Raw genomic sequence first — 54,151 nt, forward strand, 5'->3', positions numbered from 1 at the left:
CGCGGCCAGCGCGGCCGCTGCCTGCGCCGCTGCGCGAAACGCCGCCGCATCGCCGATGTGGTGGTCGCTCGGACACACCAGCATCACCGCATCGGCAGGCAAGCGCAGCGCCGCCAGCGCGATCGCCGCCGCCGTATTGCGCCCTTGCGGCTCGACGATGATCCGGCTGTTGGCCGCATCGGGAACTTGCGCCTCGACATGTTCAAGATGCACCGCGCCGGTCACGATCACCGGCGCACCGAACCCGGCAAACCCGTGGCAACGCAGCAACGTCGCTTCGAACAGCGTCGTGTCACCCACCAGCGGCAGAAACGGCTTCGGCTTCACCTTGCGCGAACGCGGCCACAACCGCGTCCCGCTACCACCGCACAATACTACCGGGATGACCATGCTCATCTGCATTCACCTTCCGTGTTCTTCGCCGAGCCGCGATGGTCACGCGGCCATGTTCGTCATCGGATCTGTCGGGGCATACCACTGACAGGAACCGGGGGTTTGCGCGCCTTTACCGGGCCCGCCCGCTCGTGCATAGGCACACGCACTCACTTTGTTGGTCCGAACTTGTTACATTCATACCGGTGTTCGTGCGTTACTGGCCGGATTCCGTCGGCAAAGACGGGGTGCGCCTTCTTGTTGCCGTGCAGCAAAGATTGCCTTCGGCGGCTGGCGTGCTACAGGCGCAGGCGCTGATGTCGCCTGCGACGGATATCGGGCCGTATCGGCAACCGCATTTCCCTTTGCTCGCGTCCTTCAGCGTTCCGTTTCCGGACGGGCGATCGCGCGAATTGAGCGCGCTCAGACAATTTTGTGCCGATCATATCAGGCAAAACCAGGCAGAAGACGATGGCAGGATACAAGGAACCGAGCTTTGAAGACCGTGTCAGCGCTGCGGCGCAGGCGCGGGCCAAGGCATTGGCAAAGTTGCAGGCAAAGGCGCCGGTCGATCCGGCGGTAGAGGCTGAACGTCTCGCCAAGGCAGCGGCACGCGAAGCCGCTTTGGCTGAAAAGCGCGCCGCCGTGTTGGCCGAGCGCGAAGCTAAGGCCGCTGAAAAGCGGGCCAAGGCCGAGCAGGCGGAACTGGCCGCTCAGGCCGCTGCCAAGCCCGCCCTTTCCGAAGCGGAGCGCAAGGCGCTGCGCGACGCGCGCTATGCCGCGCGCAAGGCCCGCAAGAAGTAAGCGGCGCAACCGGAGCAACACGATGATCGCAGATGAACTGATCGGCACGGCGCACGTGCCCGATGGTGTCGAGTTGCGGCTGATTCGCCGGGGCGACGAATTCACCATCGTGTTGGAACGCAACGAGTTGATGAACACCCGGGTCAGCGAATCCGAACGCGCATTGGCAACGATGACGTTCGAGCGGCTGGCCGGGCGTGACGCGCCGCAGTTCCTGATCGGTGGCTATGGCATGGGCTTCACCTTGCGCGCAGCGCTGGCCGTGCTGGGCGCCGATGCCAGCGTCACCGTCGCCGAAATCGTGCCCGAGATCATCGAATGGGCGCGCGGTCCGATGGAAAGCCTGACCGCAGGCTGCCTTGACGATCCGCGGGTGGTGCTGGTCAAGGACGACGTGGCGATGCTGATCGCTTCGGCCGAAAACGCCTATGACGCGATCCTGCTCGATGTGGACAATGGCCCGGACGGACTGACCCGGCGCGAAAACGACCTGCTCTATTCGCCGGTCGGGCTGAAGGCGGCGATGACCGCACTGACGCCGGGCGGCATTCTGGCGGTTTGGTCGGCGCACCCCGACGATGCGTTTGCAGCGCGGTTGCGCACCGCCGGTTACGAGGTCGATGAAATCCGCGTCCGCTCGCGCCCGAACAACAAGGGTTCCAAGCACGTCATCTGGTTCGCGCGCAAGGCCTGAACCGCCCGGTTCAGCGTCCGCTGGCCTCCAGCGCCTGGCCCGCGGCCCAGCCGCTCGCCCAGGCCCACTGGAAGTTGTAGCCGCCGAGCCAGCCGGTCACGTCCACCGCCTCGCCGATGGCGTAAAGGCCGGGGACGCGGGTAGCCATCATCGTGCGCGATGACAGGTCGCGGGTCGCGATGCCGCCTGCGGTCACTTCGGCCTTGGCAAAGCCTTCGGTTCCGGTGGGGCTGAACGGCCATCCTGCCAGTTTCGCCTGCGCCATGCGCAAGGCCTTGTCGGGTGTGTTGGCGAGTTCTGCATTCAGCGCCAGTCGGTCGGCCAGCACATCGGCCAGCCGCGCCGGGAGGGCGGCGTTGAGCGCGCTGCGCACCGTGGCGCGGGGGCGGGCCTGCTTGGCCTGCACGAGCCAGTCGGTATCCGCATCGGGCAGGAAATCGACCGCGATGGCGGTGCGGTGCTGCCAGTACGACGATATCTGCAGCATGGCCGGGCCGGACAGGCCGCGATGGGTGAACAGCGCTGCCTCACGGAAGCGGGTCTTTTGCCAGTGCACCTCGACCGGCGCGGCGACCCCCGCCAGCGACTGGAACAGCGCATCGTCCGCGCCCAGCGTCAGCGGTACTAGCGCCGGGCGCGGCTGCACCACCGACAGGCCGAACTGGCGCGCCACTTCATAGGCAAAGCCGGTGGCGCCGATCTTGGGGATGGCCGGGCCGCCGGTTGCCAGCACCAGCGCGGGGGCGGAATAGTCCTGTCCGTTGACGCTCACCCGGAACAGTCCGTCAGCATGATCGATGGCGCTGACCGCATGGCCCAGCAGCAGCGTGACCCCGCCCGCGCGGCATTTCTCCATCAGCAAGGCGACAATCTGCCGCGCCGAGCCATCGCAGAACAACTGGCCTAGCGTCTTTTCGTGCCACGCAATGCCGTGACGTTCGACCAGCGCGATGAAGTCTTGCGGGGTATATCGGCCCAGCGCCGACTTGGCGAAATGCGGATTGGCCGACAGGTAACGGTCGGGCGCGGTATGGATATTGGTGAAATTGCACCGCCCACCGCCCGAAATCACGATCTTGCGCCCCGGCTCATCGCCATGATCGACCAGCAGCACGCGCAAGCCCCGCGCGCCTGCGGTGGCGGCGCACATCATGCCCGCAGCGCCCGCGCCCAGCACGATCGCGTCAAATGGTGGTGGCGGTCCGCTCATGGCGTGCCCCTAGCCGATGGCGGCGGGAGGGGCGAGGGGTTTGCTGGGGTGGCGATATCGCTGACGTTGCAGCAGACATCGCCCGATGATAGCCTTCAAAGGCGAGGTGACTATCCAATGAAGTGGTGGAATCGTTTTTTTTGGCCGAACCTCCAACACGCCTATCGCTGGGGCCGAATACCGCGTTACCTCAATCCTCTACAGCCATGACGGCAATCGCTCTGTCGAGATTCTCGAATTTGCCCATGGCGATACCTACCTTCTTGAACGTGATCGGGTCGAAGGCATTACTTTCAAAGAACGGCACGATGGCAGCTTGGTTGGCCCTTTCGTATCACCGAAGCTCGCGGAGCGCTTCATCATCTCTACCGCTTGGTTCAGGGGCGACAATTTTCCATCAAACTGATTTCCGCTTTCTCAAACTAATTCGAGCTACCATCACAAATCAGCCGCGCGGCGCAAGGCTGCATTGATGCGTGATTGCCAGCCGGGGCCGGTGGCGCGGAAGTGGGCGACGATGTCCGGATCGAGCCGCAGCGTCGTGCTGACTTTGGGGGCTCCTGCCTTGGGCCGACCACGCAAGCGCCGCTCGGTTTCCAGCTTGGCCGCAAGCACCGGGAACACCTCAGCAAAGGGGCGGGCCTGGGCAAGGTCCTGCTCAGTCACTTCGGGATTGTCGGATACAGAGTCGATATCGTCCTGTGCAAACGCATGGTCGGTCATGGCAGGATGCTCCTTTCGCTTCGGCTGGCCGGGCGGGCGGAAATGATCGAGATGCCCTCACTGCCTAGAACCGCAAAAATGACCACGATCACGCCATCAAGCATGCCGATCGCCGCCCAACGGCCTGCCTTTGCCGGAACCACCTGAGCCGACAGGAAAAAATCCGGGCCAATCTCGGCAAAATCAATGCCATGCTTCACCAGATTTGCCTGCCGCTTGGGTTCATCCCAGACGATAATCATAGTTTTATGTACCTACACATAAGCGGTTTGTCAAATTTATCGTAGGTACGAAAAATGCAAGTAGCTGGTCGATGGATTCGCCCTGCCCCAATCCCCTACCGCCCGATCAGCGCCAGAGCGTGCCGCGCAAACGCATCGCGGTCCATCACCCATTGCGCTTGCGGCGGTAGTTGCGGGTTGGTGAAGGTCCAGCCCTCGGCCGAATAGGCGCGTTTGAACGTGCCGGTGGTGTTGAAGGCGAGCGAGACCATGCGCTGCTGCGCGCGGGTGGTCTGCTCGTTGCCGACGACGGTGGTGGTGCCGGGCGTCACGCCCAGTCCTTGCGGGCGCAGCGCGAATACGTAAGGCTCGGTGCGGAAGCTGCGGACGGTGGTGTTGAGGAACACCGACAGGTACACCTTGTCGAGCGCGGCCAGCGGATTGGCGGGCATCGTCCAGCCGGGATCGACCATCAGGTTCCACGGATAGTTCTGCGGCGGGCCATAGACGATCTCGCTGCGCAGATCGACCAGCGCCTCACGCGGGTCTTGCGCCGGGCGGAGCCGCTCCAGCCGCAGGCCATCGGCCCAGGTGAAGCCGAACGACGTGGCGTCGATCAGCGGCATCGCCGAGGCGGTCGTGCCGGTGGGGTAATTGGAGACGGTGACGTTCTCGTAGATGCGCAGATAGGCCTTGTCCTTCAACTGGTGGCCGCTGGCCATGTTGGCCCAGGCGTGCTGGCCGTGCCACACCGAGTTGCGCATGTGCGACACCAGAATTCCGTTGATATAGGTCGTGTGCATCTGGTCGGCGCTGGTGCCGACATTGCCCGCCAGATCGCTGTCCTCGACGTAGAGCATCGTCTGTCCCGGCGGCACGAACAGCGCATTCTTGCCGCCATAGATGCGCGAGCGGCGCACCACGGCGGTGAACAGGCCGGGCGCTGCCCCGCCGAACGCCTCAAGATGGAGCGCGCCTTGCGGCTGGATCGCGCCGGGAAAGTCCAGTTCGATGTCGCGCATCTCGAAATGCACGCGCTGCTGGCGGATATCGTACAGATGCAGGCCGATGCTGGCCCATTCGTCGCCGCTGCGGAAGGTCACACGCCGCCCCGGCACCGACGAGCGCACGATGTACTGCGTGCCCTGCAACGAGCCGACGATCTGCGGCATCCACGGCGCGAAGGGATAGATGCAGGGCGCGCCACTGCTGTCGGTGGCCTCGTAGACGAACTCGAACCCGCCCTCGACCCGGCCATAGAGCGAGGCGGCATCGCGCCCGGCATAGACCTCACGCCCCGCCGCGCGCGAGGCATCGCATTTGACGAACAGCTTGACCGCCGGACGCCGCAGCCCGGTCATCGGCATGTACGGGGGATAAAGCGTGTCGGCGGTGGCCGCAGGAACTGACGATGCTGCGGGAACAGGAACGGCCGTCGGCGCGACGGGTTGTGCCGTCGGTCGGGGCTCCGGGCTCCCCGCACCGCTCGGCGCCTTTGCCCCGCAGGCGGCGGGCAGCGCGAGCAGGCCGAGGCCGATCAGCACCAAGGGCCGGTTGCGAGCGGAACGGATCAACGGACACCTCCTGTCATCGCGCCAGCGCGATGCGGCCTTGTCCGTTGCATCTACGCGCAAATGCTTGCCAAAGCATGCGCTGCATGGCTGGCGGCGATGGCGGTCAGCGCTTGCTCGTGCCGTCCGCGAAGATGACCTTGCCTTCCTTGAGCGTCGCCGAAACCTTCAAGGTCATCAACTGCTCGATCGGCAGGGTCAGCGGATCGCCATTCAGGATCACCAGATCGGCCAGTTTGCCCACTTCCAGCGTGCCCTTGCTGGCCTCTTCATGAATTTCGTACGCCGCGTTGCTGGTCACTTCCTGCAGCGCTTCGTAGGCTGAAACGCGTTCGGCCGGGCCGAGGATGTCGCCCGAACGGGTGCGCCGGGTGGTGGCCGACCAGATCAGCCGGATGACGTTGGGCGGGGTGACCGGCGCGTCACTGTGGATCGTCGGGTGAAGTCCTGCGTCAAACGCCTCGCGCTGGGGCGAGATATGGTCGGCACGCTGCGGCCCCAGCACTTTGTCGCGGTGCCAGTCACCCCAGAAGAAGGTGTGGCTGGCAAAGAAGCTTGGCTCGATATCCAGCGCCTTCATCGCGGCGAGCTGGTCGGTGCGCGCGGTCTGCGCATGGATCGCAATCGAGCGGACCAGCGGCGCCGGGCCGTGCTGCGCCACCCAGCCGATGGCGTCGATATACTGCTGGATCGCGGCATCGCCGTTGACGTGGGCATAGACCTGCCATTTGTGCCCGGACGCTTCGGCCAGCTTGCCGCGCAAGGCATCGTCGGTGAACTGCGGATACCCGGCATAGTCATGCTCGCGCCCCGGCGGCGGCACGAAGTAGGGGTGCGACAGCCACGCGGTGCGGCCCTGCGGCGATCCGTCAAGCAGCAGCTTGACCCCCGCCACGCGCAGGCGATGGTCATAGGGCTGGTTGAAGGGCAGTTGGTCGAGCGCGGGCCACTTCGCATTCAGCAGCGGCAGCGCATCGATATCGAGCACCAGCGCGCCCGCTTGCGCCGCGCCTTGCAGCAAGGCCCAGCCTTCGGGCGAGGTGGCGCCGTCCTGTGCGGTGGTCAGCCCGTTGCTGGCATAGATATCCTGCGCGGTACGCAATTGCGCCAGTGCTTGCGCGGGCGTCGGGCGCGGTGCACCTGCCATCACCTGCCACAGCGCCGCTTCCTCGACCACGCCATTGGCGGTTACGCCATCGGCTTCGCGGCGGATAACGCCGCCCGCCGGGTCTTTCGCGCCATGCAATTGCCCGGTCAGTTCAAGCGCCTTGGTATTGAGCACGGCGAGATGGCCCGAGGCATGGATGATCGCCACCGGGCGGTCGGCCGAAACCGCGTCGAGTTCCTGCCGCGTCGGATGGCGATGTTCGGCCAGTTCGGCATCGTCATAGCCGCGCCCGAAGATCCAGCCGTCGGCAACAGCCTTTGCCTGGACCCGCAGCGCGGCCTGCAATCCGGCGATATCGCCGACCGCCCCGACCGGCGGCGGCGACAGATCGGCAAGGCCAAGGCTTTGCGCGACCCCGGTGATATGGCCGTGGGCATCGATGAAGCCGGGCAGCAGCGTGCGCCCGGCAAGATCGATCACTTGCGTCGCCTTGCCGCGCAGCGGCGTGATCTGCGCGTCGCTGCCCACCGCCACGATCCGCCCACCGCGCACCGCCAGCGCCTCGGCCCGCGCATCGGCGCCGGTCATCGGGATGACGTGGCCGTGCAGCAGGACAAGGTCGGCCGGAGCGGAAGTCGGTGCCGGTGCAGGGCGAGCCGCCAAGGGCGTGGCCAGCATGGCCAACACGGCTGCGGTCGAAAGGTGAATGCGGGTACGGGTCATCTGGCGGCGTCCTGAAGGCGGGGCGGGCGGGTCAGAACGGGCGGTCACCGATCATCGTCGCGCGGTGCATCACGCGGCGATGCGGGCGATAGTCGTCGGTCGCATAGTGCTGCGTCACCCGGTTGTCCCAGATCGCCACGTCACCCGGCTGCCAGCGCCAACGCACCGAGAATTCCGGCCGGATCACGTGGCGGAACAGCAGCCCCAGCAAGCTGTCGCTGGCATCCTGCGGCAAGCCATCGATGTGCGTGGTGAAGCCTTCGTTGACGTAGATCGCCTTCAGCCCCGTAACCGGGTGGGTGCGCACCACGGGATGCGTGACCGGCGGATTGTTGCGCTTGGCCTGTTCCAGCCGCTCACGCGATTGCGCATCGGCGCCGAAGCGTTCGGGTGGGAACGACTTGGCCAGATCGTGCGTCGCGGTAAGGCCGCCGATCAATTGCTTGAGCGGCTCGGGCAGCGCGGAATAGGCGGCGGTGGCGCTGGTCCACAGCGTGTCGCCGCCCACTTCGGGCAAGACCCGCGCCACCAGCACCGAGCCCAGCGGCGGCGTTTCGGAAAAGCTGACGTCCGAATGCCACAACGCGTTGTCGGCCAGATCGTTGAGATCGGTGTCGAGGATCATGATCTCGGCCACCGAATCCGAATGCGGATAGATCGGATGGATGTGCAGTGGGCCGAACAGCGCCGCCAGATCGCGCTGCTGGGTCTGGGTGATCTGCTGGTCGAGGAAGAACAGCACCTGATGTTCAAGCAGCGCCGCTTCGACAGTGGCATGTGTCACCGCATCGAGCGGCTGCGCCAGATCGATCCCGCCGACGACCGCACCGATGGCCGGAGTGATGGGGGCGATGGTCAACGGCATGTCACTCTCCATACAAATTTAGCGCGCTGGATAAGCCCCAGACTCAGCAAATGACTCAGCCCAATTCTCAGCCCTGCCCGGCCCATCCGGCGAACCGGCGTTCGACCCAGCGCAGCACCAGTTCTATTGCCAGCGCGATCAGTGCAATAACCAGAATGCCGGCGACCACAACATCGGTAACCAGCATTTGTGACGCTGATTGGACCATGAAGCCAAGTCCACGCGTGGCCGCCACCAGTTCGGCGGCGACCAGTGTCGACCAGCCCACGCCCAGTGCTATGCGCAGTCCGGTCAGGATATCGGGCAGCGCGCTGGGAAAGATCACCAGCCAGGCGATCTGGTCGCGGCTGGCGCCCAGCGACTGCGCCGCGCGGATGCGGTTGGGATCGACCCGCCGCACGCCGCTGGCGGTGGCGATGGCCAGCGGCGCAAAGATCGCCAGAAAGATCAGCAGGATCTTGGTCGTCTCGCCGATGCCGAACCAGATCACCATCAGCGGCAGATAGGCCAGCGGCGGCACCGGGCGGTAGAATTCGATAAGCGGGTCGAGCGCGGCGTTGACCTTGGGGTAAAGGCCCATCGCCATGCCCACCGGCACGGCGGTGATCACCGCGAACAGCATCGCCAGCCCCACCCGCGCCAGACTGGCGCCGGTGTGCTGCAACAGGCTGGCGCCGACAAAGCCATGCTGCGCCAGATCGAGCAGACGGACCAGCACCTCACCCGGTCCGGGCAGGAACAGCGGCGCGATCAGCCCGCTGGCAGTCACGCCCCACCACAGCGCCAGCACGACGCCGAGCGAAGCCAGCGTGGCCCATGCATGGCCACCGGTGGCGCCCGAATCGCGTTCAACCGACATGGGTCACCTCATTTTCTTCGCTGGCCAGAATGGCATTGGCGAGTTCCTCGCGCATGGCCACGAACTGCGGATCGGCCTTGATCGCGCGGACCGGTTCGCCCGCGATGAAGCGGCGCGCGAATCCGGTTTGGTAACGTTGCACGATGCGGCCCGGTCGCGGGCTGAGCAGCACCAGTTCGCTGGCCATGAACAGCGCTTCCTCGATGCTGTGGGTGATCAGGAAGATGCCCTTGCCGCTGCGCTGCCACAAGTTGAGGATCAGCATCTGCATGCGTTCGCGGGTCAGTTCGTCCAGCGCACCCAACGGCTCGTCCATCAGCAGGAAATCGGGCTTCACCGCCAGTGCGCGGGCAAGGCCAACGCGCTGGCGCATCCCGCCCGACATCTCGTGGATGGCGTGGCCGGCAAAGCCTTCGAGCCCGACTTGCGCCAGCATCTCGCGCGCAGCGGCGCGGCGTTCGGCCTGCTTGAAGCCGCGCATCTGCAGACCGAACGCAACGTTGTCCTCGGCCGACAGCCAGGGCATCAGCGCGTCATCCTGAAACACCACCGCGCGATCGGTGCCCGGCCCGGCGATCGGCACGCCATCGACCTGCACGGCACCAGCGGTCGGCTTGAGGAAGCCCGCCATCAGCCCCAGCAGCGTCGATTTGCCGCAGCCCGAAGCCCCCAGCGCGACGACGATTTCGCCCGAGGCGACTTCTACCGATACGTCGGCCAGCGCCTTTACCGGGCCGCGCTTGCCTCCATACGTGACGCTGACATTCTCAACCGACAGTCTGGCCATGCTATTGGTCCTGTGCCACCCGGCGCACCGGGGCGGGATCGATGTAGGGGGTGTAATCGACCAGCACGCGGTCGACCTTGCCCTGTTCCTGCAAGAAGGCAGCGGTGTTCGCCAAAGCGCGGGCCAGCCCGCCGCCAGCACCGGCACCGGCACCAGCGGGCGCACGTCCCAGCAACGCGGGCGAGGCCTGTTCGGCGGCGGTCGGGTAATCGTTGCTGGCCAGCAAGCCGGGCACATCCTCAACCCGCGATCCGGTTGCGGCGGCAATCTCGCGCGCCTGTGGCGAAGTCGCGGTCCAGCGCGCGCCGTCGCGGCGATAGGTGTCCTGCGAAGCGATCGTCACCCGTACGAAGGCGTCAACGGCGGCGGGGTTGCTCTTGGCGAAGTCGCGCCGGGTGACCCACACGTCGAACGTGGGCGATCCCCATGCGGCGACTTGATCCGATCCGGTCAGGACTTTGCCGTTGACCTTCAGATCGCCCAGCGCCGGATCCCAGACATAGGCGGCGTCGATATCGTGGCGGGCCCATGCGGCGGCGATCTGTGGCGGAGACAAATTGAGCACCTGCACCCGCGCCGGGTCGATACCCCAATGATGCAACGCCGCCAGCAGGCTGTAATGCGCGGTCGAGATGAACGGCACGGCCACTTTCCTGCCGACCAGATCGGCCGGGCCAGCGATGCCCGATCCGTTGCGCGCCACCAGCGCTTCGCTGCGGCCCAGACGGCTGACCAGCGCGATGGTCGAGATCGGCAACTGGCGCGTGGCAGCCACCGCGAGCGGGCTTGATCCCAGATCGCCGAAGTCGATGTCGCCTGCGGCAAGCGCGGTGATCACGTCGGTGCCGCTGTCGAACTTGCGCCAGACCACCGGGCGTCCGGCGGCTTTGGCGATGGCCCGGTCGTACCAGCCTTCGGCCTGCGCCACCTTGGTCGGATCGACCCCTGTCTGGTAGCCGATGACCACCGCATTACGGGTTGGCCCGGCAAACCATGCCGCCGCGCCAAGGCCCCCGGCGCCAAGGGCCAGCGCGCAAATCAGGACGCGGACAGTGATCGACATGGCACCCCGAGACGAATCAGCACGAAGGCTGGCGCTTAAATCAACCGATACGGTAGAGTAAATGCGACATTGGCTTTGCGCACCCCAACCGGGGCTATCGCATGGCGTCCTGTCTCAGCCGCACCGCCCAGTACACCGGCACACCTGCCAGCACGAACAGCGCGCCATAGCCCAGCGCCTTTTCGCCAAGGCCCCATGCGGCCCACACGATGAACGCCGCGCCGATCAGCGCCACTACGGTCAGCAGGCGCTCGGCGGGCAGCAGTCTGATCGCCGCCAGCATCGCCATCAGGTAGCTGAGCATGCCCGCCGCCAGACTGACCGAGGCGATGAACTGGAACAAGTCACCAAGGCCGCGCGAGAAGTTCATCAAGGTGACGCAGGACAGCAGAATGCTGGACACGATGTGCGCGCGCGTTGGCGTGCCGCGCGAGGATTCCTTGCCGAACCATGCCGGGAACACGCCACCGCGGGCCATCGCCCAGGGCACTTCGCCTTGCAGCAGGATGAACCCGTTGAGCGTGCCGAACGCGCTGATCGCGGCGAATACCGCAACCACGCTGGCCACGTGTCCGCCGAAGTGGGCGCCAAGGAAATCGGCCACTGGCGCGGGTGAAGCGGCGGCCTGTCCGGTCGGCATGTAGGCATAGAAGGCAAGGCTGATGCCCAGATAGACCACGCCGGTCAGCACCGTGCCGATCAGCGTGGCGCGCGGCACGACCGTGCTGGCGTTCTCGACCTTGTCCGCCGGAACGGTTGCGGATTCAAGGCCGAGGAAACCCCAGAACGTAAGGCCTGCCGCCGTGGCGATGGCTCCGGCCGCGATCGGCACGGGCGGCTGGACCACGTGCGGCGCGCCGCTCAACGCCAGCCACAGGGCCAGCGCGATCAGCAGCACCAGCGGCATCAGCTTGAGCGCGCTGGTCACCAGCGATACTTCGCCTGCCGCGCGCACCCCGCGAATGTTCACCGCCGTCAGCAGCCACACGCAGGCCACGGAAAGTAGCGCGGGCACGCCTTCGGTCTTGCCGATCCACGGCGCGATCAGGCTGAGGTTGCTGACCACGGCGACGGCAATGGCGCCGTTGCCCGCCCAGATCATTGTCCAATAACTCCAGGCCGTGGCGAAGCCGGCAAGCGGCCCGAACGCAGCGCTGGCATAGGCATAAGGCCCGCCGGCCAGCGGCAGCTTGGCGCCCAGTCTGGCGAACACCACCGCCAGACACAGCGCCCCGCCGATCGTCACCAGCCAGCCGATCAACTGGTTCGTGCCCAGCGGCGCCAGCGTGGCTGGCAACAGATAGATGCCCGAGCCGATCAGGTTGCCGACGACCAGCGCCAGCGTCATCCAGAAGCCCAGTCCGCGCCTTGTTGCCTTGCGCCCGCTGTTCATTCGCGTGTCTCCCCCAGCCATACCCCGTCCCGTTTGCCGGACGGGATGCGCCCGCCATCACAGTAACGCTTGATTGCAGGGCGTCACGCGTGTTTCTGCAGCCCTTGATGCACACGCCGCCCCACTATGATCCGCGCCTTGTCGAAGCCGCGCTGGCGATGAACGACAACGCGCTGGCGGTGGCCGAGCCGTTGCTGCGCAGCTTGCTGAAGGACGATCCATTCGATGTGCGCGCGATTCGCCTGTTCGCCGAGCTGGCCGCGCGGGTCGGGCGTAGTGCCGATGCGGAGCGCCTGTTGCGCCGCGCGGTGGAACTGTCGCCCGGATTTGTCGCGGCGCGCGCCAATCTTGCGCAACTGCTCCACCGCGCCAACCGCTCGGACGAAGCGCTGGCCGAGCTCGCGCAGATCGCGCCCGACGAGGCCGACGATGACTCCGGCCTGACCACGCTGCAAGCCGCCGCGCACGGCAAGCTTGGCCAGTTCGAAGCGGCGCTGGCGCTTTATGCCGAAGTGCTGGCGCGCAAGCCCGCCGCGCCGCGCGTGTGGTTGAGTCAGGGGCATTTGCTCAAGACCGTGGGGCGGCAGGCCGAGGGGATCGCCGCCTATCGCCGCGCGCTCGACCTTGCGCCGGGGCTGGGTGAGGCATGGTGGAGCCTCGCCAACCTCAAGACCGTGCGCTTTTCAGCGCAGGACGTGGCGGCGATGGCGGCGGCGCTGGCCCGATCCGACCTGACGGCAGAGGACCGCTGGCACCTGCACTTCGCGCTGGGCAAGGCCAAGGAGGACCGGGGCGAGGCTGCGGCGGCATTCGAGCACTACGCGGCCGGCAATGCGCTGCGGCGCAAGCATCTGCCATGGCAGGCGGCCCGGCTGACGGCCGAGGTCGATGGCGCGATCGCGGCGGCGACTCCCGGCCTGATCGCGCGTGGACAGGCGGCGGGCGATGCCGCGCCCGACCCGATTTTCGTGCTGGGCATGCCGCGCGCCGGATCGACGCTGGTCGAGCAGATCCTTGCCAGCCATTCGCAAGTGGAGGGCACCAGCGAACTGCCCGACATCGCGCAGATCGCCCGCGCCATTCCCGAATATCCGCTGGGACTTGCCGCGTTGCCCGACGAAGCGCTGCGCACGCTGGGCGCGCAATATCTGGCCCAGACCCGCGTGCAGCGGCAGACCGAGCGGCCCCTGTTCATCGACAAGATGCCCAACAACTGGCTGCACGTGCCGCTGATTCTGGCGATTCTGCCCAAGGCCACGATCATCGACGCGCGCCGCCATCCGCTGGCCTGCGGATTTTCGAACTTTCGTCAGCATTACGCGCGCGGACAGGGTTTCAGCTACGATCTGGCCGACATGGGGGCATACTACCGCGATTATGTGCGGCTGATGGCGCATGTCGACCGGGTGGCGCCGGGGCGCGTGCACCGTGTGATCCACGAAGCGCTGCTCGACGATACCGAGGCGCAAGTGCGCGCGCTGCTGGCGCATTGCGGGTTGCCGTTCGAACCGGGCTGTCTGGCCTTTCACACCAACCCGCGCGCGGTCCGCACCGCCAGTTCGGAACAAGTGCGCCGCCCGATCAACCGCGATGGCGCCGACGCCTGGCTACCGTTCGAGCCGTGGCTTGGGCCGCTGAAGGCCGCGCTGGGTGACGTGCTGACGGCCTACCCGGTGGCGCCCGCGTCGGTTTGATCCACGTCCCAGCTACGCTGGCGCAGCGCGGCGTTCATCAGCTTGCGTCTGGCGAAGCGGGGCGCAAGGAATCCGTGAAAGAACCAGCCGAGCAGGGGGAAGGGCACCAGACCGTAGAGGATCTTCTCCAACTGGTTCCAGCTGACTTGCGCCGTGTTGGTGCGCCGGGGCGAGGGGTGGCAGTAGTGCTGCCGGTCATAGACCGAAGGCCCGGTGCGCATCAGCCGCGCCATGATCTCGTGATCTTCGAGCACATAAGGCCAGATTGCCGGATCGAACCCGCCGCAACTGCGATAGGCGTCCATGCGATAGGCCTGCGCATACGATCCGGCGTGGCACTTCTTCGGCAGGAAGCGCGCCGCGCCCAGCACTTGCTGCTTGCGCTTGTCGGCCAGCTCGGTGCCTTCGGGATCGTAGAGGTCGATCGCCATCACCGACGTCGCGCGCGGGTTGGCGTCGAACAGCCGCAGGATCGTGGCGACGTAGTGCGGCGGATAGATCACGTCGGCATTGGCCACCGCGAGCAATTCGCTGTCGGCCTCGGCAATTCCGCGGACCAGCGCGGGCAGGAAACCCGGCGTTTCTTCAAGCACGTGCGCATAGGCAAGCCCGCTGTCCGCCAGCAGACTTTCGACCAGCGCCGGGCTGCCATCGCTCGACCGGTTGTTGACCACGACCAGCCGGAAATCGCGTGAGGTTTGCGCGATCAGCGACTGCAACGTCGCCCCGATGAACGCCTCTTCGTTGTAATACGGCAAGACGATTGTCAGGCGCGGCGCGGTGTCAGGCAAGTCGGTGCCCCCGATGGAGTGATGCCTTCGGGCGTAACCCATCGGGTGATGCGGGGCAACGGCGAGGTAGGAGCCGTGGTACGTCGCTCCCTCAGGGTCGGTCGAGCACGTATCCCAGCGAGCGCACGGTGCGCAGTGGATAGCCTGCGCCTGCCTCACGCAGCGAGCGGCGCAGGCGGCTGACCCAGGCGTCGACGGTGCGTTCGTCGATGGGTTGTTCCTGCTTGCCCAGTGCCGCGATCAGTTGCCCGCGCGAAAACACCTGTCCCGGCTTTTCCATCAGATAGCGCAGCAGGCGGAACTCGTTGGGCATCAGCGCGATCGGCTTGTCCTTCCACCGTGCCTGCAGGGCGGAGAGGTCGAGCGCGAGTTCGCCCAGCTTGAGCGTGCGCACGGTCGGCTCGCGCTCGGTCCATTGCACCGACAGCACGCGGTCGAGCACTTTGGAGCGATCGATCGGCCCGACCATGTAGTCGTCGGCCCCGGCGCGCAGGGCACGGCGCTTGGTCTCGGCCTCGTCCTCTTCCAGCACCATCGTGACATGGGCGGCCTCGGTCTGGGGATCGCAGCGCAAACGGCGGCACAATTCCAGCCCCGAAAACTCGGGCAGCACCCAGTCGACGAAGGCCCACGGACGGCCATCGAGCAGCGGCAGCGGCGCCTCCCCCTGCCACGGGTGGAATACCACGCGCAGATCGCCGTGGAGAAAGCTGTCAATGCCACCCGGCAATCCGCCGGTAATCAGGATATCAATCTGCCGCATCACGCCTGAGGCCCCCACGTGCCTGGAACAGGGGCTCTGTGTCGCAGCTATGTGACGGGCGCGTGACGGCAGAGCCAATCACGCGCCCCAACGCAAGAAACCGCAGTCAAAAAATGCTTAAAACGACCAATCAAACCGGCAGGCCCACGTAGTTTTCGGCGATGCTGGTCTGCGCGGCCGCGCTGTTGGCGATGTAGTCGAGTTCGGCGACCTGCATCGCGCGCTCGAACGGACCGTCATCGGGGAAGCGATGCATCAGCTTGGTCAGCGACCAGCTGAACCGTTCCGACTTCCACACGCGGGCCAGCGCCTTGGCCGAATAGTCGGCGATGGCGTCGTGATCGTTGTGGCGGAAGAACGCGGTCAGCGCGGCGGTGGCGTAGTGCACGTCGCTGGCGGCAAGGTTCAGCCCCTTGGCCCCCGTGGGTGGCACGATATGCGCCGAATCGCCTGCCAGCAGCAGGCTGCCGTGACGCATCGGTTCGAACACATAGCTGCGCAGCGGCGCGATCGACTTTTCGATCGAGGGCCCGCGCGTGATGTTGGCGGCGGCATCGGGCCCAAGGCGGATGGCCAGTTCGTCCCAGATCCGCTCGTCCGACCAGTCCTCGATCTTCTCGGTCAGCGGCACGTCGACATAATAGCGGCTGCGCGTGTGGCTGCGCATCGAGGCGAGGGCAAAGCCGCGTTCGTGGTTGGCATAGATCAGTTCATGATTGCACGGCGGCACATCGGCCAGAATGCCCAGCCAGCCGAACGGATAGACGCGCTCGTACTCGCGACCGACGCTCGCGGGAATGGCCTTGCGGCTGGGACCGTGAAAGCCATCGCAGCCAACGATGAAGCGCGCGTCGATGCGCTGGTCGACGCCGTCCTTGCGGAAGGTAATGGCGGGCGAATCGCTTTCGACGGCGTGCAGCGTTACGTCCTCGGTGCCATAGATCACTTCCAGCCCGCGCGGGGCGGCGGCGTCCATCAGGTCGCGGGTGATCTCGGTCTGGCCATAGACGACCACGGTCTTGCCGGTCAGTTCGGCCACGTCGATGCGGATCAGCCGTTCGCCATCGGCCAGGTTGAAGCCGCCCTCGACCAGCCCTTCGGCCTTGAGCCGCGCGTCGAGGCCGAGCCGTTCCATCAGTTGCACGGTGATCTGTTCGAGCACGCCCGCACGGATGCGACCGAGCACGTAGTCTGGCGTCTGCCGTTCGATGACGACGCAGTCGATGCCTTCGGCCTTGAGCAGATGGCCCAGCAACAACCCCGCCGGACCCGCGCCGATGATGGCAACCTGTGTGCGCATGATGATCTCTCCCGTGCGGGCCGCGCTTGCTTGCGCCAACCCCGATGCGATGGCCGCATATTGACAAGGCCGGGCGCAGGGCGGAAGGCATCGGCATGACAATCGCTGGTACTTTCAGGACAGCATGAACCAACCCGCCACCATCCCCAGCTACGCTCTGTATGGCGAACATGCCCTGCCCGAGGCCGCGGGCTTTGCGCATATAGAGACGATCGCGGCGCGCAGTGCGCTGCACGACTGGGAGATCAGGCCGCACCGCCATGGCGGTTTCGTCCAGGTTCTGCTGGTGCGCGAGGGACAGGCGCGGATCAGCTTTGACGGGACCGACAGCGATCGGCAGGGGCCGTGCGCGGTGATCGTCCCGGCGGGCACGGTCCACGGCTTTCGCTTTCAGCAAGGCACCGCCGGGTGGGTGCTGACGGTGTCTGCCGACTTCGCTACCCGCTCAGATGGGCTGGGAGACCCGCTGGGGCCGATTCTGGCGCGCGGTGAGGTCAACCCACTAGACGAGGTTGCAGCGCGTCGTGTGGGCTGGCTGGCGGATGAGCTGCTGGTGCTGCAACAGGAATGGCGCGGGCGTGATCCGCTTGCCCTGTCGCTGGCCGAAGCGCTGGTGCGCACGGTGGCGCGCGCAAGCGAGCCCGCACCAGCGGCAGGTGGCGCGGATGCCCGGCTGGAACGCTTTCGCCAACTGGTCGAGATCCACTTCCGCGAACACCGCGATCTGGACTTCTATGCAGAGGCACTGGGGCTGACCCGGCGCACGCTGTCGCGCCTCATCGCGCGCCGTCTGGGCTGCTCGCCCAGCGAACTGCTGCACCGCCGTCTGGCCACCGAGGCGCGGCGGCTGTTGCGCTATACCGGAGCAAGCGCGGCGCAAGTGGCGGCCGAACTGGGCTTCGACGACCCGTCCTATTTCTCGCGGTTCTATCTGCGGATGACTGGCAAGCGCCCGGTGGACGAGCGGGGGTAGCGTAGGGGGAGGAGCAGGATGCAGGTGTTCCGACGCTAATCAACGGTGTTTTGACGCAAAAAGGGCCGATCCTTGCGGACCGGCCCCTTTGTCATTTCGGCTGAAATGCGAAAGCTCAGGCTTCGGCGTGTTCGGCCAGAACGGTCAGGCCGTTGGCGCCGACTTCGGCAAAGCCGCCCTGCACCTGGATTTCCTCAGGGCTGCCGCCTTGCGTGCGATAGACCTTGAGCGCGCCGTCCTTGACCGTCGAAGTGAACGGTGCATGGCCTTCCAGCACGCCGAATTCGCCTTCGGTGCCAGGAACGACGACCATGTAGACGTCTTCCGAGCGGACGAGACGGGCCGGGGTGACGAGTTCGAAGTGAAGCGACATTGTGGACCTCGCAGGCCCTCCCTCCACCGGGAGAGAGGGCTAAGGATTATCAGGCGTCAGCAGCCAGCTTCTTGGCCTTTTCGATCGCTTCGTCGATGCCGCCGACCATGTAGAACGCGGCTTCGGGGAGGTGATCGTATTCGCCGTCGACCACCGCCTTGAACGAGCGCACGGTGTCTTCGACCTGCACGAACTTGCCGGGGATGCCGGTGAACACTTCGGCGACGTGGAACGGCTGGCTGAGGAAGCGCTGGATCTTGCGCGCACGGGCGACGGTCAGCTTATCTTCTTCGCTCAGTTCGTCCATGCCGAGGATGGCGATGATGTCCTGCAGCGACTTGTACTTCTGCAGGGTTTCCTGAACGCGGCGGGCGGTTTCGTAGTGCTCCTGCCCGACGACGGCCGGGGTCAGCACGCGGCTCGACGAGTCGAGCGGATCGACCGCCGGATAGATGCCGAGTTCCGAGATCGCGCGGTTCAGCGTGGTCGTTGCGTCCAAGTGGGCGAACGAGGCGGCCGGCGCCGGGTCGGTAAGGTCGTCGGCGGGAACGTAGATCGCCTGAACCGAGGTGATCGAACCCTTGGTGGTCGAGGTGATGCGTTCCTGCAGCTGGCCCATGTCGGTGGCCAGCGTCGGCTGGTAGCCCACGGCCGAAGGAATACGGCCGAGCAGCGCCGACACTTCCGAACCTGCTTGCGTGAAGCGGAAGATGTTGTCGACGAAGAACAGCACGTCCTGACCTTCCTGGTCGCGGAAGTATTCGGCCATGGTCAGACCCGACAGGGCGACGCGGGCGCGGGCGCCCGGCGGCTCGTTCATCTGGCCGAACACCAGCGCAACCTTCGAACCATCGGGGGTCGGGTTGCCGTCGGCGTCCTTGGCGATGACGCCTGCGTCGAGGAATTCGTGGTACAGGTCGTTGCCTTCGCGGGTGCGTTCACCCACGCCAGCGAACACCGACACGCCGCCGTGGCCCTTGGCGATGTTGTTGATCAGTTCCTGGATCAGCACGGTCTTGCCCACGCCCGCGCCGCCGAACAGGCCGATCTTGCCGCCGCGCGCGTAAGGCGCGATCAGGTCGATGACCTTGATGCCGGTGACCAGAATGGCCGCTTCGGTCGACTGCTCGATGAATTCGGGCGCCTTGGCGTGGATCGGAGCGGTCTGCTCTGCGCCGACGGGGCCACGTTCGTCGATCGGTTCACCGATCACGTTCATGATGCGACCCAGCGTCTTGGGGCCGACCGGCACCGAGATCTGCGCGCCGGTATCGCGCACCGGCTGACCACGGGTCAGACCGTCGGTCGAGTCCATCGCGATGGTGCGGACGGTGTTTTCGCCCAGATGCTGCGCGACTTCGAGCACCAGACGGTTGCCGTTGTTGTCGGTTTCGAGCGCCGAGAGAATCGCGGGCAGTTCGCCCACAAAAGTCACGTCGACGACGGCGCCGACGACCTGGCTGATCTTTCCGGTGGAGGTGAGCACGGTGGCCATGGGTTATTCCTTGCCTTGATGTCTTGTCGTCAGAGCGCTTCGGCGCCGGCGATGATTTCGATGAGTTCGGTCGTGATCGCGGCCTGGCGGCTGCGGTTGTACTGGATGGTCAGCTTCTTGATCATCTCGCCCGCGTTGCGCGTCGCGTTGTCCATCGCGGTCATCGACGCACCCTGTTCGGAGGCCTCGCGTTCCAGCAGCGCACCGAAGATTTGCGTCGTGAGATAACGCGGCAGCAGAGCTTCGAGGATTTCTTCCTCGCTCGGCTCATACTCGACCACCGAACCCGATTCGGTCGTGGCGGCAGGCGCGGGAACCGGGATCAGCTGCGCGGTTACCGGATCTTGCGCCAGCGCCGACTTGAACTTCGGTGCGATGAGGTGAGCAACGTCGAACTTGCCCGCCTCGAACATGGCGGTCAGCTCGTGCGCGATCGCGCTGGCTTCGTCGAAACCGGGCGTGCGCACCGTGCTGGTGTCGAACGCGGCCACGATGCCGTTGGGGTAGTCGCGCTTGATCGGCGCGCGGCCCTTCTTGCCCACGAGGTAGAATGCCACCGTCTTGCCAGCCGCTTCCAGCGCGCGCGCCTGAAGCTTGGCTTCCTTGACGATGTTCGAGTTCAGGCCACCGCACAGACCCTTGTCGGTGTTGACCACGACGAGGAGGTGGCGCTTGTCCGAACCAGTGCCGCGCATCAGCAGCGGACCGTTGTCCTGCCCGGCGACCTTGGCGGCAAGGCTGCCGACCACATCGGCCAGCCGGCTGGCATAGGGGCGCGCGGCTTCGGCGGCGGCCTGTGCCTTGCGCAGCTTGGCCGCGGCGACCATCTGCTTGGCCTTGGTGATCTTCTGGGTCGATTTGACCGAGTTGATCCGCAGCTTGAGTTCTTTAAGGCTGGCCATAAGCCGAGACCTGTCCCCTGATCGTCATGCCGGACCGGTTCCGGCATCCTTGGCCCCCGCCGACCCGGCCTGCTCTGACGAGCGGGCAGTCGGCAAGGGGCCGAAGCGGTGTAGTCTTACGCGAACTGCTTGCCGAAAGCGTCGAGCGCTTCCTTCAGCTTGGCCTTGGCGCCATCGCCCAGATCCTTGGTGTCGCGGATTTCGGCGAGCACTTCGGCCTTCTGCGAGCGCAGGTAGCTGAGCAGTTCGGCTTCGTACTCGGTCACGCGGTTGACCGGAACGTTGTCGAGATAGCCCTGCGTACCGGCAAAGATCACCGCGGTCTGCTCTTCGAAGCCGAGCGGCGAGAACTGCGGCTGCTTGAGCAGCTCGGTCAGGCGCGCACCGCGGTTGAGCAGCTTCTGCGTCGAAGCGTCGAGGTCCGAACCGAACTGCGCGAAGGCCGCCATTTCGCGGTACTGCGCCAGCTCCAGCTTGATCGAGCCGGCCACCTTCTTCATCGCCTTGGTCTGCGCGGCCGAACCGACGCGGCTGACCGACAGACCGACGTTGATCGCCGGGCGGATGCCCTGGAAGAACAGGCCGGTTTCAAGGAAGATCTGGCCGTCGGTGATCGAGATCACGTTGGTCGGAATGTAGGCCGACACGTCACCGGCCTGCGTTTCGATGATCGGCAGCGCGGTCAGCGACCCGTTGCCGTTGTCATCGTTCAGCTTGGCCGCGCGTTCGAGCAGGCGGCTGTGCAGATAGAACACGTCACCCGGATAGGCTTCGCGGCCCGGCGGGCGGCGCAGCAAAAGCGACATCTGGCGATAGGCGACGGCCTGCTTGGAAAGGTCGTCATACACGATCACGGCGTGCATGCCGTTGTCGCGGAAGAATTCGCCGATGGCCGCACCGGTGTAGGGCGCCAGATACTGCAGCGGAGCGGGCTCCGAAGCGGTGGCGGCGACCACGACGGTGTATTCCATCGCGCCGTTTTCTTCGAGCTGGCGGACGATCTGCGCCACGGTCGAGCGCTTCTGGCCGACGGCGACGTAGATGCAGAACAGCTTCTTCTTGTCGTCGTCGCCCGCGTTGGCGGCCTTCTGGTTGATGAAGGTGTCGATGGCGACGGCGGTCTTGCCGGTCTGGCGGTCACCGATGATCAGCTCGCGCTGGCCACGGCCGATCGGCACGAGGGCGTCGATCGCCTTCAGGCCGGTCTGCACGGGTTCGTGCACCGACTTGCGGGGGATGATGCCCGGAGCCTTCACTTCGACGCGGCGGCGTTCTTCGTAGAAGATCGGACCCTTGCCGTCGATCGGGTTGCCCAGCGCGTCAACCACGCGGCCGAGCAGGCCCTTGCCGGTGGGCACGTCGACGATGGTGCCGGTGCGCTTGACGATGTCGCCTTCCTTGATCTCGCTGTCCGAGCCAAAGATCACGACGCCGACGTTGTCGGATTCGAGGTTGAGGGCCATGCCCTTAACGCCGTTGGAGAATTCGACCATTTCGCCGGCCTGGACCTGATCCAGACCGTGAATGCGGGCGATACCGTCACCGACCGACAGCACCGAGCCGACTTCCGAGACTTGCGCCTCGGTGCCGAAGCTGGCGATCTGGTCCTTGATGACCTTCGAAATTTCTGCGGCGCGGATTTCCATTGTCAGCCTTTCATGGAAGTCTGTCTGGGGCCGGTAGAGGGCTGGATCAGCCCTTCAGGACCTGTGCAAGCGAGTTGAGACGGGTGCGGATCGAACTGTCGATCTGGCGGCTGCCGATCTTGACGATCAGCCCGCCGAGGATCTCGGGATCGACCGAGGTGCGGATCTTGATGGTGGCGCCTTCGCTTTGCGCCAGTTTGGCGGCAAGCTGGGCGATCTGGCCATCGTCGAGCGGGTGGGCGCTGGTAACTTCTGCCGTCACTTCGCCGCGCTGGGCGGCGGCGATGGCGACAAAGGCGCGGATCGCGTCGGGCAGCGAGGCCAGACGACGGTTGCCCGCCAGCACACCAAGGAAGTTGCGCGTCAACGGTGCCAGACCGAGCAGACCGGCAACGCCTTCGATCGCGGCGGCCGCCGCTTCGCGCGAAACCTGCGGGTCGCGCAGCAGCGCGGCGAGGTCAGCCGATTCGGCGATGGCGCCGGACAGGTTCTCAAGGTCAGCCTCGACCACGGCAACCGCGCCCTGATCGCTCGCCAGTTCAAAGAGCGCCGAAGCGTAGCGCCCTGCCAAGCTGGCCGTTATGCCGCCGGAAATCTCCACGCGTCCTGGTCCCCCTAATAGGTTTGATCGGGCAAGGCCGGACAGGCGCGAAAAAACACGCCTTGGCCCCGCAGTCGGGGCGCGCCTAGCAACGTAACCGAGACATGACAAGAGAGCAGATGGAAGGGGGGTGTCCGGTTCGTGCAGACGTATGCGTCCGTACCGGAGCCGATCGGCCCGATTATCGCGGTGCCTTATCCCTGACGGGGCCGCCGACTCCGGTGCCGCGCATCACGGGCGAGGCTGGCACGTATAGCGCAACCGCTCGTTCGGTTCGGGCGGCAACAGCGCGCGAATCCGCGCTTGTGCGGCGCCCAGCTGGCGCGCGGCGTCGACACCGGCGGCGCACGATGGCGAGGGAATCTGGTCCTGCATGGCCCGCGCCTGATTCACCCGGTCCAGATCGGGCAGGTAGCGATCGATGGTGTACTGGTGCGTGGCCGGGTCGAAATGGTTGACCGAAATCGTGTCATTGTTCTTTGGTATGAACACCCGCGACCAGCCGTCCTCGGCCAGGCCATACTGGGTCCGGGCATTGACGCAGCCGCTGTCCTGCCAGTTGAACGGCACGTCGGTGATGTCGGAAACGGTCACCCGGCTGCGCTGCGGATCGAGCACGCAGACCAGCTTTGCCGATGGATTTGCAGCGCTGTCCGGTTGATCGTCAGCCCCCTCTGAAGCGCTTGCACTGGCGGCAGCGGCGTCTGCATCGGCCAGAATGTCCTTGGCGTGCTCGTCGATGTCGCTCAGCGGCGGGCGCAAGACCCAGACCAGAATGGCCAGCAGCAGCGCCGCGCCCGCACCACCCGCTGCCCACTTCATCTTGCGGGTTTCGTTGCGTTGGGCCTGAAGCAAGGCGAATCCGCCCGCACCCAGCGCCGCCACGAGCAGCAGCGCCGCCACCGCCAGCTCGTTGTCGCGCTCGGACAGGATTGCCAGTTCGGCTTCCCGGTGGGCCTTTTCCGCTTTTTGCTGATGCGCTGCCAGCCGGGCCTGCTGCTCGGCGGCCTGTCGCGCCTGATCGCTCGCGGCGCGTTCGCTGTCGGCGCGCTGCAAATCGGCAAACGAGGTGCATGGCAGTCCGTTGGTGTGCGGATTGACCCCCGCCTGCAACAGGAAGGCGGTCACCTCGTGCATCGAGATGGCGAAGTAGAACGCCGAATCGGTGCCGTTGTCGGTCACCGTGCCAAAGCTGTTGACCCCCAGCACCCGCCCGCAGGCATCGAGCAGCGGTCCACCCGAATTGCCCGCGCCGATCTGGGCTGTGTGCAGGATCGTGTCGAACTGGCGCGAAGATCGCCCGGCCGAGATGTTGCCATAGGATTTCACCGCTTCTTGCGGAGTGACCACGTCCGCCAGCGAAAGGCCTTGCGCCATGTCGACATTGCCGGGAAAGCCCAGCGCCGCAACTTGTTCGCCGTCGCCCGCCTGGCCGGGGAACAGCGTCAGCGCGGGGAGGTTGGCGCCGTTGTCCACTTGCAGCAGCGCCAGATCGTTGTTCGGCGAAAACGCGCGGATGTGCGCCGGATAGGTCTTTTGCCCCTGACTGGGCACGATTCCGGCCAGCAGGCTGCCGTTGCGCTGCAGTTCCTCGACCACATGCGCGTTGGTCACCACCAGATCGGGCGCGATGGCAAAGCCCGAGCCATGGCTGACCAGCCGCACCTGATTGCCCTGATTCTCGACGATGACCACACGCACCACCCCGCGCCCGGCGGCGGCGATGTCGGCAGGATCAGCCATGGCGGCCGGTGAAAAGGCGGCCGGGGAAAACAGGGACAGGGCAAGGGCGACAAGCAGGCGGCGCAACAACATGGCGCGGCTTTTCGCGCGTGGCGGCTTTGATCGCAAGCGCCGGGACGCACCGCAGCGCGCTTTCTTGCAGGAACGGTCGCAACTTGAGGAGGCGTTGACTATGATCGGTCAGATGGAAGCACTCACCCCGACCACTATGGCCGCGATGGAAGCGAAGGAGGCTGACGCCGAATCCGACACCGGACGCTGGCAGGCGGTGTTGGCGCGCGACCGGGCGAGCGACGGGCGATTCGTCACAGGAGTGCTGTCGACCGGGATCTATTGCCGGCCAAGTTGCGCCGCGCGCCACCCCCGGCGTGAGAACGTGCGCTTCTTTGCCGATGGCGCGGCAGCGCGCGCGGCGGGCTTGCGGCCCTGCAAGCGGTGCAGTCCCGATGACGTAGCGCGCGACGAACGCGCCGTGCTGGCCGCGATCGCCGCGATCAAGTCGGCGGAGCAACCGTTGGCGCTGGCCGATCTGGCTCGATTCGCCGGATACAGCCCGGCGCATTTCCAGCGCGTGTTCGCGCGCCACACCGGACTGTCGCCCAGCGCCTATGCGCGGGCGTTGCGGGCTGAGCGATCGGCGCAGGCGCTCACCAGCGAACAGCGCGTGACCGATGCGATTTATGAGGCCGGATTTTCCGGGCCATCGCGGTTCTATGCCGCCAACACTCAGGAGCGTTTGGGAATGACGGCTTCGGCATGGGTCAATGGTGGCGCAGGGGTGACGATCAGCTGGGCGGTGGTGCCGACCAGCCTTGGCGAAATGCTGGTCGCCGCAACCGACAAGGGCGTGTGCCGCCTGTCGTTCAACGAGGGGCCCGACGAGCTCGCCCGCCGCTTTCCCCGCGCCGAACTGGCCGAGGGCGACTCAGCGTTCGCCGCATTGCTGGCGCAAGTCGTGGCGGCGGTGGAGCGGCCCGATCAGGACTTTGCGCATATCCCGCTCGACGTGAAGGGCACCGCCTTTCAGGAAGCGGTCTGGCGCGAGTTGCGCCGCATCCCGCCGGGCGAGACGCGCAGCTATGCCCAGATCGCGGCGGCGGCGGGCAATCCGCGCGCGGTGCGGGCCGCTGGCAGCGCCAACGGGGCCAACAACGTGGCGGTGCTGATTCCCTGCCACCGCGTCATCCGTACCGACGGCACACTGGGCGGATATGCCTATGGCCTTGAGATAAAGCGCGAACTTCTGATGCGCGAAAGTTCTTAACCGATCGATTGAACTGCGGTATCCTGCGCGTCAGAACAGGAAATCCGGGAGATCAATCATGGCCGAAATCGTGCTCGATGCGCATTTGCCGCAGACCATCCGCGAAGCCTTTGCCCACATCGGCACAGTCACCGCGCCTACGGTCGATGACCTGAAGGTGATGGTCTTGGTCGAAGCGGCCAGTGAAACGCTGTACAAGGTTACCGCACAGGGCACCGACAACGCCGCCGTGATCGAACTGCTGCACCACAATGCGGTCGAGGAAATGAAGCACGCGCACCGTGCCTCGCAGGCCATTGCCGCACTGGGAGGCGGCGATTTCCCGCCCCCCTCGGCGCAGGACAACCCCTATCTGAAGGCGGGCAGCTTCCCGTTCTCCGAAGTCACGCCCGAAGCGCTGCGCAAGCTGTCGGCTGGCGAATTCGGTGGTGAGGCGCTGTATGAAGGCTGGGCGGCCTCGCTCGACAATGCCGAAGCCGCCGCGCTGCTGCGCGCCAATGGCCGCGAGGAAACCGACCACGGCAACCGCCTGCTGCAGGCCGCCGACTTGCTTGAGCGCGCAGACGCCTAGCCGCTGGCGTCAGCGCGCCCAGCCGGGGTCTGCGGGGACCAGCGTGTCAAGGAATGCCTCGGCGCTGGCCAGTGTTTCGGCGCGTTTGTCCGCGTCCATCCGCCGCCAGTTGGCATAAGGCTGGGCCAGCCGCATGTTGCCGCCCAGCTTGCCCTCGTTGCGGTCGAGGAAGTGCCAGTACAGCGCATTGAAGGGGCAGGCGTCTGGCCCGGTGCGCTGCTTGACCTTGTAGGCGCAGGCGCCGCAATAATCGCTCATCCGCGCGATATAGGCGCCGCTGGCGGCATAAGGCTTCGACGCCAGCCGCCCGCCGTCGGCATGCAGCGCCATCCCCGCCACATTGGGCAGTTCGACCCATTCGAACGCGTCGGCATAAACCGCTAGGAACCAGTCAGCGACCTCGTTGGGCCGCAATCCCGCCAGTAGCGCGAAATTGCCCAGCACCATCAGCCGCTGGATATGGTGGGCATAGGCGTTGTCGCGCGTGGTGCGCACACATTGCGACAGGCAGCGCATCTTCGTTTCGCCGGTCCACCAGAAGTCGGGCAGGGGCCGTTTGGCGTCGAGCGCATTGGCCTGCGCCAGTCCGGGCATCTCCAGCCAGTACATCCCCCGGATGTATTCGCGCCAACCGATCACCTGCCGGATGAAGCCTTCCACGGCCTCGATCGGGGCGCGGCCCGCCTGCCATTCGGCCTCGGCCCGGCGGCACAGCTCGAACGGGTCGAGCAGCCCGAAGTTGAGCGCGGGCGAGAGCAGCGCGTGGAACATCGTGTCCGACCCGGCGAGCATTGCGTCCTGATACCGCCCGAACAGCGGCAGGCGCTCGGTCAGAAAGGCTTGCGCGGCGCGTTCGGCATCATCGGCACTGACCGGCCAGTTGAACCCGGCCGTGCTGCCGAAATGCCCGGCAAAGCGCTGCTCTACCAGCCCGATCACGGCTTGCGTCATGGGATCGGGGGCAAAGCGCGGCGGCTTGGGCGGACGCAAGTCGGGTTCGGCGGCGCCCCGGTTTTCGGCATCGAAGTTCCACCTCCCGCCGACCGGTTTGTCGCCTGCCATCAGCAGCCCGGTGCGGCGGCGCATCTCGCGATAGAAGTACTCCATCCGCAGTTCGCGCCGCCCTGCCGCCCATGCAAAGAAGTCGGGCAAAGGGCACACGAAGCGCGTGTCGGGCAGCATTCGCACCCGCACGCCAAGCGTTTCGCGCCAGCTTTCGATCATGGCCTTGACGCGCCATTCGCTCGGCTCGGTGATCTGCACGCCGCGCGCGCCATGACGGGCAATGCCGCGCGCCACTTCGCCGGAAAAGCTGCCGGTATTGGCCGGATCGTCGAGCGCCACATAGTCGACCGTCCATCCAGCCGCGCGCAATTCGGCGGCGAAGTGGCGCATGGCCGACAGGATCAGCACGATCTTGGCCTTGTGGTGGCGCACATGGGTGGCCTCGTCGGAGACTTCCATCATCAGCACCACGGTGTCGTCGGGCGTCCGGTCGGCAAGGCTGGAGAGCCCGTGCGAAAGCTGGTCGCCAAGGATGGGCACGAGGACGGGGCCGGATGTGTCGCTCATACGGGCGGGGTAGATCGGTGCCGGGCGGGGTCAACCTGTCCGCTGGGGGTGCAATCCTCCAACGTTGTCACCCTGAACTTGGTTCAGGGTCCATTTCTCCGCCGAGGGATGGGGAGAAAATGGGTGGGGAGGGGAGCAGCCCCTACACAAAGCTGTACGGATCGATGTCCACCGCCACGCGCACGCCGGGGGGCAGGCGCAGCGGGTCGAGCCAGCCGCGCAGGATCTTCTGCAATTCGGTCGAGCGGCGCGCGTTGATCAGGAGGCGATAGCGGTAGCGACCGCGCAGCAGCGACAGCGGCGCGGGGGCGGGGCCGAGGATCAGCACATCGTCGAGCCGGGGCTGGGTGCCGCCGATGGCGCGTGCGGCGTCGCGGGCCTCTGCCTCGTCCTCGCTCGATACGATGATCGCGGCCCAGCGCCCGAACGGCGGTGCGCCGACCTCGCGGCGCGATTCGGCCTCGGCTTCGTAGAAGGCGTCCCGGTCGCCTGCGGCCAGCGCGGCGATCACCGGGGCTTCGGGGTGACGGGTCTGGATGAGCACTTCGCCCGGCTTTTCGCCGCGCCCGGCGCGCCCGGCAACTTGCGCCACTTGCTGATAAGTCCGCTCGCCCGCGCGCAGGTCGCCGCCTTCAAGTCCCATATCGGCATCGACCACGCCCACCAGCGTCAGCTCGGGAAAGTGAAAGCCCTTGGTCACCAGTTGCGTGCCGACGATCACGTCGATGGCGCGGGCATTGGCGCGCTCGACGAATTCGGCCGCCTTGGCGGCGCTGGTCAGGGTGTCCGAGGTGACCAGTTCGACGCGCGCGGTGGGCAGGATTTCGGCCACTTCGTCGGCGATCCGCTCCACGCCGGGGCCGCAGGCGACCATGCAGTCGGGCTCGTTGCATTCGGGGCAGGCGGGCGGCGGCGGCACTTCATGCCCGCAATGGTGGCAGGCCAGTCGCTGCGACAACCGGTGCTCGACCAGCCACGCCGAACAGTTGGGGCACTGGAAGCGATAGCCGCAAGTGCGGCACAGCGTCAGCGGCGCATAGCCACGGCGGTTGAGGAACAGCAGGCTCTGCTCGCCCTTCAGCAGGCGGTCTTTCAGCGCGGCCACCAGCGAAGGGGCCAGCCAGCGGCCGCGTTCGGGCACGTCCTCGCGCAAGTCCACAATGGAGATCGCGGGCATCGTCGCACCGCCAAAGCGGTCGGGCAGGACCAGCCTTTCATAGCGCCCGGCCTCGGCCATCTGCAGGCTTTCGAGCGCGGGGGTGGCGCTGGCGAGGACCACCGGCACTTGTTCGAAATGGCCGCGCATCACCGCCACGTCGCGCGCGTTGTAGCGCACGCCGTCGTCCTGCTTGAAGCTGATCTCGTGGGCTTCATCGACCACGATCAGCCCCAGCCGCGCAAACGGCAGGAACAGCGCGCTGCGGGCGCCGACCACCACTTGCGCGCCGCCCGAAGCCACCTGCCGCCATGCGCGCCGCCGCTCCGACGACTTGAGCGAGGAATGCCAGGTGACCGGCGTGGCGCCAAAGCGCGCCTCGAACCGGCGCAGGAACTGTTCGGTCAGCGCGATCTCGGGAAGCAGCACCAGGACTTGACGGCCTTCCTCAAGCGCGGCGGCGATCGCCTCGCAATAGGTCTCGGTCTTGCCCGATCCGGTCACCCCGTCGAGCAGGAAGGGGCGGAAGGCGTGGGCGCGCACCGCTTCGACCATGCGCGCGGCGGCGGCGGCCTGCGCTTCGCTGAGGTCGGGATCGGCATGGTGCGGGTCGGCGTGGGGATAGGGTCGGTCGCTGTCGACCGTCACCGCTTCGAGCATTCCGGCATTGACCATGCCGCGCAGCACCGCGTCGGATACGCCCGCGATCTCGGCCAGTTCGCGGATCGTCGCCTGCTGGTCGTGCAGCAGATCGAGCGCGGCCAGCCGTTGCGGGGTAAGGCGCGTCGGTTCATGGCCGGTCAGCCGGTATTCGGTGACGGTGCCGCCTCCGCGCAGCGCCGCGCTGCTCGACAGCGCCATGCGCGCCACCTGCGACAGCGAAGCCATGTAATAATCCGCGCACCATTCGATCAGCCGCCGCAAGGGCTGGGGCAGCGGGGGCACGGGCAGCACCTGCAACAGCGGGCGCAGCTTGTGTTCGGGCACGTCCTGATCGGGCAGGCGCTCGGTATCCCACACCACGCCGATGATCTGGCGCGGCCCCAGAGGCGCCACGACAACGCTGCCCGGCTCCACGTCCATGCCTGAGGGCACGCGGTAATCCAGCACGCCCAGCGCCGCATTGAAGACAAGGCAACGGCAGCGGTTCATGCGGTGCGGCTGCGGGCCGGGTTCATGCTGGGTTTCATCATCGACCCTCTATAGGCACACTTGGCCCGGCGAAAAGGCCGCGTACCCGTTTCCGGCAAAGGAGAGCGCCCCCGTGCCCACCCAAACGATGCGACAAGTGCGTTCGCGCCGCGCCATGCTGGCGGCGGGAGGTTCAGGATTGATCGCGCTGACGCTGGCGGCCTGTGCTTCGCTGCCCCCGCTCAGTCTGGACGAGGCGGTGCGCCGCCTGCTGCGCCGCAGTGCCGACCGGGCGCTGACCCGGCTGACCGCACCCGGCGGCGGCTGGGACGGCTTCATCGCCCGTGCCGATCTGCCCGGCAGCCTTGGCGCGCAAGGCGGCGCGCTGGCGCGGCTGCTGACTTCGCCGCAAGTCCGCGTCCGCCTGCGCGAATCGCTGCGCCCCGCGGCAGAGCGTGCGGTGCGCAGGGCGGCCCCGGTGCTGGCCGACGCGGTGCGCCAGGTCGGCATAGCCAATGCCCGCGCCATCCTGCGCGGCGGTCCGCACGCTGCGACCGCATACTTGCGCGGCGAGATGCGCGGCTCTCTGGTGCAGGCGATGCTGCCCGAGTTCGCGGACCTGCTGCACGGCCTTGACGATCCGCTGCTGGGCTCGGCGTTGTCGATCCTGGCCGGGGTGGATGTGTCTGGCTGGGTTCGGGAATTGGCGGCGCGGGCCGATGACGTGCTGTGGGATGCGCTGGCCGACGCCGAGGCCGAAATCCGTGCCGATCCGCGCGCCACCGGCGATGCCATGCTGGTCGCGGCGCTGGCCCTTGCCGCCACCAACTGACAGGTGGCCACGCGGCGCTGACAAGGCTGAAAATGGCGCCTATAGGGGCCCATTGGATCGCGACGGTCGGGCCAACCGGGCCGCGCACATCAGAAAGCTCTCCCCATGAAGTTCTTTGTCGACACCGCTGACACCGCCGAAATCGCCGAGATGGCCGCCACCGGGCTGCTCGACGGGGTGACCACCAACCCCTCGCTGATCGCCAAGTCGGGCCGCGACTTCATCGAGGTGACCAAGGAAATCTGCCACCTGACCCACGGTCCGGTCTCGGCCGAAGTGGTTGCTCTCGACCATGCGGGAATGATGCGCGAGGCGGAAATCCTGCGCAAGATCGCCGACAACGTGTGCATCAAGGTGCCGCTGACGATCGACGGGCTCAAGACCTGCAAGAAGCTGACCGGCGATGGCACGATGGTCAACGTGACGCTGTGCTTCTCGGCCAATCAGGCGCTGCTCGCGGCCAAGGCCGGGGCAACCTTCGTGTCGCCGTTCGTCGGCCGCCACGATGACAACGGCTTTGACGGCATGGACCTGATCCGCGACATCCGCCTGATCTATGACAACTATGCTTTCGCGACCGAAATCCTTGTCGCCAGCATTCGTCACGGCATCCATGTGCTGGAAAGCGCCAAGATCGGCGCGGACGTGATCACGGCCCCTCCGGCGGTGATCAAGGGCCTGTTCAAGCATGTACTGACCGAAAAGGGCATCGAAGGCTTTCTTGCGGATTGGGCCAAGACCGGGCAGAGCATCGGCTGAGGTATTACCTGAAAGCCTGAGAAATTGTCCGAAGAAAGCCCGCTCGACCAGTTCCGCTCCGTTCTTGCCGGCACCGCACGCGCGGTTGCCGACGAGGCGGAGATCGAGGTGGCGTGGACCGCCGATGCCCCCGGGCAAAGCGGCGGTTCGCTGCGCATCCCCATGCCGGGCCGGGCCTTGCCCGCCGCACAAGTGGCCGAGGCACGGGGCTTTGCCGATTCGATGGCGCTGCGGCTGCGGCTGCACGACGGCAGCCTGCACCAGCGCGGCGCCCCGGCTGAACCGGTCGCACGCGCGGTCTATGACGCGGTCGAGCAAGTCCGGTTCGAGGCGTTGGGCACCGACGGCTATGCCGGGATGCGCGGCAACATCGGTGCGGTCACGCAATTGCGGCTGGCGTCTGATCCGATCATCCGCGCCGGGCGGGCCGAGGAAGTGCCATTGGCAACCGCGCTGTCGCTGTTGTTGCGCGAACGGCTGACCGGCCAGCCGGTGCCCGAATCGGCGCGCACCGGCACCGATCTGATCCGTAGCTGGGTAGAAGCGCGCGCGGGCGATGACATGAAGGGTCTGGCCGAACGGCTGGGCGACCAGAAGGCGTTTCAGCAACTGGCGCTCGACATGCTGGGCCATCTCGAACTCGTCCAGACCGCCGACCCCGCCGACAACGAGCAGGACGAGGACGAGGGCGAGGAACAGCAGGACGACGGCGAGGAGCAGCCCGAATCGGCTGAGGACAACCCCGACCAGCAGCCCAGCGAAGTTGCGGGCGACACGTCCGAGGGCGACGAGGACGGCGACGACGAGCGCGAAATCGAGCAGAGCGAGGACAGTGCCGACGCCGACATGGCCGACGAGGGCGAGGAGGGCATGCTGCCCACGCGTCCCAACCGGCAGTGGACCGACATTCCCGAGGGCTTTGATTACAAGGCTTATACCGAACAGTTCGACGAGGTCATCGGCGCCACCGACTTGTGCGACGAGGACGAACTGACCCGGCTGCGCGCCTATCTCGACACGCAGTTGAAGGGGCTGCAGGGTGTGGTTACGCGGCTGGCCAACCGGCTGCAACGCCGCCTGATGGCGCAGCAGAACCGCAGTTGGGACTTCGATCAGGAAGAGGGCCTGCTCGACGCCGCGCGTCTAGCACGGGTGGTCATCTCGCCCGGCCATTCGCTGTCGTACAAGATCGAGCGCGACATCGAGTTCAAGGATACCGTCGTCACCCTGCTGATCGACAATTCCGGGTCGATGCGCGGTCGGCCGATCTCGATCGCGGCAATCAGCGCCGACATTCTGGGCCGCACGCTGGAGCGCTGCGGGGTCAAGACCGAAGTGCTGGGCTTCACCACCCGCGCGTGGAAGGGCGGGCAGAGCCGCGAATCGTGGCTGGCGGGGGGCAAGCCCGCGCATCCCGGTCGCCTCAACGATTTGCGGCACATCGTCTACAAGAAGGCCGACGAGCCGTGGCGCCGCGCGCGCCGCAACCTTGGCCTGATGATGCGCGAAGGGCTGCTCAAGGAAAACATCGACGGCGAGGCGCTGTTGTGGGCGCACAGCCGCCTGCTGGCGCGGCAAGAGGATCGCCGCATCCTGATGGTCATCTCCGACGGTGCGCCGGTCGACGATTCGACGCTGTCGGTCAACAACGCGGGCTATCTTGAACAGCATTTGCGCAAGGTGATCGACTGGATCGAAAAGCAGTCTCCGGTGCAGCTGGTCGCGGTGGGCATCGGCCATGACGTGACGCGCTACTATCGCCGCGCGGTGACGATCATGGACGTGGAACAGCTTGGCGGCACGATGGTCGAACAACTCGCCGCATTGTTCGAGGATGAAGATTGAGGTCGGCGCTCCGCCCCTTGACCGGCGGAATTTAACCGGTCATTTAAAGTGGATGACCGCACCCCACGCCCCCTCCGCCAGCGTCTCTGACGCCGTTCTAACCCGCCGTTCGATCCGCGCGTTCAAGTCCGATCCGGTGCCGCTCGATGTGCTGCGCCGGGTCATGGAAACGGCACGGTGGACCCCGTCGGGCTGCAATTTCCAGCCGTGGGAAGCCACCATCCTGACCGGCGAACCCTTGCGCGCGCTGCGCGACAAGATGCTGGTCACCCCGCCGCAGGATCCGCGCGAATACAGTTGGGACGATCCGCAGGTGATCCCCGAATGCATGAACCGTCTGCGCCAGGTTGGCGCCGCTATGTACGGTGCCATGGGCATCGGTCGGGGCGACAGCGATGCGCGCAACGATTTCATGCGCAGCAACATCGAATCGTTCGGCGCACCGGCAGTGCTGCTGTGCTATTTCGATCGCCGCATGGGGCCGCCGCAGTGGTCGGACGTGGGCATGTGGTTGCAGACCATCATGCTGCTGCTGCGCGAGGAAGGGCTCGATAGCTGCCCGCAAGAGGCGCTTTCGCTCTATGCCAAGCTGATCAAGGATTTCCTGTCGGTTTCGGATGAAACGCACATCTTCTTCTGCGGCATCGCCATCGGCTATCGCGACGCTGACGCCCCGGTCAACGGGTTCGAACGCGAACGCGTGGGACTTGACGGCAGCGTGAAGTTCGTCGGCTTCTGATCCCGCAACCCCTGCGCCGGGCCGGCGCAGGGCGGATCGCGGTTGACCGCGGCGGCTCGGGCAGGGCAAGGCACATGGCATGACCGAGACGCCCTCTGCCACGCCGCTGACGCTTTATAACAGCCTGACCCGCTCGCTTGAGCCGTTCGTGCCGGTGCATTCCGGAGAGGCTCGGGTCTATTCGTGCGGGCCGACGGTCTACAACTACCCGCACATCGGCAACATGCGCGCCTACGTCTTTGCCGATGTGCTCGGGCGTACCCTCAGCTTCAAGGGCTACAAGCTCACCCACGTCATCAACATCACCGATGTCGGTCACCTGACCGACGACGCCGATGCGGGCGAGGACAAGATGGAGCGGATGGCGGCGGTGCAGAAGCAGTCGATCTGGGACATCGCCGAGCACTACAAGCAGGCGTACTGGGCCGATATCCGCGCGCTCAACATCCGTCAGCCCGCGCAGTGGACCATCGCCACCGACTACGTGCCGCAGATGGTCGCGTTCGCCCAAAGCATCGCCGAAAAGCACTGCTATGAGCTGGACAGCGGCCTCTATTTCGATGTTTCCACCGTGGCCGACTATGGCCGTCTGGCACGCGCCGCCACCGAAGAGGGCGAGGGTCGGATCGAACAGGTTGATGGCAAGCGTCATCAGGCCGACTTCGCCATCTGGCGCAAGACCCCGGCGGGCGAGACACGACAGATGGAATGGGACTCACCCTGGGGCCGGGGCGCGCCGGGCTGGCATCTCGAATGCTCGGTCATGTCGGGCGAAGTGCTGGGCTTCCCGTTCGACATCCACACCGGCGGCATCGACCACCGCGAAATCCACCACCCCAACGAGATCGCGCAGAATCAGGCACGCTGCTGCACCAACGGGCTCGACGTGGCGGAAAATTCCGGCGCGAAAGTGTGGATGCACAACAACTTTCTGGTCGAGCGCAGCGGCAAGATGAGCAAGTCCTCAGGCGAGTTCCTGCGGCTGCAACTGCTGATCGACAAGGGCTACCACCCGCTCGCCTACCGCCTGATGTGCCTGCAGGCGCATTATCGCAGCGAACTGGAGTTTTCGTGGGAGGGTCTGGGCGCCGCGCTGACCAGGCTGAAGCGGATGGTGATGGGCGTCGCACAAGTCCGCGAGCGAGCCGGAGAGGCAGAGGCAGTTCCGGGGCCGCGCTTCGGGCCGTTCCTTGACCGGTTCGAGGCCGCGATTTCGGACGACCTCAACACCGCCGTCGCACTGACCGTGTTCGACGAAGTGCTGGCGCTGAAGAAGGTTGATGCTGGCGAGAAGCTGGCTGCTCTTGCGCAGATGGACGCAGTCCTCGGACTTGGTCTGCTGACGCTTGATCGCGGCACCTTGCGCCTGCGCCCCAAGGGCGTTGCCATCACCGAAGGTGAGATCGAGGCCACCCTTGCCGCGCGCAAGGAAGCCCGCGCCGCCAAGGACTTCGCCCGATCAGACGCGCTGCGCGACGAACTGGCCGCGCAAGGCGTCGAGGTGATGGACGGCGACCCGCTCGGCTGGGACTGGAAGCTGGGCTGATACGCCACAACTGTCTCGTGACCAACGCCGCATGACAGGGAGCAGTGATCCCATCCCATTGCTCTCGACACGAGCGGTATGTGGCAGACTTGCGGCAAAATCCGTTTCATTTCGAAACTTTGGTGCGCTAGGGTTCCCCGACTAGCCAATGGGACGGGAGAGCCTTGCCGATGACAGTCCTCGTGATGAATGCGATGGCCGCGCCGCTGGTCGAGGGGCGGTTGCCCCCGCAGATCGAGCCGCGCTTCTTTCGCTCGGTGCCCGAACTGCTGGAGCTTGCGCCCGAGGCCGAGATCGGCTGGTTCGATCTGCACCAGCCCGAAGGGATGCGGCAGGCGATCGAGCGCGCGACGAAGCTGCGCTGGCTCAACTCGATCTATGCCGGGGTCGATTTCTTTCCCCTGCCGTTGCTGCGCGAACGCGGTGTGGTGCTGACGAACGGCGCGGGGATCAACGCGATTACCATCGCCGAATACGTGGTGATGGGTATGCTCACCATCGCCAAGGGGTATCGCGATGTGGTGCGCGCGCAGGACCGGCACGAATGGCTGCTTGATTCGCCGGGGAAGGTGGAACTGGCCGGCAGCCGCGCATTGATCCTGGGTTATGGCGAGATCGGCCAGCGGGTCGATCGCATGTTGCAGGGCTTTGATGTCGAGGTGGTGAAAGTACGCCGCAGCCCCGGCGAGGGGACGTTGACCTCCGATCAATGGCGCGCGCGGCTGGGCGAATTCGACTGGGTGATTCTGGCCGTGCCCGCCACGCCCGAAACCGACGGGATGATCGGTGCGGCCGAGATCGCGGCGATGAAGCCATCGGCCGTGCTGGTCAACGTGGCGCGGGGCCGCGTGGTCGATCAGCCCGCGCTGGTCGCCGCCTTGCAGGAACGGCAAATCGGCGGTGCGTTTCTGGATGTGTGCACGCCCGAGCCATTGCCCGCCGATGACGTGCTGTGGACCTTGCCCAATGCGCACGTGACGATGCATCTGTCTGGCCGCGCGCAGGACAAGATGTTCGCCCGCTCCACCGCCCGCTTCCTCGACAACATCGGCCGCTTTGTCCGGGGTGAGCCGCTGTCGCCGCAAGTGGACCTGACGCTGGGGTATTGAGCACGCTCAATTGTCCTCCAGCAGCAGGATTTCCAGTTCCACTTCCATGTGCGGGCAGGGCAGCAGCATCTGATCGGCGCGGACGACCACCGCATCGGCCACCAGCAGGCCGGGCAGGGTAAACTCGTGTTCGGGAACTTGCGCGATCAGGTGTTCGGCGCCGTCGCAAGCCTCCCACCCGTGGAAGCGCAGCACGAATGTCTGGCGCGAACCGTGGAAGGTGACGCTGGCCCACGGGCGTTCGGCATGGCTCACCAGCACGACCTCGCGCCCGGCCAGTTCCAGAACCGCGCGCAGCAACCGCTCGCCCGACGTAGCGCGGACCTTGCGCATGGTCTTGCGCGGCGTGTTGCGAGCGTCTGGCAGGCGGGCGTTCGCATCCTCTGGCGAAGGCTGCGGCAACGACTTGGTTTCGAAGAAGCGATGATCAAGCCACATCGGAGGTTTCTCCCAGATTGTTCATGAAATGTTCTGAGTATAAAGTCAGTGAAAGATGCAGGCCGCTCGCCATCGGCCAGCCTAGGCGAGGCGAAGGCGTTCAGGTGGAGTTTGGCCGGCGGAGTTTGCCCTGATGGAGCGTGCAAAAAGTTTTGATGTTGCCAGCCAAAGTGGATTTTTCCTTCGACTCAATTTCGATGTGAAGGGTATTGACGGAAAAATCCTACGAGTCTAGGAAAAGTCCTTCGATTTTGGTGCAAGGATTTGGCAAGAATGGCCCACAATGCTGCGCAAGGCGGTGACGATGGCGGGCGTGAACGACTGGTGGAGTTGGCCAGCGCACGCGGCGTCAGCCTGTCGGCGCTGTCGGCGCTGATCGGGCGCAATGCCAGCTACCTCCAGCAATTCGTGCATAGGGGCAGCCCGCGCAAGCTTGAGGAAACCGACCGCAGGACGCTCGCAGAGTTTCTCGGCGTCGATGAAGTGGAGCTCGGCGGCCCGGCGCGCGATACGGTCTTTGTCGCGCCGATCGCTGCCGGACGCGGCGCGGGCCTGCCCCAGACAGTGACCAAGGCGGTGAAATGGATCGACATTCCGCGGCTGGCCCTGGGCGCGTCGGCCGGGCCGGGCGCGCTGCCGGTGCAGGAAATTCCCTCCGGCACACTACGCTTTTCCTATGGCTGGTTGCGGCAGCAAGGGCTTGATGCGCGCGCACTGACGGTGATCGAGGTCGAGGGCGATTCAATGGAGCCGACCTTGCGCGATGGCGACGAAATCCTTGTCGACCGCACACCCCGCCCCTTGCGCGCCGGAGTCCACGTGGTCCGGTTGGATGACGTGCTGCTGGTCAAGCGGCTGGAGCGCGGCCGCGCTGGCTCGGTCCGCGTGATCAGCGACAACCCCGCCTACCCCAGCACGGAGCGCGCCGGAGCAGAAGTCGAAGTGATCGGCCGCGTGGTATGGAAGGGCGGGCGGGTTTAAGGCCGGGCCGTCAGGGTCGAACGGTCAGAATCGCCTCTGCCGCGCGGCCGTTGACCACGTCGCCAATGGCGGGTCCAAACTCGGCCAGATCATTGTAGGTAACCAGAAAGCTAACGGTCGTTGCCTTTTTCAGGTCTTGTTCCGACCCTTCCTGGATAGCGGCCTCAAGATGGATCGATGCCCGGATGGCGCCACGCGTGTTGTGAGGTTCGAACGTAACTTTCACCAATTCCTGAGGCGGTATTTCAGAGTTGCCCCCGCGACCTCCTGAAATGGAATGCGGCATTGCGGCAGATAGTGGATATGCCGTGATTGCCTGAGCGAAATCCAGCAATTCAAGTTTACTGAACCATGCACTGCCAACCCCGGCAAAGCCGTCCGCTGACACAGTTACGGTCAGTTCGCCATCCCATTCGTCGTCAGCCAGGTAGCTGATGGTGATTCTAGTCATTGTGCGACGTTATGCATCTTTCGCTTGCTCCGCTAATGGAGGAAGCTCCGTTTGGTTGCGCTTTTCGCCCCCTTGCCAACCGCCCGCAGCGCCGCCATTTCTGGGGCATGAGCGAAACTCCTGAAGCGTCCGCACCCCAGCCTGCCTTGCCGCCGTTTCAGGTGGCGATCATTCCCGTGACGCCGCTTGAACAGAACTGCACGCTGGTGTGGTGCACCAAGACCATGCGGGGCGCGTTCATCGATGCGGGTGGCGATCTGGCCAAGCTGCGGCGCGCGGTTGAAAAGACCGGGGTGACCATCGAGAAGCTGCTGGTGACGCACGGCCACATCGACCACTGCGGCTCGACCGGCATCTTCGCGCGCGAATTGGGCGTCCCGATCGAGGGGCCGGAGGAGGCCGACCGCTACTGGATCGCCAAGCTGGACGAAGATGGCCGCCGCTGGGGCATCGACGGCGAGGTGTTCGAGCCGACCCGCTGGCTGCACGATGGCGACAAGGTCACCGTCGGTGAGGTCGAACTGGACGTGATCCACTGCCCGGGGCACACGCCGGGGCACGTGGTATTCCACCATGCGCCGACACGGATCGCCATCGTCGGTGACGTGCTGTTCCAGGGATCGATCGGGCGCACCGACTTTCCGCTGGGCAATCATCAGGATCTGATCGATTCGATCACGCAGAAGCTGTGGCCGCTGGGCAACGACGTGACCTTCGTGCCCGGCCACGGTCCGATCAGCACGTTCGGCAAGGAACGGCAGACCAACAGCTACGTCAGCGACTATATGCTGTCATGACCGAAAAGGGGGATGCCGGGCCACCGGCGCGGCACCCCCGATTTGGCATCAGGGATCAGGCGTCGAGCGCGATCGATACCGCCCAAACGCCAAGGCCCAGCAGGGTAAGCATCGTGATCAGCGTGCCGGCCATCCGACCTTTGCCGAACACGCCGCCGTCCATGCCGACACCGTGCGCCACGCGCCCCAGCATATAGAGCCCGGCGACACCCGCCAGAATCAGGCTGCTGCCGCGCGCCAGTTCGATTGCGGCGAGCAGCACGAGGATGAACGGCGTATTCTCGACAAAGTTTGCCTGCGCGCGCATGCGCCGAACCAGATCTTCGTCGCCGCCATCGCCGACGGAAATCTTCTTGGCGGTGCGGACCATGCCGATTCGGATGCAAAGCCAGATGTTGAGCAGGGCGGCGGCGCCTGCGCTTGACAGTGTAACGGGCAGTATCATTGTTTTGTCTCTCCCAAGTCCCGAGACAGGACTAGCGCGGCTGCGCTTGCAAATCATCCGGAAATCCGTATAGGCGCGCCTTCGCTCGCGATTGGCGGCTCTCCGACTCCCTGCTCTTGCGTCATGCGCCGTTTCGGCAGTGCGTGAATATCCAAGGGTTGTGCGACGGGGTGCTTTTGCCTATCGCGCCCGTGAACGAACGTTATAGTCAAGATCAGGAACAGGTGCCGAGATGGCCGTCCCCAAGCGTAAAACCTCGCCGTCACGTCGCGGCATGCGTCGCAGCCACGATGCGCTGAAGGTGGAAGCATTCCACGAGTGCTCGAACTGTGGTGAACTGAAGCGCCCGCACAACCTGTGCACCGCTTGCGGTCACTACAATGGTCGCGAAGTCCTCGCCGTCGGCCTCTGAGCGCCTGAACGGGAGGCCGGTGCATGTCTGATCTGCCGCGTATCGCCATTGATGCGATGGGCGGTGATGAAGGTGTGCCCATCATGGTCGAAGGCGCGGCGATTGCCCGCCGTCGCCATGAGAACTTGCGCTTCCTGCTGGTGGGGGACGAGGCACGAATCGCCGCCGTCCTTTCCGCGCATCCCGATCTGGCGCCTGCGGTCGAAGTACTGCACGCATCCGATACGGTTGCCGGTGACGAAAAACCGACTCAGGCCCTGCGCCGCGCCCGCACCACCTCGATGGGTCTTGCCATCGATGCGGTGAAGCAGGGTCGTGCCGGTGCCGCACTCAGCGCCGGCAACACGGGCGCCCTGATGGCCATGGCCAAAGTCGCGCTGCGCACGCTGCCCGGGATTGACCGGCCGGCGCTTGCGGCGTTGGTGCCGACATTGGGTGAGCACGACCTTGTCATGCTGGACCTTGGCGCCAACACCGAGTGCGATGCGCGCAATCTGGTGCAGTTCGCGATCATGGGCGCAGCCTATGCCCGGATCGTCAACGGGCTGGCCGCGCCGCGCGTGCGCCTGCTCAACATCGGCACCGAAGAGACCAAGGGCACCGACGACTTGCGCGATGCGGCCACGCAACTGCGCGAAGCGGCCGATCGCCTGGCCATGGAATTCGACGGCTTTACCGAAGCCGACAAGCTCAGCCGCGGCGATTTCGACGTGGCCGTGACCGATGGATTTTCGGGCAACATCGCGCTCAAGGCGATGGAAGGGGCCGCGCGATTCGTCGGCGACCTGTTGCGCCGCAGCTTTTCCAGTTCGCTGCGCTCGAAGTTCGGGTTTCTCATTTCGAAGCCTGCGACCGAGCTGCTCAAGCATCATCTCGATCCCAACAATCACAACGGCGCGATCTTCCTTGGGTTGAACGGCGTCGTGGTCAAAAGTCACGGCAGCGCCTCGGCGCTTGGCGTGGCCCACGCGATCGAGATCGCCGCGCGGCTGGTCGAAGAGAACCTGACCGAGCGGATCGCCGTCGACCTTGCCAATGTCGGCACTGGAACGATCCACAACTCTGGCCGCGTTGGAGGTCGACAGGTGCGCGAAACCGAGGCAGAGCCGGGCGCATGACTTTGCGTTCCGTGATTGTCGGCAGCGGCTCCGCCTTGCCCGTACGCGCCGTGACCAACGCCGAGCTGGCGCAGACGGTCGATACCTCCGACGAATGGATCGTCGAACGCTCCGGCATTCACGTGCGCTATATTGCGGGCGAAGGTGAAACCACTTCGACGCTGGCGACCGATGCCGCACGGCGCGCGCTGGATGCCGCTGGCATCGATGCGGCGTCGATCGACCTGATCATCGTGGCCACCGCTACGCCCGATCAGACCTTTCCGGCTACTGCAACAATCGTGCAGCACAATCTGGGCTGCAACGGCGGCATCGCGTTCGATGTCGCGGCGGTTTGCTCGGGCTTCCTCTATGCGCTGACCACCGCCGACGCGCTGCTGCGCGCGGGGCCGGCCAAGCGGGCGCTGGTGATCGGCGCCGAAACCTTCAGCCGCATCCTCGACTGGGAAGACCGCACAACTTGTGTGCTGTTCGGCGACGGCGCTGGCGCATTGGTGCTTGAAGCGCGCGAGGTCGATGCCGCCGATCCTTCCGCACCCGGGATCATCGCCAGCCGGTTGCACGCCGATGGCCGCTACAACGACATGCTGTTCGTCGATGGCGGACCGTCCACAACCGGCACCGTCGGCAAGTTGCGGATGAAGGGGCGCGAGGTTTTCCGCCACGCGGTCACCAATCTGGCCACGGTGCTCGAAGAAGTCCTTGATGCATCAGGCCATGTCCCGGCCGATATCGACTGGGTCGTGCCGCATCAGGCCAATATCCGTATCCTTGACGCGACCGCGCGCAAGCTTGGTCTGCCGCCTGAAAAGGTGGTCGTTACCGTCGATATCCACGCCAATACCAGCGCGGCATCGGTGCCGCTGGCCTATGACACGGCGGTTCGCGACGGGCGCATCCGGCCCGGCAATCTGGTGGTGCTTGAGGCGATGGGTGGTGGATTTACCTGGGGCGCCTGCATCGCTCGGGTGTAAATGCGCAGTTGTCCCGAATTAAGACTGCCGAATTCCCTTTGACCCCAACACATTGCCACAAGGCAATGCATTGCCTTGTGCAAAATTCACGCTATCGTGTTCGATGGGGTTTGATCAGTTTTGGGGGAAAGCAAGGGATGCGATCCGTAGGCACTTTGACGCGGGCCGATCTGGCCGAGAGCATCAACCGTCGCGTGGGACTTTCTCGCGCAGAGTCACTCAGTCTGGTCGAGGCGATACTCGATCAGATGGGGGACGCGCTGGCAGAGGGTGAAAACGTCAAGATTTCGGGCTTCGGCACATTCGTGCTGCGCGACAAGGCAGAGCGCGTGGGTCGCAATCCCAAGACCGGCGTGGAAGTGCCGATCACCCCGCGTCGGGTGCTGACCTTCCGCGCCAGCCAGATGCTGAAGGATCGCATCTGCGACGTCGAATGAGCCATAGCGGATGAGTGCGCGCGACTCCGCCGGATCGCCCGGTCTCGGCAAGGAGCCGGCAGCGCTGCGCACCATCGGCGATGTTTCCCGCGCTTTGGGCGTTAAGGCCCACGTCCTGCGCTATTGGGAAGAGCAGTTCCCGATGCTGCGCCCACTGACCCGCGCGGGTGGGCGTCGCTACTACCGCGCCGACGACGTTGCGCTGATTGCCGAGATCGACCGTCTGCTGCACCGCGAGGGTTACACCATTCGCGGTGCGCGGCAATTGCTGCAGCAAAGGGCCAGCCGCAAGATGCGCAAGGCGGCACTGGTGGAAGCCAACGTCGACCAAATGGATGCGGCTGCCGAATCGCCGAATGAGGCGGCGAGGCCCACCGAATCGACCGAGCAGCAGATCGTTGCCGCCGTGCTCGTGCTGCGCAGCGAACTTGCTGCGATCAGGGGCCGTCTGGCGACCGCGCTTGCTGCCGACCTGTGACGCGTTTTGATTTTCAGCCGAGTCTCACCGACGGGCTTGTCACCTTGCGGCCGCTGCAGGCAGAGGACTGGGCATCGCTCCATGCCGTTGCGCGTGATCCGGCCATCTGGGCAAGCCATCCTGCACGCGAGCGATGGCGCGAACCCATGTTCCGCCGCTTTTTCGACGATTGTCTTGCCAGTGGCGCAACACTGGTGATCGAGGATGCCTTGAACGGTGAAGTTCTCGGGTCATCGCGGTTCGACACCGAGCGGGCTGGCGACGGAGAGATCGAGATAGGCTGGACTTTCCTGTCGCGCAGCCGCTGGGGCGGTACGACCAATGCCGCCGTGAAGCGGTTGATGATCGGGCATGCGCTGGCGACGTTCGAGCGCGTCATCTTCCTGATCGCGGCAAGCAACAGCCGGTCGCGGCGCGCACTCGAAAAGATTGGTGGCGCATTGCTGCCACGCCATTTTGATGCGTCGATTGATGGCCAAGCGATCCGCCACGTGATCTATGGCATTGACCGTGCAAGCTTTGCCAACGGTCCGCTTCAGGCATTGCCGATCGTATAAGGCCCCGCTCAATCCGGCAGTTGCGGGCCCAGCGTGGGGTCCAGATCGCGTGGGCGGGTGAGCGATATCAGGCGGGCGCTGCCTTCGGCAAGGTCTGCCCAGCGCTCGATGTCGGCTTCCAGCAACGCGAACGTGGCGGTGGGGAACTTTTGCTCCACGATATCGCGCAAGGGGCTGGTGCCATCGTCGGGCACAAGGTCGAAGATCAGGTCTTCCAGCCCGGGGTTGTGGCCGATCATCAGCACGCTGGCAGGATCGCCTTCGACTTCGCGCAGCAAGTCGAGCAATGTGGCTGAACTTGCCAGATAGATGCGGCGGTCCCATTCCACGGGGAAGCCGCGACCGTAAGCCTTCGTGGCCACCTCGATCGTTTCGGCGACCCGTACGGCTGGTGAGGCGATGATGTGTTCGAAGGTCCAGCCTTGTTCGCGCACGAAGCGGCCCATGGCAGCGGCGCCGCGTTGGCCGCGTGCATTGAGCGGACGGTCGAAGTCGCGGGCGCGCGCATCGCTCCAGTCAGACTTGGCATGGCGGAACAGGGCGAGGGTTTTCACCGGATGCTCTCGTCTTGGGGGCGTTCGTCCGGCAGGACCACGGGGCTTGCCGCCGCGCCAGCAGAAACACTGGCCGCGATGGTTTGTAAAGCCACATCCAGCGTTACCCGGCGCACCGGCGTCCCTTGCGGAAAGGCGCTGAGCAGGCGCGAGGGGAACGCGGCGGACAGTACGACGAAGTGCCCCCGATCATCGGCTGAGCGGATCAGCCGTCCGAATGCCTGCGCCAGCCGCGCGCGGATAATGCGGTCGTCCAGTGCCTGTCCGCTACCGCCGCCCGCTGCCTGTGCCGCGAGCCGCCGCGCGCGGTGCAGGATCGACGGCTTGGGCCAGGGCACTTGCTCCATCACCACCAGCCGCAGCGAATCGCCCGGTACGTCCACCCCGTCGCGCAAGGCATCGGTGCCGAGCAATGAGGCGCGCGGATCGTCGCGGAAGATGTCGACCAGTGTGCCGGTGTCGATGGGATCGACGTGCTGGGCATACAGCGGCAGCCCTTCGCGCGCCAATCGGTCGGCGATCCGGCCATAGACCGCGCGCAACCGGCGGATGGCGGTGAACAGCCCGAGTGCACCGCCGCCCGCCGCCGCGATCAGCCGGGCATAAGCCGCCGCCAGCGCGCCGATATCGCCCTTGGGCACGTCGGTGACGATCAGCACTTCGGCCTGACGCGCAAAGTCGAATGGGCTTTCGGCCGAGAACAGTCGGGGCGCGACTTCGAGATACTGGACACCGCTGCGCCCGATCGCGCCGTCCCAGTCGGGGCCATCGGGGCTCGATCGGTCGCACAAGGTGGCGCTGGTCAACATCACCCCGTGCGCCGGGGCCAGCACGGTTTCGGCAAAGGGCTTCATCGGATCGAGGAAGTGCCGGTGCAGCGCCACGTCCCATTCGCGCCCCTCGGATCGTTCCAGCGCCAGCCAGTCGACGTAATCGGCATCGGCCGGGCCGCCCAGCCGCGCAAGCAGGCGCTCCCAGCTTGCCACCAGATCGCAACGCCACTGGATGGCGCTGCGCGCGCCTTCGATCCGCGCACGCGCCGGACCGTCGAGCCAGTCGGGGCCATCTTCAACCAAAGCCTCGAGCCGCAGCCCCAGCTTGACCAGCGGGCGGCGCAAGTCGGCCAGCGCCTCTTGCGCCCGGCCCGCTGCCTCGATGTATGGTCCGTCGAGCAGCGCGATCTCGGTTTCCAAGCCATAGCCCGCTTCCTGACCGCCGCTTTCATCGCGTGACAGCACCAGCGCACGCGTGGCAGCGAGCAGTTCCTCGACCGGCCCAAGCGGATTGCCCTCGATCACGCGCGCCAGCCAGCCTTCGCCGGGCAGGGCCTCGGCGGCATCGCGCGCGGCGGTGATCGCTTCGCTGCCTTGATCGTCATAGCTGGCGACGTCGGCCAACCGTGCCGCCAGACCCCGGCGGCGCCCGCGCGACTTGCCCTCCGGTCCGATCACCCAGCGGCGCAACTCGATGGCCTCGGCCCCGCTCAACTCGGCGCTGAAGGTCGAATCGGCGGCGTCGAACACGTGATGCCCCTCGTCGAACACGATTCGGGTGGGCCGCTGTGCCACATCGCGCCCGCGCGCGGCATTGACCATCACCAGCGCGTGGTTGGCGATGACCAGTTCGGCGCTGGCAGAGGCGCGGGCGGCGCGTTCGATGAAGCATTTGCGGTAATGCGGGCACCCGGCATAGACGCATTCGCCGCGCTGGTCGGTCAGCGCGGCAATGCCGCGCTTGCGGAACAGCGTGCCCAGCCAGCCGGGCAGATCGCCGCCGATCATGTCGCCGTCCTGGCTATAGGCGGCCCAGCGTGCCACCAGTTGCGCCAGAATGGCGGCACGGCCCTGAAACCCGCCCTGCAGTGCATCTTCAAGGTTGAGCAGGCAAAGGTAGTTCTCGCGCCCCTTGCGCACCACCACGGTCGGCTTGCCATCGCGCAAGGGCGGGAACGCGCGGCGGCTTTCGTGGCGCAACTGGCGTTGCAACGCCTTGGTATATGTCGAAACCCAGACGGTGCCGCCCGATTGTTCGGCCCACAGCGCGGCGGGCGCCAGATAGCCCAGCGTCTTGCCGGTGCCGGTGCCCGCCTGCGCCAGCAGCACGTGCGGCTGGCGTTGCGCCCGGCGCGGGGCAAACGTGGCGGCTGCATCGCGGGCATAGGCCTTTTGCGCCGGCCGTTCCTCCGCCCCGCTGCCGGTCAGTTGCGCCAGCCGCGCGGTGACCTGGGCATCGTCGAGCAGCACTTGCGCGGGTTGGGGGCGCTCGGGGGCCTCCTCCCATTCGGGCAGGCGCGAAAACAGCCAGCGTTCGGCCCGCTCGGGCTTGCGGATGCGCCCGGCGAGCAATCCTGCCCACGGCCAGCGCAGCCGCGCGAGCGCTTCCACCGCCATCCACGCGCCTTCGCGCTCGGCCCAGTCATCGGCCTGTGTCTTGGCGAGAAGGCGTTCGGCGGCGGCCTGCAGGAAGCCGGGCACGGCATCATCGGTGGCAGGCTCGGGCAGATCGAGCACGGCCGCCAGACCCTTGGGCGTAGGTACCACAAAGCGGGCAGGGTGGATAAAGGCGTAAAGTTCAAGCAGATCGAGCCCCGACAGATCGGGGTAGCCCAGCCGATTGGCCACCAGCGGCGCGTTGAGCATCAGCAGCGGCGTGTCGGCCGCTGCCATGATCGCCTCTCCCTTGCCGACACCGCGGGTGCCGCGCGGATTGCGTAGCCAACAGCCGCTGTGGCTGGCGTGCAGAGCGGGAAGGTCGGCGGGAGACTCCATCACGCCTGCTCTGGCCCGGCCCGCGCGCAATGTAAACGCATGCAAGCAAACGCTTCAGGCCAGACCGGAGCGATCGCTGGGGCGGCCCTGCGGAAGCGGGTGCGCCACCCCGGATTAAGGGCCGCTTGCAAGAAAAACGTCATGAACGCCGCGCTAACGTTGATTTGCCCTGAAAAACTCTTTCGCCCAGCCGTCCTTGGCTTCGGGACATGTTTTCGGAGGTTTCCCGCTCCGGCCCATAGTGGAGAATGGGACATGGCAGTCATCAATACCAACATCAACGCGGTTCGCGCGTCGAATGCCTCGAATACCGCCGCGCATATGGCCGGCATCGCGATGGAACGCCTCTCGACCGGCAAGCGCATCAACGGCGCCAAGGACGATGCGGCGGGCCTCGCCATTACCACCACCATGACCTCGCAGATCAAGGGCATGGGGCAGGGTATCCGCAACGCCAACGACGGCATCTCGTTCGCGCAGACCGCCGACGGTGCGCTGAACGAAGTGACCAACATGCTCCAGCGCATCCGCGAACTGGCGGTTCAGGGCAAGTCGGAGACGTATCAGCAGTCGGACCGCGACGCGATGCAGTCTGAAGTGGCCAACCTGACCAGCCAGATCAGCGAAGTGCTGGAAAAGACCAAGTTCAACGGGAACGCGCTGTTCACCGTGGTCGGCACAACGCCGGTTCCGGCGACCGACGACCGCGCCTTCTCGATCCAGACCGGCGCGGACACCAGCGATACGGTCAACCTGGTCAGCAAGGCGATCGACGGGTCCAAACTGTTCGGCACCGGCGCAATCGTCTACGATGCGGCTTCGGCGACGCAGGCGCTTGACGTGTCCAATTCGGCCAATGCCGGCACCACGCTCGCCAACGTCGATGCCTCGCTCGATGCCATCAATGTGGCGCGCGCCTCGTTTGGTGCGGGTGAAAACCGGCTGGAATCGGTGATCAACAACCTCAACGACAACATCACCAACCTGTCGGACGCGCGCAGCCGCATCCTCGATACCGATTATTCGGCCGAAACGACGCAAATGGCCAAGGCGCAGATCCTGGCACAGGCGTCGACCGCGATGATCGCGCAGGCCAACCAGGCCCAGCAGAACGTGCTGTCGCTGCTCAAGTGATTGAAGGCCACGCCGCCTAGGTTACTGGTCGGTCGCCAGCCCGACCAGCCTCCACGGAAATGCGGGGTCGCGATTGCGAGGCCCCGCATTTTCGGTGTCTGGCGTACCGCTGGCGGTGCAAGTCGTGCTCAGGGCCCAAGCATTTCCGTCGTTCCCAACCCAAAAACACCCTTGCGGCCCCGCGTGTTTCCGCCTGTAAGCGCAGGCTATGGGAAACATTGCCACCGCCATCGAAAAGACCTGGCTGACCGCCGACCGCCTGCTGGAAGACTCCTACCGGCTGGCCAATCTGATCATCGATTCCGGGTTCCAGCCGACGCACATCGTCGGCATCTGGCGCGGCGGGGCGCCAATCGGCATCGCGGTGCAGGAACTGCTTGAATATGCCGGGATCGAGACCGATCACATCTCGATCCGCACCAAATCCTATGCCGGGATCGACCAGCAGAACGCCGAAGTGCGGGTCTATTCGCTCGGCTATCTGATCGATACGCTTGAGCCGACCGATCGGCTGGTAGTGGTGGATGACGTGTTCGATTCGGGCCGCTCGATCGAGGCGTTCCTCAAGGAGCTGGCCGCGCGCTGCCGCCACAACACCCCACGCGAAGTGCGCGTCGCCACCGTCTACTGGAAGCCAAAGCGCAACAAGTCGTCGCTGCAACCCGACTTCTATGTGCATGAGACCGACGAATGGCTGGTGTTTCCGCACGAAATCTGCGGGTTGAGCGAAGACGAAATCCGCGCGCACAAGCCGCAGGCGGACTTGATCCTGCGTAAGCGGGACTGAACCGGACCATTTCTCTTGCGCAACCCGGCGCAAATCGCGCAAGGGCCGTGGTGCTATGACCACCAACGATGATGCCCTGATCGCCGCCGCCCGTGTCTCCAAGGCCTGGCCGTTTGAAGAAGCGCGCAAGCTGCTCAAGCGGTATCCGGACGGGAAACCCGGTGGCGCGCCGGTGCTGTTCGAAACCGGCTATGGCCCGTCGGGCCTGCCGCACATCGGCACCTTTCAGGAAGTGCTGCGCACCACGCTGGTCCGCCGCGCCTATGAAGCGCTGACCGGCGGTGCGCCGACGCGGCTGGTGGCGTTTTCGGATGACATGGACGGTTTGCGCAAGGTGCCCGACAATGTGCCCAACAAGGGCCTTTTGACGGCGCATCTGCACGAACCGCTCAGCCGCATTCCCGATCCGTTCGGTCGCTTCGAAAGCTTTGCCCACCACAACAACGCGATGCTGCGCGATTTTCTTGATCGTTTCGGCTTCGATTACGAGTTCGTGTCGGCGGCCGATCGCTACAATTCCGGCGCCTTTGACGAGGCGCTGCGCGGTGTCCTGAACAATTTCGATGCGATCATGGGCATCATGCTGCCCACCTTGCGCGAGGAACGGCGCAAGACCTATTCGCCGATCCTGCCCGTTTCGCCGACCAACCGGCAGGTGCTGCAAGTGCCCGTTGAAGTGGTCGATGTGGCGCAAGGACTGATCCGGTTTACCGATACAACTGGCGAGGTGGTCGAACAGACGATCTTTGGCGGACAGGCCAAGCTGCAGTGGAAGGTCGACTGGGCGATGCGCTGGGTCGCGCTGGGCGTCGACTATGAGATGTGCGGCAAGGATTTGACCGATAGCGTCACCCAGTCGGGCAAGATCGCGCAAGTTCTCGGCGGGAAGCGGCCGGAAGGGCTGATTTACGAGCTGTTCCTCGACGAGAATGGCGAGAAGATCTCGAAGTCCAAGGGCAACGGACTGACCATCGAGCAATGGCTCGACTATGGCAGCGAGGAATCGCTGGGCTTCTACTTGTTCCGCGAACCCAAGAGCGCCAAGTCGCTGCATGTGGGCGTTATCCCGCGCGCGGTCGACGAATACTGGCAGTTCCGCGAAAAGCTGCCGACCCAGCCGTTGGAGCAACAGCTTGGTAATCCGGTATGGCACCTTCTGCGCACCAATGGGTACCATGGCGGTGAAGGCGAGGCGTTGCCGGTCACGTACGGCCTGTTGCTCAACCTTGTCGGCGTGCTGGGTGCCAATGCCACGCGCGCGCAAGTGTGGTCGTACCTTGGCAACTATGTCGAAAACGCCGATCCGGCGGCGCACCCCGCGCTCGATGCGCTGGTCACCCGCGCACTGGCCTACAACCGCGATTTCATCGCGCCCACGCTGATCCGCCGCAAGCCCGACGCCAACGAGGCGCTGGCGCTCGCCGCGCTGGACGAGGAATTGGCCGCGACGAGCGAAGGTGCGACCGCCGAGGAACTGCAGAACCTTGTCTATGAGATCGGCAAAGATCCGCACTATGGCTTTGCGGGCTTGCGCGACTGGTTCAAGGCGCTTTACGAAACCCTGCTTGGATCGGCACAGGGCCCGCGCATGGGCAGTTTCATCGCACTTTACGGCGTCGCCAACACCCGTTCCCTGATCGCCGAGGCGCTGGACGGCACCGAAGCGGGCTGACGTTCCGGTGGCTGGATTTCGGCCTGCTGTGCCGCAATCCAGCGGCGGATCTTGGCCTCCAGCACTCCCAATGGCAGCGCTCCGCTGCCGAGTGCCTGATCGTGGAAGCCGCGAATGTCAAAGCGCGCACCCAGCGCGGCTTCGGCTTCATGGCGCAGCCGCTGAAAGGTCAATGCGCCGATCTTGTAGGCCAGCGCCTGGCCGGGATTGGCGATGTAGCGGTCGACTTCGGCGACGGCATCGCTGCGGCCCATCCCCGAATTGGCGAGCATATAGGCGATTGCCTGATCGCGGCTCCAACCTTGTGCATGGAGACCGGTATCGACGACCAGCCGCATCGCACGCAGAATCTCGTCATCCAGCGTCCCCCAATGCTGCAACGGATCGGTGTAAAGGCCCATGTCGTAGCCCAGCGTTTCGGCATAGAGCGCCCAGCCTTCGACATAGGCGGTATTCCCGCCGTACCGCTGGAAGTCTGGCAGGTCATCGTTTTCCTGCGCCAGACTGATCTGGAAGTGGTGGCCAGGCGCGCCTTCGTGCAAGTACAAGGTGGTTATCCCGGTCAGGAACCGACTGCGCACATCGTAGGTGTTGAAGAAAAACACGCCCGGGCGGGCGCCGTCGGGTGATCCTTGGCTGTAGCCGCCGCCAGCCTCGAAACGGGCGCGGTACTCGGGATAGGGTTCGATCAGCAGCGGCGTACGCGGCAACTGGACGAACCAGCGCGGAGCCAGCTCTGCCACCCTATCGCCAACCCGGTGAAAACCGCGCGCCAGTTCGGCGGCATTGCGCGGGTGGTAACGCGGGTTGCGACGGATTTCATCGAAGAACGCGCGCAACGTTCCGCGATAGCCGATCTGGTTCTTCACGCTCACCATCTCGCGCTGGATACGGGCAACCTCGGACAGGCCAAGTGCGTGAACCGTGGCAGGATCGACGCTGACGGTGGTGTGCAGTTGCATCAGCACGCGATACAGGCGGTCGCCCCCGCGCATGCCCGACAGACCGACGCTTGCGCGCGCCGCCGGGCGGTACTCGCGCACCAGAAAATCGCGCAAGGTCCGATAGGCGGGATAGACCGCGTCATGGGTGGCCGCACGGAAACCCTGTTCCAGCCGCCGCCGGGTGGCCAGCGGCAAGGTTGCGGGCAAACGTCGCGCCGGCGCCATGAACAGCGAGGATTCAATCGGCTGCGCAAGGATCGCGTCGATCTGGCTGATCATGTTGTCGACGGTCAGCCGTGGTTCGACAACGCCGCTGGCCATGCCCTCGCGAAACCGCGCGATGGCGTTGGCGAACAGCGTCGGCAGGCTGCGCTCTAGCGTGATGCGGGCTTCGAAATCGGCCGCGCTGCGCAACGGGCGAACCCCGTCGGTAGCCACCAATTCGGGAAAAGCGACGTGAAATCCGCCGAAGTGGTTGAACGGCTGGACGCCAGTCATCGCCTGAACGGCGGGAGCGAGCAGGGCCTGCTCTTCGGCCATCGTTTCGGCAAAGGCATCGTAGGAAAGCTGGTGCGCGGGATCGAGCGCCGCTCGATCGATCGAGGCAAGTTGCTGCAGCGTGCGCGCGTTCACGGCGCGTTGGCGATTGGCGAGCGTGTCGGTGAACAGCAGCAGCAAGTGGTCCTGTGGCACAGGCTCTCCCCGCTCAAGCGCGCCGAGTGGATCAAGCTGTGCCTCTTCGCGGGTATCATCCGCAAAGATCCGGTCGAGCGCCGCGTTGGCCGCACCGGCTGCCAGCGCACGAACCGTTCGGGTTCTGCCCGATTGTGCGGCGTTCGTCCCGGCAGGTGCGTCTCCGGCTGCCGGAGGCGGGTCCAGCATGGCGCGCGGGGATGTGGCCATCAGCCCCGACATGGGGGCCGAGGCGCAGCCGGAAACCGTCAGAGAAAGTGCCGCTAGGACCGTCAAAGGCGGCCGGTGTGCCAGTCTGCGGGGGCTAGAGTGGTGCTCCCTCCCGGTCAGGACCATGGCCGGGACCGGTACCATTTCGTCAGCACATATTTGACCCCGCTGACGACGGGCAATCCGGCATGAAGTGCCTGTGGGTTGGGGCGACCATCTAGCCCCATGTTGTTCCAGATCAGCAAGGCTCCCGCTTGCGGCGGCACCGCCATTTCAAGGCGCGGAAAGGCGGTTTCGCCGCCCGCCTCGACCGCGTTGAGATAGGCCATCGCGGTCCAGCTACGCTGTCCACCGCGTCGCTGTTCATCCTGCCAGAAGTCCTGGCTGGGCAGGAAGTAGTCGAAATGGTTGCGAAATTGCTGGCCAACGCTGTAACGCTGGCCCTGGATCGTCTCACCAAGTTCGGGAGCGATGCCGAGCAGATCATCGATGCGCCGCTGGATCATGCGGATGAACGGATCGCGCGGATCGACATCGCCGCTGAAGCTCGTCCGCCCGGAATCGCCGTTGTTGTGATAGGTCGGCGAAGGGCGCGCTACCGTGTCGACGATTGCGATCAACCGGTCGCATTCGGCAGGACTGAAGAACCCACCCACGCCGTATAGTTCGAGCCCTTCGACCGGCATCTGATAGACTTGCGGATCGGCAGCCAGCCGCGCGCGCACCGCCTCGCCAAGGCGCTTGAGGGCCCGCGTGTCAGGATCCTTGTTTGCAGAGCGAAATGCGAATGCCATGTCCGCCGACATCCATGGCGCAAGGCCGTTTATTCGGCAAGGGGGCGTGACTTTGGCGGATGGCGCGGGCATTTGCAGACGTCAGGATCATTTGCGGGTCGTGCGACACAAGCGGGGGCGCGCGGTTCAAGACGTCTGGCCGGATGGCAGGAACACATGACGGTGCAAGGGCGAAAGCTTTTAGAGCCCGATTCAAAAGTCTGTCATGCGGCTGAAAGTCGCGCAATTCTGCGGGTTAGCATCCGGATAGAAGCGATATTCGCCCACGCGGTCGAGCTCTCGATGGAGCGTTCCCAGTCTTTGGCGAGG

At 65.6% G+C, this 54,151-nt stretch carries 53 protein-coding genes and 1 pseudogene; 24 read left to right on the forward strand and 30 right to left on the reverse strand.

From position 1 onward, the window contains the following. The coding region (locus tag LDN95_RS17880) for a sugar phosphate nucleotidyltransferase (protein ID WP_226018926.1) at nt 1–396 on the reverse strand (396 nt) is incomplete at its 3' end. A gap of 188 nt (nt 397–584) precedes the next feature. On the opposite strand from LDN95_RS17880, the gene LDN95_RS17885 reads away from it, so the two are divergent. The 3 genes from LDN95_RS17885 to LDN95_RS17895 are packed head-to-tail and all read left to right on the forward strand — an operon-like array spanning nt 585 to nt 1,870. After that, nucleotides 585–872: a hypothetical protein gene (locus LDN95_RS17885; protein WP_226018927.1), complete on the forward strand. Its 288-nt coding sequence runs from the start codon at nt 585–587 to the stop codon at nt 870–872. Next, complete coding sequence (locus LDN95_RS17890) at nt 844–1,176, forward strand: DUF6481 family protein (protein ID WP_226018928.1); 333 nt, start codon at nt 844–846, stop codon at nt 1,174–1,176. The genes LDN95_RS17885 and LDN95_RS17890 overlap by 29 nt, the downstream gene beginning before the upstream one ends. 22 nt (nt 1,177–1,198) lie before the next feature. Then, on the forward strand, nt 1,199–1,870 hold the full coding sequence (locus LDN95_RS17895) for a spermidine synthase (RefSeq protein ID WP_226018929.1): 672 nt from the start codon (nt 1,199–1,201) through the stop codon (nt 1,868–1,870). A gap of 10 nt (nt 1,871–1,880) precedes the next feature. Here the strand turns inward: LDN95_RS17895 and LDN95_RS17900 are convergent, their stop codons facing one another. The 10 genes from LDN95_RS17900 to LDN95_RS17945 all read right to left on the reverse strand — a co-directional run bounded on the left by LDN95_RS17900 (nt 1,881) and on the right by LDN95_RS17945 (nt 12,393). After that, the gene (locus LDN95_RS17900) at nt 1,881–3,080 is read right to left on the reverse strand and encodes an NAD(P)/FAD-dependent oxidoreductase (protein ID WP_226018930.1); all 1,200 of its coding nucleotides are present in this window, start codon (nt 3,078–3,080) and stop codon (nt 1,881–1,883) included. A 438-nt stretch (nt 3,081–3,518) separates the two neighbouring features. Beyond that, nucleotides 3,519–3,803, reverse strand: coding sequence for a BrnA antitoxin family protein (locus LDN95_RS17905; protein ID WP_226018931.1), 285 nt, complete (start codon nt 3,801–3,803; stop codon nt 3,519–3,521). Beyond that, complete coding sequence (locus tag LDN95_RS17910) at nt 3,800–4,045, reverse strand: BrnT family toxin (RefSeq protein ID WP_226018932.1); 246 nt, start codon at nt 4,043–4,045, stop codon at nt 3,800–3,802. The genes LDN95_RS17905 and LDN95_RS17910 overlap by 4 nt, the downstream gene beginning before the upstream one ends. A 95-nt stretch (nt 4,046–4,140) precedes the next feature. Continuing rightward, on the reverse strand, nt 4,141–5,598 hold the full coding sequence (locus LDN95_RS17915) for a hypothetical protein (protein WP_226018933.1): 1,458 nt from the start codon (nt 5,596–5,598) through the stop codon (nt 4,141–4,143). A gap of 103 nt (nt 5,599–5,701) precedes the next feature. Then, nucleotides 5,702–7,426 carry an amidohydrolase gene (locus tag LDN95_RS17920; RefSeq protein ID WP_226018934.1) on the reverse strand — a complete coding sequence of 575 codons (1,725 nt, stop codon included), beginning with the start codon at nt 7,424–7,426 and terminating at the stop codon, nt 5,702–5,704. 31 nt (nt 7,427–7,457) lie between these two features. After that, nucleotides 7,458–8,291 (reverse strand): taurine dioxygenase, encoded by an 834-nt coding sequence (gene tauD, locus LDN95_RS17925; protein ID WP_226018935.1) that lies wholly within the window; start codon nt 8,289–8,291, stop codon nt 7,458–7,460. Nucleotides 8,292–8,358: 67 nt separating this feature from the next. Beyond that, nucleotides 8,359–9,150, reverse strand: coding sequence for a taurine ABC transporter permease TauC (gene tauC / locus LDN95_RS17930; protein ID WP_226018936.1), 792 nt, complete (start codon nt 9,148–9,150; stop codon nt 8,359–8,361). Beyond that, on the reverse strand, nt 9,140–9,937 hold the full coding sequence (locus tag LDN95_RS17935) for a taurine ABC transporter ATP-binding protein (RefSeq protein ID WP_226018937.1): 798 nt from the start codon (nt 9,935–9,937) through the stop codon (nt 9,140–9,142). The genes tauC and LDN95_RS17935 overlap by 11 nt, the downstream gene beginning before the upstream one ends. A 1-nt stretch (nt 9,938) precedes the next feature. Further along, a complete protein-coding gene (tauA, locus tag LDN95_RS17940; RefSeq protein WP_226018938.1) occupies nt 9,939–11,000 on the reverse strand; it encodes a taurine ABC transporter substrate-binding protein in 1,062 nt (353 codons plus the stop codon). A 94-nt stretch (nt 11,001–11,094) separates the two neighbouring features. Then, nucleotides 11,095–12,393 (reverse strand): amino acid permease, encoded by a 1,299-nt coding sequence (locus LDN95_RS17945; RefSeq protein WP_226018939.1) that lies wholly within the window; start codon nt 12,391–12,393, stop codon nt 11,095–11,097. Between the two features lie 107 nt (nt 12,394–12,500). Between LDN95_RS17945 and LDN95_RS17950 the strand changes: the two genes are divergently transcribed. Continuing rightward, entirely contained in the window at nt 12,501–14,087 is a 1,587-nt protein-coding gene (locus LDN95_RS17950; RefSeq protein ID WP_226018940.1) for a sulfotransferase, read from the forward strand. Here LDN95_RS17950 and LDN95_RS17955 read toward each other — a convergent pair. The 3 genes from LDN95_RS17955 to pobA all read right to left on the reverse strand — a co-directional run bounded on the left by LDN95_RS17955 (nt 14,060) and on the right by pobA (nt 16,941). Continuing rightward, entirely contained in the window at nt 14,060–14,878 is an 819-nt protein-coding gene (locus tag LDN95_RS17955) for a glycosyltransferase family A protein (RefSeq protein ID WP_226018941.1), read from the reverse strand. The genes LDN95_RS17950 and LDN95_RS17955 overlap by 28 nt on opposite strands. Nucleotides 14,879–14,969: 91 nt before the next feature. Next, a complete protein-coding gene (locus LDN95_RS17960; RefSeq protein ID WP_226018977.1) occupies nt 14,970–15,641 on the reverse strand; it encodes a response regulator transcription factor in 672 nt (223 codons plus the stop codon). A gap of 130 nt (nt 15,642–15,771) precedes the next feature. After that, on the reverse strand, nt 15,772–16,941 hold the full coding sequence (gene pobA / locus LDN95_RS17965; RefSeq protein WP_226018942.1) for a 4-hydroxybenzoate 3-monooxygenase: 1,170 nt from the start codon (nt 16,939–16,941) through the stop codon (nt 15,772–15,774). Nucleotides 16,942–17,065: 124 nt separating this feature from the next. Here pobA and LDN95_RS17970 point away from each other — a divergent pair, with 124 nt between their 5' ends. Continuing rightward, nucleotides 17,066–17,914 carry a helix-turn-helix domain-containing protein gene (locus LDN95_RS17970; protein WP_226018943.1) on the forward strand — a complete coding sequence of 283 codons (849 nt, stop codon included), beginning with the start codon at nt 17,066–17,068 and terminating at the stop codon, nt 17,912–17,914. A 115-nt stretch (nt 17,915–18,029) separates the two neighbouring features. Here LDN95_RS17970 and LDN95_RS17975 read toward each other — a convergent pair whose 3' ends face one another. From LDN95_RS17975 to LDN95_RS18000, 6 genes are all read right to left on the reverse strand, one after another. Then, nucleotides 18,030–18,287 (reverse strand): ATP synthase F1 subunit epsilon, encoded by a 258-nt coding sequence (locus tag LDN95_RS17975; protein WP_226018944.1) that lies wholly within the window; start codon nt 18,285–18,287, stop codon nt 18,030–18,032. 49 nt (nt 18,288–18,336) lie between these two features. Further along, complete coding sequence (gene atpD / locus LDN95_RS17980) at nt 18,337–19,782, reverse strand: F0F1 ATP synthase subunit beta (RefSeq protein WP_226018945.1); 1,446 nt, start codon at nt 19,780–19,782, stop codon at nt 18,337–18,339. Between the two features lie 29 nt (nt 19,783–19,811). After that, nucleotides 19,812–20,684, reverse strand: a complete 873-nt coding sequence (locus LDN95_RS17985) for a F0F1 ATP synthase subunit gamma (RefSeq protein ID WP_226018946.1) — start codon at nt 20,682–20,684, stop codon at nt 19,812–19,814. A gap of 116 nt (nt 20,685–20,800) precedes the next feature. After that, on the reverse strand, nt 20,801–22,330 hold the full coding sequence (gene atpA / locus LDN95_RS17990) for a F0F1 ATP synthase subunit alpha (protein ID WP_226018947.1): 1,530 nt from the start codon (nt 22,328–22,330) through the stop codon (nt 20,801–20,803). Between the two features lie 46 nt (nt 22,331–22,376). Further along, nucleotides 22,377–22,931 (reverse strand): F0F1 ATP synthase subunit delta, encoded by a 555-nt coding sequence (locus LDN95_RS17995; protein WP_226018948.1) that lies wholly within the window; start codon nt 22,929–22,931, stop codon nt 22,377–22,379. 231 nt (nt 22,932–23,162) lie between these two features. After that, on the reverse strand, nt 23,163–24,746 hold the full coding sequence (locus LDN95_RS18000) for a S1C family serine protease (protein ID WP_226018949.1): 1,584 nt from the start codon (nt 24,744–24,746) through the stop codon (nt 23,163–23,165). A gap of 145 nt (nt 24,747–24,891) precedes the next feature. Here LDN95_RS18000 and ada point away from each other — a divergent pair, with 145 nt between their 5' ends. Beyond that, entirely contained in the window at nt 24,892–25,938 is a 1,047-nt protein-coding gene (ada, locus tag LDN95_RS18005) for a bifunctional DNA-binding transcriptional regulator/O6-methylguanine-DNA methyltransferase Ada (protein WP_226018978.1), read from the forward strand. 58 nt (nt 25,939–25,996) lie between these two features. Further along, nucleotides 25,997–26,509, forward strand: coding sequence for a ferritin-like domain-containing protein (locus LDN95_RS18010; protein ID WP_226018950.1), 513 nt, complete (start codon nt 25,997–25,999; stop codon nt 26,507–26,509). Between the two features lie 9 nt (nt 26,510–26,518). Here the strand turns inward: LDN95_RS18010 and LDN95_RS18015 are convergent, their stop codons facing one another. Both LDN95_RS18015 and LDN95_RS18020 read right to left on the reverse strand, forming a co-directional pair. After that, on the reverse strand, nt 26,519–28,081 hold the full coding sequence (locus LDN95_RS18015) for a cryptochrome/photolyase family protein (RefSeq protein ID WP_226018951.1): 1,563 nt from the start codon (nt 28,079–28,081) through the stop codon (nt 26,519–26,521). A 142-nt stretch (nt 28,082–28,223) separates the two neighbouring features. After that, entirely contained in the window at nt 28,224–30,389 is a 2,166-nt protein-coding gene (locus LDN95_RS18020) for a primosomal protein N' (protein WP_226018952.1), read from the reverse strand. A 112-nt stretch (nt 30,390–30,501) separates the two neighbouring features. On the opposite strand from LDN95_RS18020, the gene LDN95_RS18025 reads away from it, so the two are divergent. The 6 genes from LDN95_RS18025 to LDN95_RS18050 all read left to right on the forward strand — a co-directional run bounded on the left by LDN95_RS18025 (nt 30,502) and on the right by LDN95_RS18050 (nt 37,198). Continuing rightward, nucleotides 30,502–31,200: a DUF4197 family protein gene (locus LDN95_RS18025; protein ID WP_226018953.1), complete on the forward strand. Its 699-nt coding sequence runs from the start codon at nt 30,502–30,504 to the stop codon at nt 31,198–31,200. Between the two features lie 105 nt (nt 31,201–31,305). Then, the gene (fsa, locus tag LDN95_RS18030) at nt 31,306–31,959 is read left to right on the forward strand and encodes a fructose-6-phosphate aldolase (RefSeq protein ID WP_226018954.1); all 654 of its coding nucleotides are present in this window, start codon (nt 31,306–31,308) and stop codon (nt 31,957–31,959) included. Between the two features lie 24 nt (nt 31,960–31,983). Then, nucleotides 31,984–33,804, forward strand: a complete 1,821-nt coding sequence (gene cobT / locus LDN95_RS18035; RefSeq protein ID WP_226018955.1) for a cobaltochelatase subunit CobT — start codon at nt 31,984–31,986, stop codon at nt 33,802–33,804. A gap of 52 nt (nt 33,805–33,856) precedes the next feature. Continuing rightward, entirely contained in the window at nt 33,857–34,543 is a 687-nt protein-coding gene (locus tag LDN95_RS18040) for a nitroreductase (RefSeq protein WP_226018956.1), read from the forward strand. Between the two features lie 79 nt (nt 34,544–34,622). Beyond that, nucleotides 34,623–36,089 carry a cysteine--tRNA ligase gene (gene cysS, locus LDN95_RS18045; RefSeq protein ID WP_226018957.1) on the forward strand — a complete coding sequence of 489 codons (1,467 nt, stop codon included), beginning with the start codon at nt 34,623–34,625 and terminating at the stop codon, nt 36,087–36,089. A 170-nt stretch (nt 36,090–36,259) separates the two neighbouring features. After that, nucleotides 36,260–37,198 carry a D-2-hydroxyacid dehydrogenase gene (locus LDN95_RS18050; protein ID WP_226018958.1) on the forward strand — a complete coding sequence of 313 codons (939 nt, stop codon included), beginning with the start codon at nt 36,260–36,262 and terminating at the stop codon, nt 37,196–37,198. A 6-nt stretch (nt 37,199–37,204) separates the two neighbouring features. Here the strand turns inward: LDN95_RS18050 and LDN95_RS18055 are convergent, their stop codons facing one another. Further along, nucleotides 37,205–37,636 (reverse strand): hypothetical protein, encoded by a 432-nt coding sequence (locus LDN95_RS18055; RefSeq protein ID WP_226018959.1) that lies wholly within the window; start codon nt 37,634–37,636, stop codon nt 37,205–37,207. Nucleotides 37,637–37,909: 273 nt separating this feature from the next. On the opposite strand from LDN95_RS18055, the gene LDN95_RS18060 reads away from it, so the two are divergent. After that, complete coding sequence (locus LDN95_RS18060; RefSeq protein WP_226018960.1) at nt 37,910–38,617, forward strand: S24 family peptidase; 708 nt, start codon at nt 37,910–37,912, stop codon at nt 38,615–38,617. A gap of 10 nt (nt 38,618–38,627) precedes the next feature. Here LDN95_RS18060 and LDN95_RS18065 read toward each other — a convergent pair whose 3' ends face one another. Further along, nucleotides 38,628–39,068, reverse strand: a complete 441-nt coding sequence (locus tag LDN95_RS18065) for a hypothetical protein (RefSeq protein WP_226018961.1) — start codon at nt 39,066–39,068, stop codon at nt 38,628–38,630. A gap of 107 nt (nt 39,069–39,175) precedes the next feature. Here LDN95_RS18065 and LDN95_RS18070 point away from each other — a divergent pair, with 107 nt between their 5' ends. Continuing rightward, on the forward strand, nt 39,176–39,865 hold the full coding sequence (locus LDN95_RS18070) for an MBL fold metallo-hydrolase (RefSeq protein ID WP_226018962.1): 690 nt from the start codon (nt 39,176–39,178) through the stop codon (nt 39,863–39,865). Between the two features lie 55 nt (nt 39,866–39,920). On the opposite strand, the gene LDN95_RS18075 is transcribed toward LDN95_RS18070, so the two are convergent. Then, the gene (locus LDN95_RS18075; protein WP_226018963.1) at nt 39,921–40,310 is read right to left on the reverse strand and encodes an MAPEG family protein; all 390 of its coding nucleotides are present in this window, start codon (nt 40,308–40,310) and stop codon (nt 39,921–39,923) included. Nucleotides 40,311–40,542: 232 nt separating this feature from the next. On the opposite strand from LDN95_RS18075, the gene rpmF reads away from it, so the two are divergent. From rpmF to LDN95_RS18105, 6 genes are all read left to right on the forward strand, one after another. Beyond that, the gene (gene rpmF / locus LDN95_RS18080) at nt 40,543–40,722 is read left to right on the forward strand and encodes a 50S ribosomal protein L32 (protein WP_226018964.1); all 180 of its coding nucleotides are present in this window, start codon (nt 40,543–40,545) and stop codon (nt 40,720–40,722) included. Between the two features lie 23 nt (nt 40,723–40,745). Further along, nucleotides 40,746–41,840, forward strand: a complete 1,095-nt coding sequence (gene plsX / locus LDN95_RS18085) for a phosphate acyltransferase PlsX (RefSeq protein ID WP_226018965.1) — start codon at nt 40,746–40,748, stop codon at nt 41,838–41,840. After that, complete coding sequence (locus LDN95_RS18090) at nt 41,837–42,814, forward strand: beta-ketoacyl-ACP synthase III (RefSeq protein WP_226018966.1); 978 nt, start codon at nt 41,837–41,839, stop codon at nt 42,812–42,814. The genes plsX and LDN95_RS18090 overlap by 4 nt, the downstream gene beginning before the upstream one ends. Before the next feature lie 137 nt (nt 42,815–42,951). Then, a complete protein-coding gene (locus tag LDN95_RS18095) occupies nt 42,952–43,251 on the forward strand; it encodes an integration host factor subunit alpha (RefSeq protein WP_226018967.1) in 300 nt (99 codons plus the stop codon). Between the two features lie 10 nt (nt 43,252–43,261). After that, nucleotides 43,262–43,729 (forward strand): MerR family transcriptional regulator, encoded by a 468-nt coding sequence (locus tag LDN95_RS18100; RefSeq protein WP_226018968.1) that lies wholly within the window; start codon nt 43,262–43,264, stop codon nt 43,727–43,729. After that, entirely contained in the window at nt 43,726–44,286 is a 561-nt protein-coding gene (locus LDN95_RS18105) for a GNAT family N-acetyltransferase (RefSeq protein WP_226018969.1), read from the forward strand. The genes LDN95_RS18100 and LDN95_RS18105 overlap by 4 nt, the downstream gene beginning before the upstream one ends. An 8-nt stretch (nt 44,287–44,294) precedes the next feature. Here the strand turns inward: LDN95_RS18105 and LDN95_RS18110 are convergent, their stop codons facing one another. Beyond that, a complete protein-coding gene (locus tag LDN95_RS18110) occupies nt 44,295–44,840 on the reverse strand; it encodes a histidine phosphatase family protein (protein WP_226018970.1) in 546 nt (181 codons plus the stop codon). Beyond that, on the reverse strand, nt 44,837–47,608 hold the full coding sequence (locus LDN95_RS18115; protein ID WP_226018971.1) for an ATP-dependent DNA helicase: 2,772 nt from the start codon (nt 47,606–47,608) through the stop codon (nt 44,837–44,839). The genes LDN95_RS18110 and LDN95_RS18115 overlap by 4 nt, the downstream gene beginning before the upstream one ends. Nucleotides 47,609–47,863: 255 nt before the next feature. On the opposite strand from LDN95_RS18115, the gene LDN95_RS18120 reads away from it, so the two are divergent. The 3 genes from LDN95_RS18120 to LDN95_RS18130 all read left to right on the forward strand — a co-directional run bounded on the left by LDN95_RS18120 (nt 47,864) and on the right by LDN95_RS18130 (nt 51,201). Beyond that, on the forward strand, nt 47,864–48,742 hold the full coding sequence (locus tag LDN95_RS18120; RefSeq protein WP_226018972.1) for a flagellin: 879 nt from the start codon (nt 47,864–47,866) through the stop codon (nt 48,740–48,742). 208 nt (nt 48,743–48,950) lie between these two features. Continuing rightward, on the forward strand, nt 48,951–49,529 hold the full coding sequence (locus LDN95_RS18125) for a phosphoribosyltransferase (protein WP_226018973.1): 579 nt from the start codon (nt 48,951–48,953) through the stop codon (nt 49,527–49,529). Between the two features lie 55 nt (nt 49,530–49,584). Beyond that, entirely contained in the window at nt 49,585–51,201 is a 1,617-nt protein-coding gene (locus LDN95_RS18130; protein WP_226018974.1) for a lysine--tRNA ligase, read from the forward strand. Here LDN95_RS18130 and LDN95_RS18135 read toward each other — a convergent pair. The 3 genes and pseudogenes from LDN95_RS18135 to LDN95_RS18145 all read right to left on the reverse strand — a co-directional run. Then, nucleotides 51,138–53,048: a DUF885 family protein gene (locus tag LDN95_RS18135; protein ID WP_226018975.1), complete on the reverse strand. Its 1,911-nt coding sequence runs from the start codon at nt 53,046–53,048 to the stop codon at nt 51,138–51,140. The two genes, LDN95_RS18130 and LDN95_RS18135, sit on opposite strands and share 64 nt — an antisense overlap. 116 nt (nt 53,049–53,164) lie before the next feature. Continuing rightward, on the reverse strand, nt 53,165–53,842 hold the full coding sequence (locus LDN95_RS18140) for a 2OG-Fe(II) oxygenase (RefSeq protein ID WP_226018976.1): 678 nt from the start codon (nt 53,840–53,842) through the stop codon (nt 53,165–53,167). A 203-nt stretch (nt 53,843–54,045) separates the two neighbouring features. Then, nucleotides 54,046–54,151: pseudogene (locus LDN95_RS18145) on the reverse strand (IS5/IS1182 family transposase); the annotation flags it as partial.

The sequence above is a fragment of the Novosphingobium sp. FKTRR1 genome (assembly GCF_020404405.1).
Classification (GTDB): Bacteria; Pseudomonadota; Alphaproteobacteria; order Sphingomonadales; family Sphingomonadaceae; genus Novosphingobium.

What these genes read in the sequence shown, in the direction of transcription:
- LDN95_RS18120 (WP_226018972.1), top strand. Translation starts at nt 47,864, where the DNA reads ATGGCAGTCATCAATACCAACATCAACGCGGTTCGCGCGTCGAATGCC.
- LDN95_RS17910 (WP_226018932.1), bottom strand. Translation starts at nt 4,045, where the DNA reads ATGATTATCGTCTGGGATGAACCCAAGCGGCAGGCAAATCTGGTGAAG.
- LDN95_RS18075 (WP_226018963.1), bottom strand. Translation starts at nt 40,310, where the DNA reads ATGATACTGCCCGTTACACTGTCAAGCGCAGGCGCCGCCGCCCTGCTC.
- LDN95_RS18015 (WP_226018951.1), bottom strand. Translation starts at nt 28,081, where the DNA reads ATGAGCGACACATCCGGCCCCGTCCTCGTGCCCATCCTTGGCGACCAG.
- atpA (WP_226018947.1), bottom strand. Translation starts at nt 22,330, where the DNA reads ATGGAAATCCGCGCCGCAGAAATTTCGAAGGTCATCAAGGACCAGATC.
- fsa (WP_226018954.1), top strand. Translation starts at nt 31,306, where the DNA reads ATGAAGTTCTTTGTCGACACCGCTGACACCGCCGAAATCGCCGAGATG.
- LDN95_RS17985 (WP_226018946.1), bottom strand. Translation starts at nt 20,684, where the DNA reads ATGGCCAGCCTTAAAGAACTCAAGCTGCGGATCAACTCGGTCAAATCG.
- LDN95_RS18130 (WP_226018974.1), top strand. Translation starts at nt 49,585, where the DNA reads ATGACCACCAACGATGATGCCCTGATCGCCGCCGCCCGTGTCTCCAAG.
- LDN95_RS18125 (WP_226018973.1), top strand. Translation starts at nt 48,951, where the DNA reads ATGGGAAACATTGCCACCGCCATCGAAAAGACCTGGCTGACCGCCGAC.
- LDN95_RS17950 (WP_226018940.1), top strand. Translation starts at nt 12,501, where the DNA reads ATGCACACGCCGCCCCACTATGATCCGCGCCTTGTCGAAGCCGCGCTG.
- LDN95_RS18010 (WP_226018950.1), top strand. Translation starts at nt 25,997, where the DNA reads ATGGCCGAAATCGTGCTCGATGCGCATTTGCCGCAGACCATCCGCGAA.
- LDN95_RS17970 (WP_226018943.1), top strand. Translation starts at nt 17,066, where the DNA reads ATGAACCAACCCGCCACCATCCCCAGCTACGCTCTGTATGGCGAACAT.
- LDN95_RS17920 (WP_226018934.1), bottom strand. Translation starts at nt 7,426, where the DNA reads ATGACCCGTACCCGCATTCACCTTTCGACCGCAGCCGTGTTGGCCATG.
- LDN95_RS18020 (WP_226018952.1), bottom strand. Translation starts at nt 30,389, where the DNA reads ATGAACCGCTGCCGTTGCCTTGTCTTCAATGCGGCGCTGGGCGTGCTG.
- LDN95_RS18135 (WP_226018975.1), bottom strand. Translation starts at nt 53,048, where the DNA reads ATGGCCACATCCCCGCGCGCCATGCTGGACCCGCCTCCGGCAGCCGGA.
- LDN95_RS18055 (WP_226018959.1), bottom strand. Translation starts at nt 37,636, where the DNA reads ATGTGGCTTGATCATCGCTTCTTCGAAACCAAGTCGTTGCCGCAGCCT.
- atpD (WP_226018945.1), bottom strand. Translation starts at nt 19,782, where the DNA reads ATGGCCACCGTGCTCACCTCCACCGGAAAGATCAGCCAGGTCGTCGGC.
- LDN95_RS17895 (WP_226018929.1), top strand. Translation starts at nt 1,199, where the DNA reads ATGATCGCAGATGAACTGATCGGCACGGCGCACGTGCCCGATGGTGTC.
- tauD (WP_226018935.1), bottom strand. Translation starts at nt 8,291, where the DNA reads ATGCCGTTGACCATCGCCCCCATCACTCCGGCCATCGGTGCGGTCGTC.
- LDN95_RS18000 (WP_226018949.1), bottom strand. Translation starts at nt 24,746, where the DNA reads ATGTTGTTGCGCCGCCTGCTTGTCGCCCTTGCCCTGTCCCTGTTTTCC.
- ada (WP_226018978.1), top strand. Translation starts at nt 24,892, where the DNA reads ATGGAAGCGAAGGAGGCTGACGCCGAATCCGACACCGGACGCTGGCAG.
- pobA (WP_226018942.1), bottom strand. Translation starts at nt 16,941, where the DNA reads ATGCGCACACAGGTTGCCATCATCGGCGCGGGTCCGGCGGGGTTGTTG.
- LDN95_RS17900 (WP_226018930.1), bottom strand. Translation starts at nt 3,080, where the DNA reads ATGAGCGGACCGCCACCACCATTTGACGCGATCGTGCTGGGCGCGGGC.
- cysS (WP_226018957.1), top strand. Translation starts at nt 34,623, where the DNA reads ATGACCGAGACGCCCTCTGCCACGCCGCTGACGCTTTATAACAGCCTG.
- LDN95_RS17935 (WP_226018937.1), bottom strand. Translation starts at nt 9,937, where the DNA reads ATGGCCAGACTGTCGGTTGAGAATGTCAGCGTCACGTATGGAGGCAAG.
- LDN95_RS17975 (WP_226018944.1), bottom strand. Translation starts at nt 18,287, where the DNA reads ATGTCGCTTCACTTCGAACTCGTCACCCCGGCCCGTCTCGTCCGCTCG.
- LDN95_RS18070 (WP_226018962.1), top strand. Translation starts at nt 39,176, where the DNA reads ATGAGCGAAACTCCTGAAGCGTCCGCACCCCAGCCTGCCTTGCCGCCG.
- plsX (WP_226018965.1), top strand. Translation starts at nt 40,746, where the DNA reads ATGTCTGATCTGCCGCGTATCGCCATTGATGCGATGGGCGGTGATGAA.
- LDN95_RS17960 (WP_226018977.1), bottom strand. Translation starts at nt 15,641, where the DNA reads ATGCGGCAGATTGATATCCTGATTACCGGCGGATTGCCGGGTGGCATT.
- LDN95_RS17905 (WP_226018931.1), bottom strand. Translation starts at nt 3,803, where the DNA reads ATGACCGACCATGCGTTTGCACAGGACGATATCGACTCTGTATCCGAC.
- LDN95_RS17945 (WP_226018939.1), bottom strand. Translation starts at nt 12,393, where the DNA reads ATGAACAGCGGGCGCAAGGCAACAAGGCGCGGACTGGGCTTCTGGATG.
- LDN95_RS18115 (WP_226018971.1), bottom strand. Translation starts at nt 47,608, where the DNA reads ATGGAGTCTCCCGCCGACCTTCCCGCTCTGCACGCCAGCCACAGCGGC.
- LDN95_RS18040 (WP_226018956.1), top strand. Translation starts at nt 33,857, where the DNA reads ATGACCGCACCCCACGCCCCCTCCGCCAGCGTCTCTGACGCCGTTCTA.
- LDN95_RS18140 (WP_226018976.1), bottom strand. Translation starts at nt 53,842, where the DNA reads ATGGCATTCGCATTTCGCTCTGCAAACAAGGATCCTGACACGCGGGCC.
- rpmF (WP_226018964.1), top strand. Translation starts at nt 40,543, where the DNA reads ATGGCCGTCCCCAAGCGTAAAACCTCGCCGTCACGTCGCGGCATGCGT.
- LDN95_RS18050 (WP_226018958.1), top strand. Translation starts at nt 36,260, where the DNA reads ATGACAGTCCTCGTGATGAATGCGATGGCCGCGCCGCTGGTCGAGGGG.
- LDN95_RS18095 (WP_226018967.1), top strand. Translation starts at nt 42,952, where the DNA reads ATGCGATCCGTAGGCACTTTGACGCGGGCCGATCTGGCCGAGAGCATC.
- LDN95_RS18065 (WP_226018961.1), bottom strand. Translation starts at nt 39,068, where the DNA reads ATGACTAGAATCACCATCAGCTACCTGGCTGACGACGAATGGGATGGC.
- tauC (WP_226018936.1), bottom strand. Translation starts at nt 9,150, where the DNA reads ATGTCGGTTGAACGCGATTCGGGCGCCACCGGTGGCCATGCATGGGCC.
- LDN95_RS18090 (WP_226018966.1), top strand. Translation starts at nt 41,837, where the DNA reads ATGACTTTGCGTTCCGTGATTGTCGGCAGCGGCTCCGCCTTGCCCGTA.
- tauA (WP_226018938.1), bottom strand. Translation starts at nt 11,000, where the DNA reads ATGTCGATCACTGTCCGCGTCCTGATTTGCGCGCTGGCCCTTGGCGCC.
- LDN95_RS18100 (WP_226018968.1), top strand. Translation starts at nt 43,262, where the DNA reads ATGAGTGCGCGCGACTCCGCCGGATCGCCCGGTCTCGGCAAGGAGCCG.
- LDN95_RS17890 (WP_226018928.1), top strand. Translation starts at nt 844, where the DNA reads ATGGCAGGATACAAGGAACCGAGCTTTGAAGACCGTGTCAGCGCTGCG.
- LDN95_RS18060 (WP_226018960.1), top strand. Translation starts at nt 37,910, where the DNA reads ATGGCCCACAATGCTGCGCAAGGCGGTGACGATGGCGGGCGTGAACGA.